The 56,655-nt window shown below is 64.1% G+C and carries 49 protein-coding genes, 1 tRNA gene and 1 pseudogene (2 of these 51 running past the window's edge); 22 read left to right on the top strand and 29 right to left on the bottom strand.

Going from position 1 to position 56,655, the window contains the following annotated elements; translation table 11 throughout:
• Both ACVILL_RS20270 and ACVILL_RS20265 read right to left on the bottom strand, forming a co-directional pair.
• Nucleotides 1-970 carry the 5' portion of an alpha/beta fold hydrolase gene (locus tag ACVILL_RS20270; protein WP_456730671.1) on the bottom strand. Its footprint begins 74 nt before the window's first position, so only the first 970 of its 1,044 coding nucleotides appear in the window; its start codon is at nt 968-970; its stop codon lies beyond the left edge, outside the window.
• A 102-nt stretch (nt 971-1,072) separates the two neighbouring features.
• The gene (locus ACVILL_RS20265) at nt 1,073-3,394 is read right to left on the bottom strand and encodes a molybdopterin guanine dinucleotide-containing S/N-oxide reductase (RefSeq protein ID WP_456730670.1); all 2,322 of its coding nucleotides are present in this window, start codon (nt 3,392-3,394) and stop codon (nt 1,073-1,075) included.
• A 471-nt stretch (nt 3,395-3,865) separates the two neighbouring features.
• Between ACVILL_RS20265 and ACVILL_RS20260 the strand changes: the two genes are divergently transcribed.
• Both ACVILL_RS20260 and ACVILL_RS20255 read left to right on the top strand, forming a co-directional pair.
• A complete protein-coding gene (locus tag ACVILL_RS20260) occupies nt 3,866-4,501 on the top strand; it encodes a hypothetical protein (protein WP_456730669.1) in 636 nt (211 codons plus the stop codon).
• Nucleotides 4,498-4,773 (top strand): HGGxSTG domain-containing protein, encoded by a 276-nt coding sequence (locus ACVILL_RS20255; protein ID WP_456730668.1) that lies wholly within the window; start codon nt 4,498-4,500, stop codon nt 4,771-4,773. The genes ACVILL_RS20260 and ACVILL_RS20255 overlap by 4 nt, the downstream gene beginning before the upstream one ends.
• A 577-nt stretch (nt 4,774-5,350) precedes the next feature.
• Here ACVILL_RS20255 and ACVILL_RS20250 read toward each other — a convergent pair.
• Together ACVILL_RS20250 and ACVILL_RS20245 are read right to left on the bottom strand one after the other, a co-directional pair.
• Nucleotides 5,351-5,602, bottom strand: a complete 252-nt coding sequence (locus ACVILL_RS20250; protein ID WP_456730667.1) for a PilZ domain-containing protein — start codon at nt 5,600-5,602, stop codon at nt 5,351-5,353.
• A gap of 112 nt (nt 5,603-5,714) precedes the next feature.
• Nucleotides 5,715-6,185, bottom strand: a complete 471-nt coding sequence (locus ACVILL_RS20245) for a hypothetical protein (protein WP_456730666.1) — start codon at nt 6,183-6,185, stop codon at nt 5,715-5,717.
• 384 nt (nt 6,186-6,569) lie between these two features.
• Here ACVILL_RS20245 and ACVILL_RS20240 point away from each other — a divergent pair, with 384 nt between their 5' ends.
• Nucleotides 6,570-6,869 (top strand): hypothetical protein, encoded by a 300-nt coding sequence (locus ACVILL_RS20240; RefSeq protein WP_456730665.1) that lies wholly within the window; start codon nt 6,570-6,572, stop codon nt 6,867-6,869.
• A 1,219-nt stretch (nt 6,870-8,088) separates the two neighbouring features.
• Here the strand turns inward: ACVILL_RS20240 and ACVILL_RS20235 are convergent.
• Genes ACVILL_RS20235 through ACVILL_RS20225 form a run of 3 tightly spaced genes read right to left on the bottom strand, consistent with a single transcriptional unit; the run spans nt 8,089 to nt 8,929 of the window.
• Nucleotides 8,089-8,529, bottom strand: a complete 441-nt coding sequence (locus ACVILL_RS20235) for a hypothetical protein (protein WP_456730664.1) — start codon at nt 8,527-8,529, stop codon at nt 8,089-8,091.
• Entirely contained in the window at nt 8,526-8,705 is a 180-nt protein-coding gene (locus ACVILL_RS20230; RefSeq protein ID WP_456730663.1) for a hypothetical protein, read from the bottom strand. The genes ACVILL_RS20235 and ACVILL_RS20230 overlap by 4 nt, the downstream gene beginning before the upstream one ends.
• Nucleotides 8,702-8,929 (bottom strand): hypothetical protein, encoded by a 228-nt coding sequence (locus ACVILL_RS20225; RefSeq protein ID WP_456730662.1) that lies wholly within the window; start codon nt 8,927-8,929, stop codon nt 8,702-8,704. Before ACVILL_RS20225 ends, ACVILL_RS20230 begins: the two co-directional genes overlap by 4 nt.
• A 381-nt stretch (nt 8,930-9,310) precedes the next feature.
• Here ACVILL_RS20225 and ACVILL_RS20220 point away from each other — a divergent pair, with 381 nt between their 5' ends.
• From ACVILL_RS20220 to ACVILL_RS20205, 4 genes and pseudogenes are all read left to right on the top strand, one after another.
• Complete coding sequence (locus tag ACVILL_RS20220) at nt 9,311-9,772, top strand: Hsp20 family protein (protein ID WP_456730661.1); 462 nt, start codon at nt 9,311-9,313, stop codon at nt 9,770-9,772.
• Nucleotides 9,773-9,872: 100 nt separating this feature from the next.
• On the top strand, nt 9,873-10,364 hold the full coding sequence (locus tag ACVILL_RS20215) for an Hsp20/alpha crystallin family protein (RefSeq protein WP_456730660.1): 492 nt from the start codon (nt 9,873-9,875) through the stop codon (nt 10,362-10,364).
• Nucleotides 10,365-10,443: 79 nt separating this feature from the next.
• A complete protein-coding gene (locus ACVILL_RS20210) occupies nt 10,444-10,773 on the top strand; it encodes a hypothetical protein (RefSeq protein WP_456730659.1) in 330 nt (109 codons plus the stop codon).
• Nucleotides 10,774-11,582: 809 nt separating this feature from the next.
• A pseudogene (locus tag ACVILL_RS20205) lies at nt 11,583-11,987 on the top strand (beta-ketoacyl-ACP synthase II); the annotation flags it as partial.
• A 105-nt stretch (nt 11,988-12,092) separates the two neighbouring features.
• On the opposite strand, the gene ACVILL_RS20200 reads toward ACVILL_RS20205, so the two are convergent.
• Complete coding sequence (locus ACVILL_RS20200; protein ID WP_456730658.1) at nt 12,093-15,281, bottom strand: autotransporter family protein; 3,189 nt, start codon at nt 15,279-15,281, stop codon at nt 12,093-12,095.
• 459 nt (nt 15,282-15,740) lie between these two features.
• Between ACVILL_RS20200 and ACVILL_RS20195 the strand changes: the two genes are divergently transcribed.
• Entirely contained in the window at nt 15,741-16,223 is a 483-nt protein-coding gene (locus ACVILL_RS20195; protein WP_456730657.1) for a hypothetical protein, read from the top strand.
• A gap of 54 nt (nt 16,224-16,277) precedes the next feature.
• On the opposite strand, the gene ACVILL_RS20190 is transcribed toward ACVILL_RS20195, so the two are convergent.
• Complete coding sequence (locus tag ACVILL_RS20190) at nt 16,278-16,874, bottom strand: TetR/AcrR family transcriptional regulator (RefSeq protein ID WP_456730656.1); 597 nt, start codon at nt 16,872-16,874, stop codon at nt 16,278-16,280.
• 92 nt (nt 16,875-16,966) lie between these two features.
• Here ACVILL_RS20190 and ACVILL_RS20185 point away from each other — a divergent pair, with 92 nt between their 5' ends.
• The 3 genes from ACVILL_RS20185 to ACVILL_RS20175 all read left to right on the top strand — a co-directional run bounded on the left by ACVILL_RS20185 (nt 16,967) and on the right by ACVILL_RS20175 (nt 19,709).
• Nucleotides 16,967-18,262 (top strand): MFS transporter, encoded by a 1,296-nt coding sequence (locus ACVILL_RS20185; RefSeq protein ID WP_456730655.1) that lies wholly within the window; start codon nt 16,967-16,969, stop codon nt 18,260-18,262.
• A 320-nt stretch (nt 18,263-18,582) separates the two neighbouring features.
• Nucleotides 18,583-18,816, top strand: coding sequence for a hypothetical protein (locus ACVILL_RS20180; RefSeq protein WP_456730654.1), 234 nt, complete (start codon nt 18,583-18,585; stop codon nt 18,814-18,816).
• Nucleotides 18,817-19,034: 218 nt separating this feature from the next.
• On the top strand, nt 19,035-19,709 hold the full coding sequence (locus ACVILL_RS20175) for an outer membrane protein (protein ID WP_456730653.1): 675 nt from the start codon (nt 19,035-19,037) through the stop codon (nt 19,707-19,709).
• Between the two features lie 303 nt (nt 19,710-20,012).
• Here ACVILL_RS20175 and ACVILL_RS20170 read toward each other — a convergent pair whose 3' ends face one another.
• Nucleotides 20,013-20,228 (bottom strand): hypothetical protein, encoded by a 216-nt coding sequence (locus ACVILL_RS20170; protein ID WP_456730652.1) that lies wholly within the window; start codon nt 20,226-20,228, stop codon nt 20,013-20,015.
• Between the two features lie 458 nt (nt 20,229-20,686).
• Here ACVILL_RS20170 and ACVILL_RS20165 point away from each other — a divergent pair, with 458 nt between their 5' ends.
• Entirely contained in the window at nt 20,687-20,923 is a 237-nt protein-coding gene (locus ACVILL_RS20165) for a hypothetical protein (RefSeq protein ID WP_456730651.1), read from the top strand.
• A 590-nt stretch (nt 20,924-21,513) separates the two neighbouring features.
• On the opposite strand, the gene ACVILL_RS20160 is transcribed toward ACVILL_RS20165, so the two are convergent.
• From ACVILL_RS20160 to ACVILL_RS20145, 4 genes are all read right to left on the bottom strand, one after another.
• Nucleotides 21,514-21,828 (bottom strand): hypothetical protein, encoded by a 315-nt coding sequence (locus ACVILL_RS20160; RefSeq protein WP_456730650.1) that lies wholly within the window; start codon nt 21,826-21,828, stop codon nt 21,514-21,516.
• A 188-nt stretch (nt 21,829-22,016) separates the two neighbouring features.
• A complete protein-coding gene (locus ACVILL_RS20155) occupies nt 22,017-23,570 on the bottom strand; it encodes an ABC transporter permease/substrate-binding protein (protein ID WP_456734306.1) in 1,554 nt (517 codons plus the stop codon).
• A gap of 31 nt (nt 23,571-23,601) precedes the next feature.
• Nucleotides 23,602-24,429, bottom strand: a complete 828-nt coding sequence (locus ACVILL_RS20150; protein WP_456730649.1) for an ATP-binding cassette domain-containing protein — start codon at nt 24,427-24,429, stop codon at nt 23,602-23,604.
• Between the two features lie 139 nt (nt 24,430-24,568).
• The gene (locus tag ACVILL_RS20145) at nt 24,569-25,507 is read right to left on the bottom strand and encodes a class I SAM-dependent methyltransferase (protein WP_456730648.1); all 939 of its coding nucleotides are present in this window, start codon (nt 25,505-25,507) and stop codon (nt 24,569-24,571) included.
• 1,047 nt (nt 25,508-26,554) lie between these two features.
• Between ACVILL_RS20145 and ACVILL_RS20140 the strand changes: the two genes are divergently transcribed.
• Nucleotides 26,555-26,959: a hypothetical protein gene (locus ACVILL_RS20140; RefSeq protein WP_456730647.1), complete on the top strand. Its 405-nt coding sequence runs from the start codon at nt 26,555-26,557 to the stop codon at nt 26,957-26,959.
• Here ACVILL_RS20140 and ACVILL_RS20135 read toward each other — a convergent pair.
• Nucleotides 26,947-27,021, bottom strand: a tRNA-Glu gene (locus ACVILL_RS20135). The genes ACVILL_RS20140 and ACVILL_RS20135 overlap by 13 nt on opposite strands.
• A 514-nt stretch (nt 27,022-27,535) precedes the next feature.
• Here ACVILL_RS20135 and ACVILL_RS20130 point away from each other — a divergent pair.
• Together ACVILL_RS20130 and ACVILL_RS20125 are read left to right on the top strand one after the other, a co-directional pair.
• Entirely contained in the window at nt 27,536-27,988 is a 453-nt protein-coding gene (locus tag ACVILL_RS20130; RefSeq protein WP_456730646.1) for a (2Fe-2S)-binding protein, read from the top strand.
• A gap of 1 nt (nt 27,989) precedes the next feature.
• Entirely contained in the window at nt 27,990-30,305 is a 2,316-nt protein-coding gene (locus tag ACVILL_RS20125) for a molybdopterin cofactor-binding domain-containing protein (protein WP_456730645.1), read from the top strand.
• 401 nt (nt 30,306-30,706) lie between these two features.
• Here ACVILL_RS20125 and ACVILL_RS20120 read toward each other — a convergent pair whose 3' ends face one another.
• The 3 genes from ACVILL_RS20120 to ACVILL_RS20110 form a co-directional block, all read right to left on the bottom strand.
• Nucleotides 30,707-32,440, bottom strand: coding sequence for a methanol/ethanol family PQQ-dependent dehydrogenase (locus ACVILL_RS20120; RefSeq protein ID WP_456730644.1), 1,734 nt, complete (start codon nt 32,438-32,440; stop codon nt 30,707-30,709).
• Nucleotides 32,441-32,511: 71 nt separating this feature from the next.
• Complete coding sequence (locus ACVILL_RS20115; protein WP_456730643.1) at nt 32,512-33,159, bottom strand: QcrA and Rieske domain-containing protein; 648 nt, start codon at nt 33,157-33,159, stop codon at nt 32,512-32,514.
• A 126-nt stretch (nt 33,160-33,285) separates the two neighbouring features.
• Nucleotides 33,286-33,621, bottom strand: coding sequence for a hypothetical protein (locus ACVILL_RS20110; protein ID WP_456730642.1), 336 nt, complete (start codon nt 33,619-33,621; stop codon nt 33,286-33,288).
• Between the two features lie 50 nt (nt 33,622-33,671).
• On the opposite strand from ACVILL_RS20110, the gene ACVILL_RS20105 reads away from it, so the two are divergent.
• The 3 genes from ACVILL_RS20105 (at nt 33,672) to ACVILL_RS20095 (ending at nt 36,910) form a co-directional block, all read left to right on the top strand.
• A complete protein-coding gene (locus ACVILL_RS20105) occupies nt 33,672-34,652 on the top strand; it encodes an RluA family pseudouridine synthase (protein WP_456734305.1) in 981 nt (326 codons plus the stop codon).
• 216 nt (nt 34,653-34,868) lie between these two features.
• Nucleotides 34,869-35,765 (top strand): RNA polymerase sigma factor RpoH, encoded by an 897-nt coding sequence (gene rpoH, locus ACVILL_RS20100; RefSeq protein ID WP_024581019.1) that lies wholly within the window; start codon nt 34,869-34,871, stop codon nt 35,763-35,765.
• 341 nt (nt 35,766-36,106) lie between these two features.
• A complete protein-coding gene (locus ACVILL_RS20095; protein ID WP_456730641.1) occupies nt 36,107-36,910 on the top strand; it encodes an LON peptidase substrate-binding domain-containing protein in 804 nt (267 codons plus the stop codon).
• A gap of 244 nt (nt 36,911-37,154) precedes the next feature.
• Here the strand turns inward: ACVILL_RS20095 and ACVILL_RS20090 are convergent, their stop codons facing one another.
• Nucleotides 37,155-39,698 carry an MASE1 domain-containing protein gene (locus ACVILL_RS20090; protein WP_456730640.1) on the bottom strand — a complete coding sequence of 848 codons (2,544 nt, stop codon included), beginning with the start codon at nt 39,696-39,698 and terminating at the stop codon, nt 37,155-37,157.
• Nucleotides 39,699-40,167: 469 nt separating this feature from the next.
• Between ACVILL_RS20090 and ACVILL_RS20085 the strand changes: the two genes are divergently transcribed.
• Nucleotides 40,168-41,313: a peptidase M15 gene (locus ACVILL_RS20085; protein ID WP_456730639.1), complete on the top strand. Its 1,146-nt coding sequence runs from the start codon at nt 40,168-40,170 to the stop codon at nt 41,311-41,313.
• A gap of 183 nt (nt 41,314-41,496) precedes the next feature.
• On the opposite strand, the gene ACVILL_RS20080 is transcribed toward ACVILL_RS20085, so the two are convergent.
• From ACVILL_RS20080 to ACVILL_RS20060, 5 genes are all read right to left on the bottom strand, one after another.
• On the bottom strand, nt 41,497-42,117 hold the full coding sequence (locus ACVILL_RS20080) for a peptidoglycan recognition protein family protein (RefSeq protein ID WP_456730638.1): 621 nt from the start codon (nt 42,115-42,117) through the stop codon (nt 41,497-41,499).
• Nucleotides 42,118-42,262: 145 nt separating this feature from the next.
• Complete coding sequence (locus tag ACVILL_RS20075) at nt 42,263-43,477, bottom strand: GGDEF domain-containing protein (RefSeq protein WP_456730637.1); 1,215 nt, start codon at nt 43,475-43,477, stop codon at nt 42,263-42,265.
• A gap of 718 nt (nt 43,478-44,195) precedes the next feature.
• Complete coding sequence (locus tag ACVILL_RS20070) at nt 44,196-44,807, bottom strand: LysE family translocator (RefSeq protein WP_456730636.1); 612 nt, start codon at nt 44,805-44,807, stop codon at nt 44,196-44,198.
• Nucleotides 44,808-44,841: 34 nt separating this feature from the next.
• Nucleotides 44,842-45,129, bottom strand: a complete 288-nt coding sequence (locus ACVILL_RS20065; protein ID WP_456730635.1) for a hypothetical protein — start codon at nt 45,127-45,129, stop codon at nt 44,842-44,844.
• Between the two features lie 78 nt (nt 45,130-45,207).
• Nucleotides 45,208-45,609 (bottom strand): response regulator, encoded by a 402-nt coding sequence (locus tag ACVILL_RS20060; RefSeq protein WP_456730634.1) that lies wholly within the window; start codon nt 45,607-45,609, stop codon nt 45,208-45,210.
• 153 nt (nt 45,610-45,762) lie between these two features.
• On the opposite strand from ACVILL_RS20060, the gene ACVILL_RS20055 reads away from it, so the two are divergent.
• Nucleotides 45,763-46,644 (top strand): SDR family NAD(P)-dependent oxidoreductase, encoded by an 882-nt coding sequence (locus ACVILL_RS20055; protein ID WP_456730633.1) that lies wholly within the window; start codon nt 45,763-45,765, stop codon nt 46,642-46,644.
• A 181-nt stretch (nt 46,645-46,825) separates the two neighbouring features.
• On the opposite strand, the gene ACVILL_RS20050 is transcribed toward ACVILL_RS20055, so the two are convergent.
• From ACVILL_RS20050 to ACVILL_RS20040, 3 genes are all read right to left on the bottom strand, one after another.
• A complete protein-coding gene (locus ACVILL_RS20050) occupies nt 46,826-47,671 on the bottom strand; it encodes an FRG domain-containing protein (RefSeq protein ID WP_456730632.1) in 846 nt (281 codons plus the stop codon).
• Between the two features lie 160 nt (nt 47,672-47,831).
• Nucleotides 47,832-48,638, bottom strand: a complete 807-nt coding sequence (locus ACVILL_RS20045) for a lytic murein transglycosylase (protein ID WP_456730631.1) — start codon at nt 48,636-48,638, stop codon at nt 47,832-47,834.
• Between the two features lie 164 nt (nt 48,639-48,802).
• On the bottom strand, nt 48,803-49,213 hold the full coding sequence (locus tag ACVILL_RS20040) for an ester cyclase (protein ID WP_456730630.1): 411 nt from the start codon (nt 49,211-49,213) through the stop codon (nt 48,803-48,805).
• A 432-nt stretch (nt 49,214-49,645) separates the two neighbouring features.
• Between ACVILL_RS20040 and ACVILL_RS20035 the strand changes: the two genes are divergently transcribed.
• Together ACVILL_RS20035 and ACVILL_RS20030 are read left to right on the top strand one after the other, a co-directional pair.
• On the top strand, nt 49,646-52,465 hold the full coding sequence (locus ACVILL_RS20035) for a CHAT domain-containing protein (RefSeq protein ID WP_456730629.1): 2,820 nt from the start codon (nt 49,646-49,648) through the stop codon (nt 52,463-52,465).
• 182 nt (nt 52,466-52,647) lie between these two features.
• Nucleotides 52,648-52,884 carry a hypothetical protein gene (locus ACVILL_RS20030; RefSeq protein ID WP_456730628.1) on the top strand — a complete coding sequence of 79 codons (237 nt, stop codon included), beginning with the start codon at nt 52,648-52,650 and terminating at the stop codon, nt 52,882-52,884.
• A gap of 346 nt (nt 52,885-53,230) precedes the next feature.
• On the opposite strand, the gene rpoD is transcribed toward ACVILL_RS20030, so the two are convergent.
• Nucleotides 53,231-55,363, bottom strand: coding sequence for an RNA polymerase sigma factor RpoD (gene rpoD / locus ACVILL_RS20025; RefSeq protein WP_456730627.1), 2,133 nt, complete (start codon nt 55,361-55,363; stop codon nt 53,231-53,233).
• A 365-nt stretch (nt 55,364-55,728) separates the two neighbouring features.
• Nucleotides 55,729-56,655, bottom strand: the 3' portion of a protein-coding gene (dnaG, locus tag ACVILL_RS20020; protein ID WP_456730626.1) for a DNA primase. 1,107 nt of this gene lie beyond the right edge of the window; only the last 927 of its 2,034 coding nucleotides appear in the window; its start codon lies beyond the right edge, outside the window — the gene reads right to left on this strand; the stop codon is at nt 55,729-55,731.

Genomic DNA, 56,655 nt, shown 5'->3' with positions numbered 1-56,655 from the left:
CCTGGATCTGCGGTGAATGGCCGAGGTCGGGGAATTCGATCAGCTGCGCACGCGGAATCCGCTTCACGGCTTCCTTGCCCAGCACCGGATAATTGCCGAGCGTCTTGCGGATCTCGGGCGGCGCGGTGTCCTTGCCGATCGCCGTGGTGTCCTTGTCGCCGACGAACAGCAGCGTCGGCGGCTTGATCTGCTCGAACTCGTAGAACACCGGCTGGGTCGCGATCATGTCGTAGAGGCGCGCCGAGCTCGACGCCACGGCGGCGCGGCCCTCGCCGCGATACATGCCGGCCAGCATCTGTACCCACACCTCGTAGGACGGATCCCAGGTGTCGGCATAGTAGGTGGCGCGCTCATAGGCGCGGATGCTGTCCGCGGTGACGCGGGTCTCGCGCTGCATCCAGCCGTCGAGGCTGAGCCACGGCACGCCCCTGGCCTTCCAGTCTTCCAGGCCGATCGGATCGACCAGCACCAGGCGGTCGGTGGCGTCCGGATACATCAGGGCGTAGCGCATCGCCAGCATACCGCCGGTCGAGTGGCCGACCATGATCGAGCGCTCGATCCCGAGCGAGGCAAGCAGCGCGCGGCTGTTGCCGGCGAGCTGCTGGAAGGTGAACTGATAGCGTTCCGGCTTACTGGATTTGCAGAAGCCGATCTGATCCATCGCGATCACGCGATAGCCGGCGCCGCTGAGCGCCTTGATGGTGCCGTCCCAGGTCGCGGCACAGAAATTCTTGCCGTGCAGCAGCACCGCGGTCTGGCCGTTCGGCGTCGCCGGCTTGACGTCGAGATAGGCCATGTCGAGCTCCTGCCCCTGCGAGCTGAAGCGATAGTGCTGTACCGGATAGGGATATTCAAAACCCTGCAACTCCGGTCCATAGGTCGGCTCGGCGGCCGATTGCGCTGACGCATTCGAGGCACCGAACGCGACGGTCGCAGCGACGGCAAGATAAGACAGGGTTTTCAAGTGCATCTCAGCGGGTCCGATATCAGGGGCGATCTCGTGATGCCGTAGCCGAACGGCCGGCCGCCATCCAGCACCATCAGATGATTTGTTCGTGATCCGCCTATGAAATTACGCCGGATCGAACGCCCGGATCGGCGGCAGATTGCCGTTGAAACGCTCCACCTCGACGGTGGTGAGCTGTCCGGTGCAGCCCTGCGCGAAAGATGACGTGCCGATGTCGCGCGTCAGCACGTTCGGATTACCATGCACGCAGAGCGGCGCCTCGTCCTCGGGGTCCATCGGGTCGTACCAGGCGCCGGTCGGCAGCTGAACCACGCCGGGGGCGATGCCGTCGGTGACATGCACCGCGGCGAGGCAGGCGCCGCGCGCGTTGAAGATGCGGATGATGTCGCCGTCGGCGATGCCGCGCGCGGTGGCATCGCGCGGGTTCATGCGCGCGACCTCGCGGCCGCGATGCTTGGCGTCGAGCGAGTGACCGCCGAAATCGAGCTGGCTGTGCAGGCGCGTCACCGGCTGGTTGGCGACGAGATAGCACGGCGAGTCAGGCTTGGGCGTGTCTGATTTCTCGAGCCAGACCGGATGGCCCGGGCAATCGGCATCGCCGTGATCCGCGATCTTCTGCGAGAAAATCTCGATCCGCCCGCTTCGTGTCGGCAGCGGGCGGGCGACCGGGTCCTCGCGGAAGCGGCGCAGCGTGCCGCCGTCGTCGAGATGCTGCGGCACCACCAGGCTGCCGCGCGCCCAGAACTCATCGAAACTGGGCGATTCGAGGTCACGCGCGGCGAGCGCCTTGCGGGTCGGCTCGTAGAGATGTTCCAGCCACCCTCGCGACGTGCGGCCTTCGGTGAAGGGCTCGCGGGCGCCTAACCGCTCGGCGAGATCGGCGAAGATGTCGTAGTCGTCGCGGGCGAGGCCGAACGGCTCGGCGATCCGGTGCATCGCGACCATCAAGGGATCGTTGGTGGAATAGCCGATGTCCTCGCGCTCCAGCGTCATGGTCGAGGGCAGCACGATGTCGGCGTGGCGCGCCGTGGCGGTCCAGGCGAGTTCGTGCACGACCAGCGTGTCGAGCCGCGCAAACGCCTTGCGCAGGCGGTTGAGATCCTGGTGATGGTGGAACGGATTGCCGCCCGCCCAATAGACCAGGCGGATGTCCGGATAGGTCCGCGTCTCGCCATTGTAGCGATAGCTGGTGCCGGGATTGAGCAACATGTCGGCGATGCGCGCCACCGGAATGAAGTCGGCGACGCCGTTCTTGCCCTGCCCGAGCGTCGGTCCGGGCACCGCGTTGACGCGGCGGCCGTAATAGCCGATCGCGCCGAGCGAATAGGCATAGCCGCCGCCCGGCAGTCCGATCTGGCCGAGCGCCGCGGCCAGCACCATGCCCATCCACACCGGCTGCTCGCCATGCTCGGCGCGCTGCAAGGAATGCGAGACGGTGATCAGCGCGCGCCGCCCGGCGAGCCGGCGAGCCAGCGCCTTGATCGTGCCGGCATCGATGCCGCAGATCGAAGCGGCCCATTCGGCGCTCTTCGGCACGCCATCGCTCTCGCCGACGAGATAACGCAGAAACACCGGCCAGCCCTCGGTGTAGCGATCGATGAAGGCCTGATCGTGCAGGCCCTCGCCGACCAGGGTGTGGACGATGCCGAGCATCAGCGCGGTGTCGGTGCCGGGCACCGCCGTGATCCATTCGGCGCCGGCCTCGACGGGCAGATCGTCGCGCAGCGGGCTGACCAGCACGAATTCGCAGCCGCGCCGGTGCGCCGCCTCCATCGCGCCGCGCTCGACATGCTTGCTGATCGAGCCGCCGGCCACCATCGAGTTCTTCAGCGCCATGCCGCCGAATGCCAGCACGATGTCGGTCTCGGCCGCAATCTGCTCCCAGGTGACGTTGCGCTTGGTGATGTCCTCATAGCCGGTGAGGATCTGCGGCAGCAGCACCGAGGACGCGCCCGAGGAATAGGTGTTCACCGAGCGGACATAGCCGCCGAGCGCGATGTTGAGGAAGCGATGCACCTGGCTCTGCGCGTGATGGAAGCGGCCCGCGCTGGACCAGCCGTAGGAGCCGCCGAACACCGCGCCCGGGCCGATCGTGTCGCGGATCCGCGTCAGCTCGCCGCCGAGCAGATCAAGCGCCTGCTCCCAGCTGACCGAGACGAACTCATCGCTGCCGCGGCGATCGTCGGGACCCGGACCGCGCTGGAGCCAGCCGCGGCGGATCGCAGGCTGAGCAATGCGCGCCTGATGGCGCAGCGCGCCGGGAAAATTGTCGATGATGCGATTCGGATCGGGATCGCCGGCATAGGGCCTGACCTCGAGACCAGCTGGGCCGAGCCGCGCCGAGAACGCGCCCCAATGCGAGGTGTGCGGCTTGAAACCATCGGACAGATCGAGGCCGGGATCGGGGTAGCCAATGGTCTCGCTCATTCAGCGGCGTCCTCAGATGCGGGGTTCGAGCCCTGTCACAAAGATGTCGTCAGTATAACGATCCGCACCCCGATGTCTGCGGATACAGGGTTGCGGGACGCGCAGGCGGCCACGCGCACGGGACCGGTGAGCGCAGACGTCGCACCGAGCCTTACCGGCCGCATCGCTGCCGACGGTGGCGGAACTCGCCGCCACAGGTGCGCGCGGCCAAAAACTCGAAAACAACCCCATGCAAAGGAGCAGGCCCGCTGCCGGCGTTCGACCGGGCGGCTTGACACGTCGGGCAAATCAGGGGCATATTTCCAATATTCCGAAATCGTGTAAGCGCCGCTTAAGCGCCCCTCGCCCGCAACAGCGGGCTCACCGGCTGCGATTGCGGCCGAACATCCTCAACCCACATCGACATCGCACCGGCGCCCGCAGCGAGCGATCGCCTGCGCGCGTGCCGCGCGTATTCCAGGGAACATCGACATGACCACTGCACCCGATCTCGCCGTGCCGACGATGGCCGCCGCACTCCCGCGCATAAAACTCTCGCGGCGCGGATACGCCATCGATCACCCCGACCCAAAACTCGGCGAAGCGCTGATGGCGAACGCGCTCGGGGCCGCCGATCGCGACGCGATGGACGGCATCCTCAGGCAATTGGTCAGGGCCAGCGTGAACGGCGGCAAGCCCTGCGAGGTCAACCTCGCCTTCATGATCTCGATGGTGAAGAGCATTGGCCCGCGGGATTCCGTCGAGGCCATGCTGGTGGCGCAGATGGTTTCGGTCCATGTGATGGCGATGCGATGTGCCCAGCACCTCGCGCATGCCGACGACCTCGCCCAGCACGACAGCGCGGCGCGCGCACTCGGCCGCCTCGCCCGCACCTTCCCCGCCCAGATCGAAGCGCTGAACCGCTACCGCAGCCATGGCGAGCCCGCCGTCACCGTGCAGAACGTGAAGGTGGAGGACGGCGGCAACGCCATCGTCGGCAACGTCACCCAGCATGCGAGCGTGATCGTCTCCGGCGAGGCCCCGACGCCTGCGGGACGGACGCCGAAGGCGGCGCGCGCCAGGCGAGTGCCCGATCCCGCCGAGGCCGGGCAGGATGCACGGGCGTGAGCGGCTACATCAACACGACCGGCCCGATGCTGGCGAGCCCGCGTTGTGGCGCCAGAACCCGCTGCGGCGGCGCGTGCCGTTCGCCGGCGGTGCGCGGCAAGACGCGCTGCCGCATGCACGGCGGCGCAAAGGGATCCGGCGCGCCGAGGGCCAACCGCAACGCGCGCAAGCACGGCCTGTTCACTGGGGATGCGATCGCCGAGCGACGGCAGATTCGGGCGTTGCTGGGAGAAGCGCGGCAGTTGCTGAAGGGAATGAGATTTCGGCCATGACGGCGTCGTCCACTTGGTGGACCGGAGAGCGCTGACTATCGCGGCATCGCCCTAGTTGGGTCCAAAAATCATGTAGAGCAGCATCGTCCCCACAACGGCGGTCCAGCCGATCGAAGCTGCAATGGCCCACACCTGTATCGGCATTGGAGGATCCCTCCGCAAATTCAATGCAGCAAAATGAAATGAAGCAAAACGAAGAGGTCGCTGGCGCTGACAGCGACCTCTTGGACCCGATCTCAAATGAACATCTTGGAAATACAATCGCCGCCGAAGGTCCGTCATCATTAGAGAACGAATCCGCGGGCCGGTGAAGAGCAAACACGCCCGGTCCCCAGCGGAACAATTGCAACGTTGCGAGAGCGACACACTTCCCTCAGGCTGAGCGAGCAATCCCTGTCGAACGGCCGGTTACGACGCCGGCGCTACACCGCCACGATGAGCATGGGCCTCTTGCTGCGGCGGAATCATTTCCCGTAGCTTCCCGGTACAGCCAGCGCGCCTCGATTGCCAAATCCCGCGCATGCCCACGACAGACAGCCATGGAGGCGTCGCGTTCAGCGTGACGTGAGCGCGCGTTTCACTCAGTGTGGAACTTGACGCCGACCCATCCGCCCTTGCGCCATACCACATGGCACAACCAGGTCTTGCTCGGTGGAATGATGAGGGTGAACTGATCGGGTAGCTCGGAATCCTGGTCTGCCCACAAGGCGGCGCCATCTTCTGTGATGTCCCGCACGGTGCAGCACAGCGACAGGTCGTCAAACCTGATCAAGGCATCATCCAAGGACGGATTACGCGCAGACTTTCGTCTGTCGGGAAGGATAACCATTCCGTGCCCATCAATAAATCATGCAAATCTGATTGATGCTCTGTCAGAAAGATTGCGTTTCCACTAACGAAGCCCTGATGCGGCGCCGCGCGCCAAAGCCCGACAAGCCATTTCAGGCTCTGCGCCGATTGGATCGATCCTTCCCCCGCCGGCGGCGCGGCCTGTCACGACGTCTCTGGGGAGGATCAAGCGGTCTTGCCACCTCCGCCACCGGCTTTATTGCAGGCTCGCTGGATTGCAGATCGGCGACTGATCGACGCGGTGGCTCTATCCGATTGGCAACCGCCGCCTCGAGCGCGGCGATGAATTGCCGCCCCTCCTCGGAGATTTCCCAGCCTTGGTGATCGCGGAGAACGTATCTGGCCGAGAAGATATTCAGATCCGGCGCATGCTGAGCCAAGCGCTTCATGCGATCGGTCCAGTCTTTGCCGCTGGTCATCAGGATTTCGACGGCGTGCCGGATTTCGGCAACGGAGGCACGTCCGGCGGACTGGCCGGCCAGCACTTTCAAGACGGTCAGTTGGAAGGACACTTCCACGTCTCCGGTCTGGCAAAGAATAGTCTCGGCGAGGCCGGTTAACATCCGGTCAAATTTCGCCCTTGTCGCCGGACAATTGGCGCAATGGATCAAGCACTCTGACCGGGATCAATGACACGGCGAAGTTAACCTGAACCGGACTGGATAATTCGACGGCCGGAGTTCCCGAATTAACCTGATCGCGCAGCATCAAGCTTAACGCGCGAGTTCGTTTGCTTTAACGCGGGCACCGATCAAACATCAGCGTACCGGATATTGCCGTCCATCCGGGTCCACCATGGCGAAGTTGTCGCGCCACGATATTCGGTGTGGCGACTTCGCTCCTGGCGGGCACCAACTGTCGCCTCCTCTTCGCCTCGACAGCCGATGCACTGGGGCCACCGGCATCCGCGGCGCGGACGCCGAAGGTCGCGCCCTCGAGACGAGCACATGATCCCGCCGATGCCCAGCAGGACGCACAGGCATGAGTCGTCGCATCAGAACGACCGGCCCGATGCTGGCGAGCCCGCGCCGCGGCGCCAGGACGCGTCGTGGCGGCGCGTGCCGCGCGCCGGCGGTGCACGGCAAGACGCGCTGTCGCATGCACGGCGGCGCAAAGGGATCCGGCGCGCCAAAGGCAAACCGCAACGCGCGCAAGCACGGCCTGTTCAGCAGGGATGCGATCGCGAGCGATGGCAGATTCGGGTGTTGCTGGGGGAAGCGCGGCAGGTGTTGGAGGGGATGAAGTGACCGCGCTTCGCAAATTGCGGCGCGCAACGCCATGAAGCATGAGACGATGCCGAAGCACCACATAAAGAAGTAGATCGCAACCGGATCGACGGTCGTTCGCCCAAAATCCTCAACGACCAATGGGCCGCCGGGCGTGAAATCCCGGCAGCCCATCCTCGCTAATGGATCACAAGGGCTGCGGCGATGCCGAACGCCGTCAGCGTTGCAACGGCCAAACTCATCAGGGTTATTGCTACAGGTCTGGGCATGACGATTAAACCCGCTGGCGCAGTGAAGGGTTGCCGGTTGCCGATATCGCCGCGCGCCGCGAAGCCGACAACGCGCCTGGTCGCGGCCCCGCGAGCAAAGATTTAGGTTCTGGTCGGTCAGCGCATGAAGGCCAGGATCAGCGCAATGGTGACCAGCGCGTAAGTGCTGGTCACGGCGATGCCCAAGTACAGACGATCCATTGCGGCCTCCTGACCTCAAGGCGCCGCCCCCGCGCTATCAACCTAGCGCCCGCTCCGCCGCCGGGCAGTTGGAATTCCGGGTCATGGTAGATCTACGGGCCGTCCATCCGGACTAGCCCCTGTAAGCCGCTGGCGCCAACCCTATGGGCCCTTTGCACCCGACTGAGGGAGTAATCCCCTCTCTCCAACAGCCGGACTGTTGGGCTTATCACCTGAGCTTCGGCTGACGAGCTTCTACAGGCAGCACGAACAAGACGTACGCATATTGCACGACCACCGCGCTTCGAGTCCTTTGCCATGACTCGCGCCGCGTTTGCGGGGACGTCATATCGGCCAGTACGTCCGCTTGGAAGCAACGACGATCCAGCGCCTTCGCCACGCCCGCATCGATGAGCAGTTTCGCCGCCCTGAGCGCCGACTGCGTCGTCCCCACTTCTGCCGACCCGTGCTGTAGATGCCTTCGAGCCCTCCGGCGAACGGCCTGACGCAGTGCCTTGACGCCTGACCGGCCAGATAATAGATGATGATCATCATACGCAAAAACAACCCAGAAACTCCGGGAGTTCGAGGACCGGCCATGCCGGCAAGAGCGCCACAGGAGCACCATGCGTCGAATTATTGTGACGGGCCTGGGGACGGTGTCCCCGCTGGGCTGTGGCTACGGTGACAGTGCACTTAACTCGCTCGTAGTCCCAAGCGTATTGTGATGGGTAGATTGCGTGCACTGTCACCTTAATTCCTAAGCATGCCCGCAGCGGATGCATCGTAGGCTAGAGCTCGGATGGTCCTTTGTCACTGGACCGGCGACGGGACCGCCGGGCGGAAAGCCGAGCCATCGCCGCCGGGGCAGCGACGGCCGCATGCGCCGTGCGATGCTTCGCAACATTCTCCGACAGCGTCCTACTCTTCCGGCGCAGCTCTTCGATCGTGGTCCGGTTCTCCGGCCTGCGAGCGCGCACGCGGGAGATTGCCGGTGCGGTGCGCGGCGAAGGATCGGACGGCTCGGGCGGCAGTTCCGAAAGCCGCGCGGCGCTGGCGCAGAGCAGGAGAAACAGCGCGCGCTGCGCCTTGTACCTCGCTCCGGCCTGACTGCATTCCGAGCCGCACATGATGGCATGTCCGCCGGTGCCGCAGACGGCCCATTTCCACCTGCCGCGTCCGCGCCGCTTCAGCTCGATGTCGAACGCCGCGAAGCGCCCGTCGCCGGTCATGCCGCGAACCGATCCGGCAAGCCGCCCTGGAGCTCGTCCAGCAGGCGCTGCTCGCGCTCGATCCGGCTTCGGTAAAGTTCGCACTCCTTCTCGGTCGTCGCGCTCGCGAGCAGCAGGCGATAGTGGCCGATGACCTTCTCGCTGCCGCGGATCAGCAGGTCGCGGAGGTCGGTCATGACGATGCCTCCGGGCTCGACGTGGGGCCAAGACCTTTCGGCAAGGTAAACGCGACGGGGAAGGTCCCGGAAACGAGCGCCTCAACGGCGGCCTGCTCCTCTGACAGACGCCGTTCGACGAACTGGCGCTCGAGGTCCGACAGCCTCGTCTTCAGCAGGCGTCGATAGCGGTGGATGTTGTTGCGGTGGGTGCGGATGCGGGCAATATCTTCATCGAACATCATCGTCACTCCAGACGGTCGTCGTTGTCCTTTTCGGGTTCGAAAAACCGGAAGCGAATTCCGGTGCGGGAAAATTTATTCAGGGCGCTCTCGCTGTCAAGCGCGTGCCGCCGCCTTGCGCGCGAGTCCTTAACGGCGGGCATCGCGGAGCGCCATGCTGCGGCGCGGCGTCCATGTCATCAAAAAATTTGCATCGAAAAATCTGGCGTCAAAAAATTTTTGCGTCTCCTCTTGAATCGGCTTGTCGTTTTTCTAAGTCATTTTTCGCCGCGAGAGCGGTGTGCCGGCCGCCTTCCGGGGTCCGGCGCGGGCGCCGGGCGGGCGGTCTTGCGACCTGCCGTCTTGCGCTCCTTCGTAACCAACTTGCTCTTTGGAGGACTTGGTATGAGGACCACCTTCGACTTCGCGCCCCTGTGGCGCTCCACCATCGGCTTCGATCATCTGGCCGGCCTCGTCGACAGCGCGCTGCGCCAGGCGAGCGAGGACAACTACCCGCCCTACAATATCGAGCGCTCCGGCGAAGACCATTACCGGATCTCGCTTGCGGTAGCGGGCTTCGGCGCCGAGGACATTACCGTCACAGCCGAGCAAAACGCGCTGACCATCGAGGGCAGGAAGCCCGAGAAGGCTGCAGCCGAATATCTGTACCAGGGCATCGCGGCGCGCCCGTTCCGGCGCGTGTTCAACCTGGCCGACTATGTCCAGGTCAAGCAGGCCTCGTTTAGGGATGGACTCCTGATCATCGACCTGGTCCGCGAGGTGCCCGAGGCCATGAAGCCGCGCAGGATCAACATCGCGGCCGGCGGCACCTCCTCGTCGCAGATCGAGCAGAAAAAGGCGGCCTGACCGCGCAGCCGAGGCAACGGTGGAACGCGGCGCGCCGATGCGCGTCCGCGCTCCCTCGCCCCATGCATGAAGGAGAGAAGACATCTGAAGGAGAAGAGCCATGGCAATTCGTGATCTCGTTCCCTGGTCGAGAAACCAGGAGTTCGCGCCCTCGCGCGGCAGCTACGATCCGTTCATGACGCTGCACCGCGAGATGAACCGGCTGTTCGACGACGCCTTCCGCGGCTTCGGCGCGCCAAGCCTGTCCCCCCTGATGGAAGGGCGGTTCGGCTGGCCGCAGCTCGAGGTCAGCGACACCGACAAGGCGCTGACGATCTCGGCCGAGCTTCCCGGCATGACGGAGAAGGACGTGCAGATCGAAATCGCGGGCGGCGTCCTGACCATTCGCGGCGAGAAGAAGGACGAGCGCAAGGACGAAGGCAAGCACTTCACCGAGCGCACTTACGGCGCCTTCGAACGGCAGATTGCGCTGGACGGCGTCGAGGAGGACAAGGCCGAGGCCTCGTTCAAGAATGGCGTCCTGACCATCTCGCTGCCGAAGTCCGAAAACCCGCGGGCGGGCGTCAAGCGCATCGCCATCAAGACCCAGTGATGCGACCACGGGCGGCGGCATCTGCCGCCGTCCGATCCAAACCATCCCCTCCGGAAAGGAGCGTAAAAGGAGGCAAGCAATGACCGACGCCAACACGAACTCCGGCAAACTCCATCCCCTCTTCCACCCGGCCGCGCACCACGCGTCGCCGGACGAGGTCCTGAACGACGGGGAGCTCTCCGCGCCCGAAAAGCGGATCATCCTGTCATCTTGGGCGTCCGACATGTTCGCGGTCGAATCCTGTCCCTCGCTGCGCGAGATTCCGGGTATGGATCATCCAATCCGGCTCGCCGACATTCTTGCGGCGCTGCGCCGCCTCGACGGCGAGGACGACGATCCGCCGCGGCCCGGCGGCGTTCCGATGCGGCTGCGGCGGCCTTGGGCCGCCGCGTTGCGGAAAACACAATGATGTTCACGCAAGCCGTTCTGACCATGCTGCTGCTCGGCAATTCGGCGGCGGCGTGGATCGTGCCCTTCCTCGTCCTCATCGGCGGAACCGAAGCCGCCCAAACGCGGTGAACGTCGAGTCGACGCTTTACGGCCGAGAGGGCCTCTTGCCCTTGCTGTGCAGGCAGGAGCGCGCTCGTCTCTCAGACACCTACGCCCACCGGGCGGAGCCTCGACCAGTGATGCCGATACAATGCGTCGAAGCAACACAGATTGCCAAGGAGCCGGAATCGCTGGACAGCCCCCTACGTTGGACGCGACCGGGGCGTTGCGTGTTCACTGCATGAGCAGCCAAGCCACGCTGGCGATGAGCGCGACTCATGACGCCGCCGCAGCGCAGATAAAGGCAATCTCAATGCCATCGTCGTGATGGTGATTTGCCTGCATGGTGGTCCTCCTAGATGGGCACCCGTGGGCCGGATGACATCAGCCATTCCGTCAAATGGGCGGTGGTCTCTTCTTGCCGCGCCTTCCTCAGCAATATCTCACGTTCTCGACCTGGAGGAAGCTTTCTAGCCCGGTGACGGAGCTCCTGGGCTTCTCTGGAAAGGCGTTCTTCAAGAGGAAAAACATGTTTAACCCGATGCCGTCGCTTCATAGCTCCTCTCTCCAAAGCTGGCGTTGACTGCCGAAAACGGAATCAAAAAAGTACGAGAAGCCAGAAAGTTCCAAGGCTTGTTCTTTGGGGAGAAAGAAAGCGGAGGCCTTGTCGCGTCTGATCTGGCGAAAAGGAGTAATTGGACATTTGTCAAGTTGAGGTAGCTCGCGAGCGCCCGCCGCGCCATGGAGGCGGCGCTGCGGCAGGCCGGCTTGCCGCCCGGCGAGATCCAGCATCTCAACGCGCATTCGACATCGACGCCGGTCGGCGATCTCAGCGAGCTCGAGGCGATCAAGCGCGTGTTCGGGCGCGAGGGAAGAGTTGCCGTCAGCGCGACCAAGTCGGCGACCGGGCATCTGCTCGGCGCTGCCGGCGGCGTCGAGGCGATCTTCACGATCCTGGCGCTGCGCGACCAGGTCGCGCCGCCCACGCTCAATCTGGAGAATGGTGATCCCGCCGCGGAGGGCATCGACCTGGTCGCGAACGTCGCGCGGCAAATCGCGATCGAGCACGCGATCTCGAACGGCTTCGGATTCGGCGGCGTCAACGCCAGTCTCGTGTTTCGACGCTGGTCGTGATGCGGCCGGCGCGGCGCATCCACGTCCTTGCTTCAAACGAGCGGGAAAGGACGTGGATGGCCGGGACAAGCCCGGCCATGATGGAAAGGCTCCAGGCGCGCCCTCCTACCAGTTGATGCGGACGCCGGCCTTGCCGGTGTAGGCAAAGCCGCCGCCGTCGAACCGGCTCTGATAGGACGCGTTGGCGAACAACGTCGTGTTCGACGTCACCTGGCCGCTGATGCCGGCGTTGATCTCGCCCCACAATCCGCCAAGGCTGGCATGAAACGGAACGAAGCCTGCGTCCGACGAGAACAGCGTGACCGGGTTGCCGAGGTATTCGTTCCACAGGTTGGGACGGATCCAGGCCGTGACCGTGCGCGGACTGTCATCGATCGACCAGGTCCGGCCGAACCGCGCGCCGATCCGGGTGGCGAGCGACGTCACGTCGGTAAACCGGATCTGTGCCGCGATATCGCTGGCGTCGTTGACGTTGATGTTCTGATAGACCAGCTGCGCCTGCGGCTCGATGAAATATCCGCCGGCGAACTTGAAGGGGTATCCGCCCTCCACCGACACCGCACCGCCTTGCGCGCCGGTCTTGAAGGCCGGAAGGCCGCGATTGGCGCTGCTCGAGATGTCATAGAACGTGCCTTGCAGCACCGTGTCGATGTACCAGCCGGTTGGCCCGAAATGCGTCCAGTAGCCGCCGAGCGTGTAGGCGCCGAAATTGCTGTCGCCGAGGCTGCCGTCGAAATGCGCGACCCGGCCGCGCGCGCCGCCGATCGCGAAATAGACCCCGGCCTGATCGCGCGAACCGTCCGCACTGTCGTGCCGGTAGACATCCATGCCGGCCTGCAACGCCGCGAACTCGTAGGAGAAACGCGGACCGGCCGCGCCGCCGAGCACGCCAGAACCGTCGCCGGCGTGCACGCCGTCGACGCCCATCACGCGGGCCCAGCCGACCCTGGCATTCTCGGGATTGGCGCGGAAGCGTTCGTCCTCCTCCTCGCCGACGCGCTCATGCAGCGTGTCGAGCAGATTGCGGCCATACAGCAAGGCCATCGACGGGATCGCGGCATAGAGCGAGGTCTCCTGGCGATAGTTGGGGATATCGCCGCCTCCGCCGCCTCCTCCTCCGCCACCGCCACCGCCGCCGCCACCTCCTCCACCGCCACCACCTCCTCCACCGCCGCCGCCTCCGCCACCACCACCGCAAACAGGAAGGTTGGGATGAGCGACGCAATCGAGGGAGGAACGCAGATACCAGGCCTGCGGATTGCCGGAGTCGACGCTCGAACGGAACAGCGAGTATTGATAAGGACCTGCCAGGACCAGGTGAGACAGGCTGAAGGCACCGGCCGCCGTCGTCGCGCCGTTGATCGCATCGACGACGAGAATGCCGTTGCCGGTGGTGAGCGCGCCGCCGCCGGTGGTGTTACGGATATTCAGGGAGGTGTTGCCGCCCGCCGCCCCGCCATTGACGACGAGCCTGTCCGACGGCGAGCCGTCCGCGCCGAGAAACGTGTTGAGCCCGATCGTGCCGCCCTGGCCGGTGTAGTTCACCGCCGTCAGGGTCTTGTAGCTCGACAACAACGCCGGATCGCCGGCGGGCGGCGTAAACTGGATGATGCTCGACGCGTTCGCCAATTCCGTGACGTTCGAGTTGCCGGTGATGGTCCACAGCGAATTGTTCTTCAGCACGACGTTGGACGTGCTGCCGGCTTCGGTGACCGCGGCGCCCTGCAAGGCCGAGCTATCGGCGGCAAGGTCGATCGTCGAGCCGCCGCTGACGTTGAGCCATTGGCCGTTGTTTGCAACCGCCGTCACGCCGGTCAAGCTCACGACGTTGGGATTGGCAGGGGCGGTGATCGAAGGAGCGTTTGCGCTGGTCAGGGTCACGCCGGTGAGCGTCGCGACGCCGCCGGTCATGTGGAGCGCAGGCGAGCCGGCGCCATTGGCCGTCAACGTCCCACCGGTCATGGTCAGCACGCCGCCCCCGTCCACCACGGCGGCGGCCGCGTTCGGACCTGTGGTCGTCACATTGACGTCCGTCGCAGCGATGAGGCCCGTTCCGGCCGCCGCCAGGCCGGTGGCGAAGGCGCCGGACGTGGTGACCGTCGCGCCACCCGAAAGCACGACGCGGCCATTGGTGTTCGCCTGGACCGCGACGGCGGTGTTGCCGCTGGTGCTGATCGCGGTCCCATCGGCCGTAACGGAGCTGCCGGTTCCGGCAGCCTGGACCCCGATCGCGAAATCGGCACCGGCGCTGATGCTGCCCCCGTGCAACACGACCGTGCCACCGGATGCCGCGTCGGCGCCCCGGCCCCCGCTGCTGTTTGGAAGAGCGACGGTCACGCCGGTCGCGGTGAGTGTGCTTCCGGCGCCGCTCGCCTGTAGCCCGATTTCGCTGTTGGCGCCCAGCGCAGAGACGCTGCCGCCACTCAACGCGATCGCGCCGCCGCCGAGCGCCCGGGCACCGACTTCGCCCACCAGGCCGGACACCGTGACCGCTGTGCTTGTCGCACTGATCGAACTTCCGGCCGACTGCGCCAGCAGACCGATCGCGCCGGGCCCGGTGCTGTCTTGAACGGTAACGGTATTCTGGGTCAGCGTGACGACACCGCCGCTATCGGCGCGCACGCCGACGTCACCGCCAGCGCCGCCGGACATCGAGAGCGTCGTGCCGGTCGACGAAATCTGGCTGCCGGTGCCCGAGGCCCAAAAACCCGTATTGCCGCTGCCGCCTGCAGCATAGCTGATCGAGTCGTTCTTGAGGGAGATGAGGCCGGTATTGGTCGCCTTGGCAGCGACATTGTTGCCGGCGCCGCCGAGATTTGCGGTAAGACCGGCGGCGCTGATCTGACTGCCCTGTCCGTCAGCCGCAAGCGCGGTTGCTCCGCCGCCGCCGGACGTCTGGTTGATGGTCGAGCCCGACTGGAAGATGATGATGCCGCCGCTTTGCGCCGACGCGGCCGTATTCCAGTTGCCGTTGATGCTGGATCCGTTGCTGAAGATGATGCTGCCGGATTGATCGGCCAATCCGCCGACGCTGCCGGCGCCGGCGGCATTGATGGTGACGTTGTTCGTAGTGATCTGGGTGGTGGCGTTGCTCGCGTGAACGGCGGGAGTTCCGGTGAGCGTCGTGCCGGACGCAATGGTGCAGGTTCCCATCGTAAGGGTCACGGTCGAGCCGGGCGCCACGGTGCAGGTTTGCGCAGCCGCCACGTCAAGCTGAATGCCCGCCGCGAGGAGAGCGAGCGTCACCACGCGCAAGCCGGGAAGAACCGGGCCGATCACGGACCTGATTCGCACGCACCAGATTTGCATTCGCGCACCTTCAAATTTGTCGGTTCCCAATAACGACAAAATCGAAAAGCGGCCGGATCAGCGGAAAAAGCCTAGAAGTTACGACAATTTAAGATAGCAAATCATGCACCGGCAATCCGTTCGAGGATAGCGCGAATGTGAAACGCCTGGAAACGCGCGTCGAGATTTGCCGGCGGCTGATGCCCTTGCGTCACACCATATGCAGTTCGTGCCACTGCATATGCAGATCCTGCCAGGCGGTTCGCAGCCTCAGCGGCAATGCGCGAAAGCGGGCGTTCGAATCCATCCGGCAAGTCACGTCGATGTGATGCGCGACGCGAGATACGCAGGAACTACGTCCGGACGTTGCATTTAGCTAGAGGCGAGAACAGTGGGAACTTGCACCGGAGCTCGATTGGCCATGGTTCTCAAGCTCGCGAACAACGACATCGTAGGGAGTAAGCCATGACGAATCTGAGAGTCCTTGGCGCGGCCGTGATAGTGGCATCCGCGGCGGCGAGCCCCGCACTCGCACAGGCGGTCATCTCCAATCCAGCCGCCTGCTCGTCCCAGTTTGCCAGCGCCAATTGCCTGAACAGGGGCGCCGGCAGCCCGTACGACTCCAGGCGCGCCTATCATCGGCGAACCGCGTATCGCCAGCCGGCGTATCGCGAGCCGGCGTATGGCGGGCCGGTCGGCGCTGCCGCCGGCGTGGCGGGCGCTGCCGTCGGCACCGCCGCGGCGATCGCGACCGCACCGTTCCGCGACTGGCGCAATGCCAACGCGATGTACGGCTACGATCAACCTGGTCGATACGGACAACCTGCCCCATACGGCCAATACGCCTGGAGCGGGGACTGGAACTCCTATGCCACGGCCAACGGCATCGTCTGCAGGCCCGGCACCTGGTTCAAGGGCAGCGACGGACTCCAGCATATCTGCCAGTAGCTCGTCTGTGCGCAGCATAGGCCAACAGGCGGCCTCCGCGGGCCGCCTGTTTCCTCATGCCTTCCCCACGCTAGCATCGATCAAGAGCTTCGCCACTGTGAGCGCCGACTGCGCCGGGCCCTCTTCGGATTGCTGGCCGGTGCTGTAGATGCCTTCGATCAGCAGCAGCAGCGCATCGCCGAGCACCGCGGGCTGACGCGCGCCCATGCCGGCGGCGAGCTCGCGCAGGCGCTTGCGGAACAGCTTCTTGTGCGCCTCGGCGACCTGCCGCGCCGGATTGTCCCGCGCCGGGTATTCCACGGTGGCGTTGCTGAGCCCGCAGCCGCGATAGCCCTTGCGCACCGCGCGCGTCGACAGCACGCGGATATAGGCGAGCACGTGCTCGCGCGCATCGCTGTATGATTTCCCGCCGGGGTTCTCGAACTTCTCCCAGAAATCCAGATCGTAGTCGCGCATATAGGCGGCGGCGAGATCGTCCTTGGAGGCGAAGCTGCGGTAGAGGCTCGGCTTGGTGACGCCGGCCCGCTCGACCACCTCGTCGACGCCGACGGCGCGGATGCCCTCGCGATAGAACAGCTCGCCGGCGGAGGCGCGGATCCGGTCGGCGGCGCGCACGGGACGTTCCGCGGCTGCATCGGCGGCTTTCTTCATGACGGTTCTCCGGATCCCTACCCAACTCTCTTGACAATGTTACTGACCGGTACGTATACACGCCCGCGTCGCAACACGTACCGGTAAGTAACATGCCCAGCACCACCCTTCAAGCAGCCCCCGTCCGCCGGCGCCCGTTCGGCCGGAACTACGCCTTCGTCGTCGTCGCCGTGATCTTCCTGGCGCTGCTCGCATCCGCTGGGCTGCGCGCGACGCCGGGCGTCTTGATGCTGCCGCTGCAGCAGGCGTTCGGCTGGGACGTCGGCGTGATCTCGTCGTCGGCCGCGATCGGCATCTTCCTCTACGGCCTCGCCGGTCCGTTCGCCGCGGCGGTGATGCAGCGCTTCGGCATCCGTCGCACGGTGCTCGGCGCGCTCGCGCTGATGTCGGCCTCGACCGGCGCGAGCTATTTCATGACCGCGCCGTGGCAGCTGTTCCTGACCTGGGGGCTGCTGTCGGGCATCGGCTCGGGCGCGGTCGCCAACGTGCTCGGCGCCACCATCGTCAATCGCTGGTTCACCACCAATCGCGGCCTCGTCATGGGGCTTTTGACGGCGAGCACCGCGACCGGCACGCTGATCTTCATGCCCGGCCTCGCGGCGCTGGTGGCGTGGGGCGGCTGGAAGCCGGTGGTGCTGACGGTCGCCGCATGCTGCGCGGCGCTGATCCCGCTGGTGTATCTGCTGGTGCCCGAGCGGCCGGCCTCCGTCGGCCTGCGCTCGTTCGGCAGCCCGCACGACGATCATCCCGCGCCGCCGGCTGCGGGCAATCCGTTCACCGCCGCGATCAGCAATTTGGTGCGCGCGGCGCAGACGCGGGCGTTCTGGTTCCTGTTCGCCACCTTCTTCATCTGCGGCTTCACCACCAACGGCCTGGTCGGCACCCATCTGATCGCGTTCTGCGGCGATCACGGCATCGTCGAGGTGCAGGCCGCGAGCCTGCTCGCGCTGATGGGATTCTTCGACCTGTTCGGCACCACGCTGTCGGGCTGGCTCACCGACCGGTTCGATCCGCGCAAGCTGTTGTTCTTCTATTACGGGCTGCGGGGACTATCGCTGATCTACCTGCCCTACTCGGATTTCTCGCTTGTCAGCCTGTCGGTGTTCGCGGTGTTCTACGGTCTCGACTGGATCGCGACCGTACCGCCGACCGTGCGCATCGCCAACGAGGCGTTCGGCGACAAGAACGCGCCGCTGGTGTTCGGCTGGGTGGTCGCCGGCCATCAGCTCGGCGCCGCCTGCGCCGCGTTCCTCGCGGGCTTCGTGCGCTCGGCGCAGGGCGACTACCTGCAGGCCTTCATCATCGCGGGCGCAACCGGCATCGTCGCCGCCGTGCTGTCGCTGATGATCGGCCGGCGGCCGGCACAACCGGTGCTCGCCGTGGCGTGACGCGGTGCGGCGAATTCGAGTGCGATGTGGGAATTCGATATCACTACCGGCAGCACTTCGCGAAGGTCACCGTGCGGGCCGGAGAGGTCTTGTCAGCGGGCACATTGGTGATCGACTACGTCACGGAGGAGCGATCTTCAGGCCGAAATTTTCCGGAAATGCGCATGTTGTCCGCCATTGAGAGAATAAATGGAACATCGCCCTCCGGACCAAGCACATCACACTGATTGACCGGGGTCGCAGGTCGCTTCAGTGTCCGCAGATCGCCAGGAGCAATCCGCCGCCCGATCGAAATCGGATCGAAGGCAAAGGCGACGCAGTTGGAACGACGGTCCGCAAAGACAGCCAGACTTGGCAATGCCCTTTATCTGATCGGGTGCATTGTTGCGGCCATTTGCTTCGCCGCGGCCGCCATCGCGGCGATCGTAATGTACAATTCAGGTGGTGTTTTTGACGTGGCATTTGCCCCAATCGTTGGAGGCGTCATCGCCACCGTCGGCCTTATCTCGTGGCTCATCGGTCGAGTCTGCCGCTACATCTTCTCCGGCAACTGACTCGCCCCGGTTCCACACGCGCTGTGCCGGAGTGCGATCGGCAACGCAGAACCCGTGTGTTACGAGAGCTCCGAGTTCCCTCAACGCCAAGCCTTCTTGCCGCTTTAGTTAACGGCCCGCGTTTGGCACCGCCTGTTGCAGTGAAGTTACAGCAATTCCGCGTGTGTCTGATAGGCGGTGACCTTGGGGCTAGTACAAGAAAAGTTGGAATGCAAAAGATGAAAAAAATTCTGCTCGTCACCGCCAGCATGATCGCGCTCGGCGCGGTCGCTCCCGCTTCCGCGGCTGATCTCGCGCCTCAGCCCTACACCAAGGCTCCGCCCCCCCAAGTAGCTCCGGCCCCGATCTATAACTGGACCGGCTTCTACATCGGTGGTCACATCGGCGGTGCGTTCGGTGGCAACGACAACATCCTCGCGCCCGGCTTCAGCGGCGGCAACGACGGTGTGTTCATGGGCGGCGTGCAGGCTGGCTATGATTACCAGTTCGCGCCGAACTGGGTGATGGGTCTTGAAGCCAACTATAGTTTTCTCGACACCAGTTCGAGCTTCGCCAATCGCGGCCTCGGTTCGGTAACCGGCCGCCTCGGCTACACCTGGGGTCCGACGCTGCTTTACGTCAAGGGCGGCTATGCCTGGGCTGACTCGCGCTTCACGAACGGCTTCGGCGGTGACGGCGGCAGTGACGGCTACACCGTCGGTGCCGGTCTCGAATACATGTTTACCCAGAACTGGTCGGGCAAGCTCGAATACCAGTACTATGACTTCGGCACCATCAACGTGCACGATTCTCTCGGCTTCAATGTCGGCAGCTTCCGCAACGACCAGCACACCGTCAAGGCGGGCCTGAACTACAGGTTCAACCTGGGTGGCCCGGCCGTCGCCAGGTACTGATCGCTCGCTTAACTCCAGGCGACATGAAAGCTCCGGGCCAACAAAGGCCCGGAGCTTTTTCGTTGGAGCGCTGGTTCCACCCGGACTGGAAGCCTCCTGCGCGGCGCGACGAACTGATCTGTGACGGTATGACGCACGACGATCAATGCGTGCTGGACCCGATCTCCAAGGGACGATGTCAGCTCGCGCTCATCGGGCTGATGGAGCGCGAAGCGGAGGCCCGCTGCGAGCGGTTTGGCTGGGGTGGTGGATTGTGGACAGGCGGATTGAATTTGCCGCTTGGACGCCCCGCGCTGCGGGGCTTCAGCGCCGGCGCCTCATCTGTACGGCCTTCAGATAGTCCGCAACCTGCTCAGCCCAATCGGCGGGTGGGGCCACGCCGGTAACTTGCGGGTTGCGACCGCAGCCAACGCAGATCGGGCGAGTGTCGTGTTCGCTCTCGAAGCTATAGGCATCCGCGCCGTCGGTCATCACGCACGGCGTCATGTCGGTGCGCCTACGGTCGCAGCGCTTCATCATGGCCTCCGTTCCCCGGCGAGTGCTAGCCGACACACTTTGCGAGTCCAGTGCTGGATCATGAGTCGCCCACCACCGCCGAGGAAAATGCAAAGTGAAACGCATTCGATGGAACAGCAACATGCGCGAGTGTTTTGGTTGTTGATCGATTATGATGCAATCGTGACGACGGAACCGGTGCTATTGGCACGGACTGCACATCCCATCACGAGGTGATTGTGATCTCATGGCCTGCATCGGATCGACCAAGCACGCGCATCGGCTAGGCCAATCCGAAACACTGGCAAAGACGGCTCCGACGCGGCCCTCAGACAGCACGTCGGGGCCGTCGCTCGCGTCAGCGGAGCTTGCGAGATGGGCGACAGCCGTGAAGTGTCATTGCCGGATATGCACGCGCGCGTGTTGACGCGGCGTTGCGGTGCTCAATAGCTTTGACGGTTGGGTTGGCTTGATGCTCGGTGATGGCGATGTCGAGAATAGAAGTGAGCGCGGAAGAGAAGGAATTGATTCTAATGCTGCGCGAATGGAAACGCGACGTGCGCGGCTTTGGATCGTCCGAGGTCTTGATTTCACGCCAGCATGGACGCGGATGGGAAATCAGACTTGCGCTCAACGCGGATCAAGCGTCATCCATCGGATTGAGCTTCGGCCTGGCTTGGAATGCGCTCGCGGCGACACGGTTGGGTGCCGCACGATAGGCGCGGCATTGGCTGTGCATGAATTATGATGCAACCACGGCAATGAAACCGGTGTGTTGGCACAAAGTGCACTTCCATCCAAAGCCGCGTGTGATCTGATCTTCGCTCGGATCAGCCGAGCCCCATAGCGCATCAAACTCGGGATAGTCCGGAACACTGGCGAAGGCGGCTTCGACGTCGAACCCCTCAGACTCACGTCGGAGCCGTCGAAAATGGTGGCGCCAATGAAAAATCGAACAGGCACCGAATGGGCCATCATTGCCGCTGAATGCTGGCTCGCAGTGGTCGCGGTGGTGATCTTGCTGATCGCGCTACACCCGGAAGTCGGCTGATTGCGACCCGCGCGGCCGTTGGGATTGAAGGGACGATTTTGCCTAAGGGTGCTGCCCCGGCGCATGGCGCAGGTCGGAATTCGTCGTCTTCAGGACAACCGCCACGCCGCCCGCCGCAGACGAGCGAGCGGAGCGTCGCCGCCCCGTACCTTCATCGCGTCACCCGCCCAGGAACCGGGATTGGACGAAGGCGCTGCAGAGCCATTCCAGGAGCGACCACGCGGTCGACGATACCTAAAACAGCGCCTCAAACATGCTTCAACGAGCAGCCGTAGACGGAGCGTCGGGACTTGCGCCTTCGGCCGCCTCGTTCGACTGTTCGGCGGCAACGGCGGAACGAATCTCATCAATCCGTCGACAAGCGCGGATCGCACACTCTCTCAACTCATCGATCGATTGCGTTTCCGCCCGCGTCTTTTCAATCGCTTCGATTTGCGAATTGAGGGCGGCAAGCTCTGCCTGGAGTTGCTCAAGTAGCGATTGGTTGGAACCGACCGCCCTTTCCACTCTCTTTGCCCGCATTGTCATCCCCAAATACGGTTGTACGTTCGTGACAACGATTCGTGGCGTCATTATGAATCCGAATGCCCGAAGCGTGGACCGGGGCCGCGCGTCACCGGCAAAGCATTGCCAACGGAGCCCGACCGCACTGCCGAACTGATCGTCCATCGCAAGACACGCGATTTCGTTCGGGCCTTGAGCACGCCTCATCCGCGAAGGCCGAACCTCGAACGAAAACGCTCCTGCTCGTGCTCTTGGATTTATCGCGACTGCAAATGCACGGCCTTTGCCAGGGCTCGCGCCGCCTCTTGCGGAGAGGCCTTGTCCGTATCGCCGTCGACCATGAGGTTGGCGGCGCGCATAGCCTCAACGGGAACCGCGCCGACAAGCGGAGCAAGTGCTCGCTTCAGCCGCGCATCGCCGGAGCGCTTTGGCGCGACGAGGATCAGCGCATCATAGGAAGGTATCGCATGCTTCGGGTCAGCCAGCACGAGGAGATCAAGCGCCGCGATACGCCCGTCGCTGGAGAACGCGGAGATGACGTCGGCCTCGCCGGATTCGAGAGCATGATACATCATCGTTGGATTGAACGAGCGTCGCGCTCTGAACGACAGACCATAGGCATTCTGAAGCGAGCGCCATTCCGGTCGTCCCAGGAACTCAAGATCATCGCCGATGGTGAGTTGAGGTGCAACACGGGCAAGATCGGCAAGCGACGTGACGTTTAGTGCCCGCGCTCTTTCTCGTTTCATCGCGAGAACGTAGGCATTTTCGAAACCAAGCGCGCCAAGGACCGTGACGCCCCGCTCTGCTTTCATCCAGCGGACGATCTCCGCCTGCATCTCCTCGCGTGGCGGCATGTCGGTGCGGCCGACGACATTGCGCCAGAGCGTGCCGGAATAATCGACGTAAGCATCAATGTCATTGTGAGCCAGCGCGCGAAAGGCGATAGCCGAACCGAGCCCGTCCTTGCGCGTTACTGCCGCTCCCTCAGCCTTCAGTCGGTCACCCATCAGGTCCGCCAGAATGAACTGTTCGGAGAAGCTCTTCGCGCCGATGACATAGGCTGCGGCTTCGCTCGAGAGCAGCGGGGCGAGAGCGGCGAGCGTGCCGAGAGCAAGCCCGGCGATACCGAACACCACACGCTTCCTGTTGCGTTCGGACGCTCCTGTCTCCACGAGGCCTAGACAGAAGTCGGTGATCAGAGCAAGTCCGGCGGCGGCAATGCAGCCGAACAGCACAGAAACCCAGTTCTCGGTTTGCAATCCCGTAAAAATGTAATTGCCGAGGCTGGTTTGGCCGACGGGCGTGGAAAGCGTGGCTCCTCCAATCGTCCATACAGCTGCGGTCCGCACCCCGGCCATGATGACAGGCGTGGCGAGCGGCGCCTTGACGCGCGTCAGAATCTGCTGCGGCGTCATACCAACGCCTTCTGCCGCTTCGACGATGGCAGGACTGATGCCATTCAGGCCAACCACGCTGTTGCGCAAGATCGGAAGCATGGCATAGAGCGTCAACGCTATCAGCGTCGGCAAGAATCCCAGCGCGGGGATGCCGAAGCCGAAGAGCCGTGTCGTCAAGGTCGAGAGCACAAGGAGCAAAGGATAGAACAGCGCGAGCAGCGCAAGTCCCGGTATGGTCTGGATCAAGCTCGCGATGGCAAGCACCAGCCTGCGTAGCCATGGCCGATTCGCGGCGAGGGCGGCCAGCGGCAGGCTGATGAGCAGTCCAAGCGCCAGCGCCGTGGCGCAAAGCAGGATATGTGGCGTGAGATAGGTGGGAAGCAGGCGCCAGGCGTCGAAGAAAGCGTCCAATCGGGCACCGGAAAGCAGCTCCGCGCCGGCATCAGGCACGGGCAGGTCCGTTGCTGGCCGCAAGCGCGGCGATACGTTCCGCTTGACGTCGCGGCACTTCCATCAAGGCGGTCACGTCCGGATCGTCGGAACCGGAGCCCATCATCAAGGCGTGCGGCGAATCGTCGGCCAGTATGCGGCCGTTCTTCATGACGACGATCCGATCAGCCATCAGCGCAGCTTCCTGGATGTCATGTGTAACCATCAGGGTCGTCATGCCGAACCGGTCGTGCAGGTCGCGGTAGGAAGACCCCAGGCTGTCGCGGGTGACAGGATCGAGCGCGCCCAGCGGCTCGTCCATCAGAACAATGCGCGGTCGGGCGGCGATTGCGCGCGCGACGCCAACCCGTTGGCGCTGACCTCCGGACAGCATGTGCGGAAAGCGGCTGGCGTAATCTTGCGGCAAGTCCACCATGTCAAGCATTTCGGCCACCCGCGTTTCGATCTCGTTCGCCTGCCAGCCACGCAACCTGAGTGTTACGGCAATGTTGTCGGCAACGCGCATGTGCGGAAACAAACCGATCCCCTGAAAGACATAGCCGATGCTCCGCCGCAGCATCGGCGGTTCGGCTTCGCTTACCGGCACTCCGTCGATCCTGACCTCTCCAACGTCAGGATCGACGAGCCGATTGATGGTCTTCAGCAGCGTGGTCTTGCCAGATCCCGAGCCGCCCACGAGCGCAACCAGTGAACCCTGCTGTACGTCGAGCGATACGTTGGAAACGGCAGCACTCCGCCCTCCATCGTAGGATTTCGATACAGCATCGATCTCGATATACGGCACGGAAGCAGACGGATTTGAGATCGGCGAAGCTGTCATGAGCAAGGCCTCCCTTTAGACTGCTGAACTGGAGACTGCTGAACTGGCAGAAAGTAACAGTGCAGGAGTCAGACCATGATCCACTTGGGTGCGCAGGTCACTGGGTCACACCCACGCCCATGTTCGGAAAGCGAGCCGGTCACGGCTCCAACGCGACCTGCAAGCCGTCGTCGCCCTCAATATGAACATAGCGGGGTCCGATCGGACGCCCTCTACCGCTGGCGACAGTGACAATGTTTCTCAGGGGAGCGGCGCGCGCATCCGCCTCAGGGCGCGACAGGATCAGATCGGCGTGAAACAGCCCTTCCGACTCAAGACCGGTCGCATCGACGCCAAGAGCCGCGAGGCTGGCCAGGCAACTTTCAAACTCTTCAGCATCGCGAAAACGACGCTGGATAAAAGTCGCGCCGGTAAGACGCTCTGTCACCAGGCCACGCTTCGCGAACGTCTCGGCTAGAGAATCGAACGGGAACATTCGCAGCACGAACGAAATGATCCATGGACGCTGCTCTGTCGCATCGAGAATCTTGCTGAACGTCTTCTCGGTGACGTAGCCGATACATCCCGTCGACATGATGACATCCGCGGATCGGATAAGACTCGCGCTGCCGGTCGAGAGTGCCTCGGTTTCAAGATCAGCGACAATGCCCTGCTCAAGCAGGCCAACACCCGTCGCATACTTGATCGCCGGCGCCGAGATATCGAGACCGATAAATCGCGCCAGACCGACATCCGGCCAAGCCGCATAAAAATGGCGATCGAGACGCACCAGTGTCTCGGAATCGATCGCCCTCATCTCGCGTCGAGCGTAGCGATGGCGCAAGCCCCCGAAGGTCAGTGGAAACCGGTGCACCGCTGCATTGATGCCGTATGAACAACCAACGTCAAGCACGGTCGGCTTGACGCCGGTTGCCGAAGCTTTCGCTGCCAGAATTTGGCGCACAACGGGCTCAGCCACGTCCGTGATCATGTAATCCAAATCGCCCAGGACAGAGAAGTATGCCCTGGGATCATCCAGGGCATAAATATCATCGAAGACGGCCTTGGACTGATTGATGCGCGAAAAATGTGTTTGCAACCCGATCTCCTATTTCACCTTTCAAGCCACTCGACGGCTGCTGCTATCAAGTGCTCGATGCCTTATTACAGAGATTGACTCACGCATAAACCCCATGGCGCTTTTTCAATCTCGCTTCGTGGAACTGCGCTGAGCACTGATGTGCACGCACGTGTTACGCGGCTTTTTTCCAAACCATCGCCTGTTGGGGCGGCTTGATGTGCGGTCGAGATGATGCCGAAAATGCCGGTCGCCCAGGCAGAGAAAAAATCAATTCCAACGCTGCACGAACGAAAGCGTGCGGACAGCCGGCCTCGATCATCCACGATGCGCGGCACGCTCACGTTGCGTGCGCGGTGGCGCCAATCGCCGCACCGGAGAACATTTCGCAGAAGCATGCAATGCGCTCGTACCGGCACAGTTGCCGACATCAGGTTGAGACCGCCGATAGCAAGGGGGCTCGGATGGGAATGATTGGCCCGCGTAGTTGGCCGATGGATCGAACTTGGCCTACGGACAAGGCGCGCTGTGCCAGCTCCTCGGCGACGGCAACTCACGCACGTGGTTTGGGGGCATGTAAGAAAGTGCGGCAAGCCGCCACGCCGAGGATGAGGCAGCTTGAAGCTGATTTGGTGGAACAGCAACTCGCGCATGCGCACAGGGCTAATGACGGTTTGCATCGCTTCGGAGGCTGATGTTCGGAACTTTGCCGGTTCCGCTCCTCCCGATGAGACTGTGACAGCCCTGATCGGATTGGGTTCCTCGCGGCGCGGTGATCACGTCGTATCTTGGTAGCGATGCCTTTCTTTCACTCGGAGACGGCAGCGAGCCCGGCCATTGCAGCCGCATGAATCAAATCAGGCGCGACCACGGGCATCGGTCGGCAGTCGGTCTGACGAAGGAGCGCATCGAGATTGTGGTCCTCAAACTGCTGTCGAGTCGACCTAGCGCGAAGATCGATACGCTGAAAAGGTCCGGCACGCATTTGACGGGTGCAGGCCGACGCCGCTGACTTCGAGGACACCCGGTGCAAGACCGGTGTCGCGGTCGCAAAGGCGATATCGCTTGATGAAGGATCTTGATGCACTGACGAGGCTGCACGTCTGCATCATCACCACCGAGTACGGAAAGGCGTTCACCGTCGACGGCTTCAACTGCTGGAGGCGCGATGCAATGAATGAGGCGGGCCTACCGCTCGATCGTCGACCGCACTCGCGCAAGACGTTGGGCCGACTGCTTGCCGATGCCGGCGCGACCGCACACGAGATGATGGCCGCGACGGGCCATCCGACGCTTGCCGAGGCGGACCGCTACACACGGAAGCGGATCGGCGTCGCGGCGGTCGCCGTGCGATCGTCAAGCTCGAGGACCACTAGGCGAACAGGACGCCCCAAACCCATTCCGGAAGCTTGGGGAAATCGACAAAAAGGTGAGAAAGATCAACGCGCGGAGGGCCGGGCTGGCGCTCCCTAGGGGAATCGAACCCCTGTTTCAGCCTTGAGAGGGCCGCGTCCTAACCGCTAGACGAAGGGAGCGTTGAGAGGCAAGGCAATAGCCTTGAAATCCCCCCGCCGCAAGATGGCTTGTGCATTGCGGCGGGGATTTTGTCATCCATGCTTACCATGCCGTGCCCGTCCTTTCGCAAGGGAAGCAGCCCGGGAACGCCCCTGCGCCCTGCGTGGCCTCAGCGCGTCGCATCCGCGCGGATACAGCGATGCAGCCGCCGATTGCATGACGCCCACCTCAGGCTGTCATGCCTGGGTCGTGCACCGCGGCCCAGCTTTCGCCAAACGGCAACGGCAAAACACTTGCCTGTGAAGTCATCCGGCGCCAGCCTCTGCTAACATCGCACGCATTCACCATGCTGCGCCGGGCAAGGCGCTCGAGAAGCAAGAAGGAGTGCTTGGAACAAAGCGCAATCCCTTGGCGCACGGCAATTTGGCTCACCAACATCTTGGCAAACAAACATCAGCGCGGCCGCAGGCCATGGAAGACGTTCCGCACCTCGCGCCGCACCGGTCAATAGCTTAAGCAGAGCGAGGACAGACCATGATCAAACTAAAAATCAACGGCCAGGAACAAAATTGGGACGGCGACCCCGATCTTTCGCTGCTCTGGTATCTCCGTGACGAAGCCGGCCTCACCGGCACCAAGTTCGGCTGCGGCCAGGCGCTGTGCGGCGCCTGCACCGTGATCATCGACAAGGAGGCGGTGCGCGCCTGCATCACCTCGGTCTCCGACGCGGCCGGCCGCGAGGTCACCACCATCGAGGGGCTGCACCCGACCGGCGACCATCCGGTGCAGAAGGCGTGGCGCCAGGTCAATGTTCCGCAGTGCGGCTACTGCCAGGCCGGCCAGATCATGCAGGCGGCGGCGCTGCTGGACCAGAACCCGAAGCCCGATCACGGCCAGATCCGCGAAGCCATGTCGGGCAATATCTGCCGCTGCGGCTGCTATCAGCGGATCGAGAATGCCGTCCATCTCGCATCGACGGGGGTGTGACATGAATATACGCACCAATCCGAACAAGCTTCGCGGCTTCGAGAAGCACGTGAAGGTCGAGAACCTTTCGCGCCGCAGCATCCTCAAGGGGCTCGGCATCGCCGGCTCCTTCGTGCTCGCCGCGCCCGTGATGACGCGCCAGGCCTTCGCCTATGAGACCGGCGCCGGCAAGATGCCGCACGGGGTCGTGGTCGACCCGCGAGTGTTCGTCGCGATCGCGCCCGACGGCACCGTCACCATCCTGGCGCATCGCTCCGAGATGGGCACCGGCGTCCGCACCAGCCTGCCCTTGATCGTCGCCGAGGAAATGGAGGCCGACTGGTCGCGCGTCCATGTCCAGCAGGCGCATGGCGACGAGGTCAAGTTCGGCAACCAGGACACCGACGGCTCGCGCTCAACGCGGCATTACCTGATCCCGATGCGCCAGATCGGCGCCTCGGCGCGCGCGATGCTGGAAGCCGCCGCCGCCAAGAAGTGGGGCGTGCCGGTCGCTGAAGTGAAGGCGCAGAACCACGAGGTCGTGCATTCCGCAAGCGGCCGCAAGGCCGGCTTCGGCGATCTCGCCGCCGACGCCGCCAAGGAGCCGGTGCCCGACATCAAGGGCCTGAAGCTGAAGGAGGCGAAGGACTTCCGCTATCTCGGCAAGGGCCAGGTCTCGATCGTCGACCTGCACGACATCACCACCGGCAAGGCGCATTACGGCGCCGACATCCGCGTGGCCGGCCTGAAATACGCGGTCATCGCCCGTCCGCCGGTCACCGGCGGCAAGGTCAAGTCGTTCGACGACAGCGCTGCGATGAAGGTGCCCGGCGTCGAGAAGGTGATGGAGGTCAAGGGCTGGCCCTGGCCGTCCAAGTTCCAGCCGCTCGGCGGCGTGGCCGTGATCGCGCGCAACACCGGTGCCGCGATCAAGGGCCGCGACGCGCTGAAGATCGTCTGGGATGACGGCGCCAATGCCAAATACGACTCGGTCAGCTATCGCGCGTCCCTCGAAGAGGCCGCGCGAAAACCCGGCCTCGTGGTGCGCAAGGAAGGTGATGTCGATGCGGCGCTGAAGAGCGCCGACAAGGTGATAACAGGCGAATATTATCTGCCGCATCTCGCCCATGTCAGCATGGAGCCGCCGGTCGCGGTGGCCGACGTCAAGGGCGACAAGGCGCAGATCTGGGCGCCGGTGCAGAGCCCCGGCGGCACCCGCGAGGACGTCGCCAAGACGCTCGGCATCCCCGAGGACAATGTCACCGTCAACGTGACGCTGCTCGGCGGCGGCTTCGGCCGCAAGTCGAAATGCGACTTCGCGCTGGAGGCGGCGTTGCTCTCGAAGGAACTCGGCGCGCCGGTCAAGGTGCAGTGGACCCGTGAGGACGACGTGCGTCACGACTTCCTGCACACCGTCTCCGTGGAACGGATCGAGGCCGGTCTCGACAAGAACGGCAAGGTGATCGCGTGGCGGCATCGCAGCGTGGCGCCGACCATCGCCTCGACCTTCGCCGCCGGCGCCAACCACGAGGCGCCGTTCGAGCTCGGCATGGGCCTGATCGACAACCCGTTCGAGATCGCCAATCTGCAGTGCGAGAATCCGGAAGCGGCCGCAATGACGCGGATCGGCTGGTTCCGCTCGGTCTCCAACATCCCGCGCGCCTTCGCGGTGCAATCCATGGTCGGGGAAATCGCGCATGCGACCAACCGCGACCAGAAGGAGATGTTGCTGGAGCTGATCGGATCGCCCCGGATCGTCAACCTGTCCTCGGTGAAGGATCCCTGGAACTACGGCGAGCCCTATGAGAGCTACCCGATCGACACCGCGCGGCTGCGCAAGGTGGTCGAGCTGGTCGCCGAAAAGGGCGAGTGGGGCCGCAGCGTGCCGAAGGGCCACGGTCTCGGCATCGCCGTGCACCGCTCTTTCGTCAGCTACATCGCGACCATCGTCGAGGTGGCGATCGACGACAAGGGCAAGCTCACGGTGCCGCGGGTCGATACCGCCATCGATTGCGGCACTTACGTCAATCCGGAGCGGATCAACTCGCAGATCGAGGGCGCCGCGATCATGGGGCTCAGTCTCGCCAAATATGGCGAGATCAGCTTCAAGGACGGCAAGGTGCAACAGGGCAATTTCGACGACTTCCCGGTGATCCGGATCGACGAATCGCCTGCGATCACCAACGTCTACATCGTGCCGCCCGGAGCGGACACGCCGCCGAGCGGCGTCGGCGAGCCCGGCGTGCCGCCGTTCGCACCGGCATTGATGAACGCGATCTTCGCCGCCACCGGAAAGCGCATCCGCGCACTGCCGATCGGCAAGCAGCTGGAGACCTGAGGCTGGTCGACCGCTAGACGAAAAAGATCAGACGCCCGCGACGCTTTGTTCGCGGGCGTCTTGCTTTGAGGGCAGGATGATTTTGGATCGCTGAGCGTTCACCGTCATTGCGAGGAGCTCGCGACAAAATTGCAAAGCAATTTTGCGCTGAAGCGACGAAGCAATCCATCGCTCCGCAGATGTGGACCGATGGATTGCTTCGCCGAGCCTGTCATCGGGCGCGCGTTCGCGCGACCCGTTGGCTCGCAATGACGCTGAAGCGGACCGGGAAGCGGCCGGTCTCCCCAACCGCCGCTTCCCGATCGCATCGCCCCCTATCGCCAGAGCGTCTTCAAGACAACACGACCGAAGAAAGGTCAGGAGCGTGATCCGATTCAATCGGATCATGCTCTGCTCGCGCCTTACTTCTTGTCGTCGAGCGCGAACACCCAGATCACGCCGCCCTGCGGGACGTTGTTCTCGAAGCCTTTGACCTTGCCGGCCAGCGCATCCTGGATGCGCTGGGCGTCGACGCCCCAACCCGACTGGACCGCGATATATTGCTTGCCGTCGACCTCATAGGACATCGGCATCGCCATGATGCCGGAGTTGGTCTTCTGCTCCCACAACAATTCGCCGGTCTTGGCGTTGAAGATGCGGAAGGCGCGGTCGTTGGTGCCGCCGGCGAGCACGAGATCGCCTGCGGTTGCCGTCACCGCGCCGAACAGCTGCGACGTCTTGTAGTCGTGCTGCCAGACCTTCTTGCCGGTGACCGGATCCCACGCCTGCAACTCGCCGAAATGATCGGCATTCGGCGCGGGGATCAGGCCGATGTCCTCCGGCTTGGTGCCAAGCCAGAGCTGGCCGGGAACCAGCGGCTGCTTCTCGCCGGTGAAGCCGCCGCAGAAGTTCTCGTTGGCCGGAACGTAGACCAGCTTGGTGTTCGGGCTATAGGCGGCGGACGGCCAGTCCTTGCCGCCCCACAGCGATGGGCAGAACTCGACCCGCTTGCCGAGCACCGGCTTGTGCTCGGGATCGACGATCGGCCGGCCGGTCTCGGCCTCGATCCCCTTCCAGACATTGGTCTTCACGAACGGCCAGCCGGCGACATAGTTGATCTTGTCCGGCTTGCGCTCCAGCACCCAGAAGATCGCATCGCGCCCCGGATGGACCAGGCTCTTGAACGACCGTCCGTCGCGCTGCATGTCGATCAGCATCGGCGCATCGACCTCGTCCCAGTCCCAGGAATCGTTCTGGTGGTACTGGAAGTGGGTCTTGATCTTGCCGGTGTCGGGATCGAGCGCGAGCACCGAGCTGGTGTAGAGGTTGTCGCCGGCATGCATCGAGCCGGGCCAAGGTGCTGCGTTGCCGACGCCCCAATAGACCGTCTTGGTGTCCTTGTCGTAGGTGCCGGTCATCCAGGCCGATCCGCCGCCCGACTTCCAGTCGTCGCCGCTCCAGGTCTCGTGACCGGGCTCGCCTTCGCCGGGAATGGTGAAGGTGCGCCAGAGCTCCTTGCCGCTGTTCGCGTCATAGGCGGCGACATAGCCGCGCACGCCGAACTCACCGCCGGAGCCGCCGACGATCACCTTGCCGTCGACGGTGAGCGGCATCAGCGTCATGTACTGACCCTTCTTGTAGTCCTGGACCTTGGTGTCCCAGACCACCTTGCCGGTCTTGGCGTCGAGCGCGACCACGTGATCGTCCGTGGTGGCGAGATAGAGCTTGTCCTCCCACAGGCCGACGCCGCGGCTGGTCGGATGCAGCTGGAACAGATCGTCGGGAAGCTGCCGCTTGTAGCGCCAGTACTCTTCGCCGGTCTTGGCGTTGAGCGCGATCACCTGCCCCATCGGGGTCGCGACGAACATCACGCCGTTGTTGACGATCGGCGGCGCCTCGTGACCTTCGATCACGCCGGTCGAGAAGGTCCAGACCGGCTTGAGGTCCTTGACGTTGGACGTGTTGATCTGGTTGAGCGGACTAAAGCCCTGTCCGTCATAGGTCCGGCGATAGAGCATCCAGTTGCCGGGTTCGGGATTTTCGAGACGCTGAGACGTCACCGGACTGTAGTTTTCGATGGGCCCCGCGACGGCATAGGTCGAAATGAGGCACGTGAACGCGACACAACTCGACAGTAACCACTGCTTGCTTGTCATGAGATGCTACCTCCCTGCTCTGTTCTATTTTTTCAGTTTTATTTAGATCATGCAGAACTCCCGGTGCGGCCTCATCCTCCCTGCTGAGCACCCACCTTCCCGACGAATGGCGCTGCGACCGTGATCGCGCCGTCGGCCACCGTCAGCGGCAATGCCGCGAGGCGACGTGGCGCCGGCCCGAACACGACCTGCGCATTCTGCCGCGGATCGTATTCGGAGTTGTGACAAAGGCATTTCAAAACTTTTTTGTCGCCCTGCTCTTCCTTCACCCAGGCGGTGATCGGACAACCGGCATGCGAGCAGATCACGGAGTAGCAGACGATGCCGTCAGGCGCGCGGGCGCGCGTCGCATCGTCGAGCTCGTTGGGATCGAGCTTGACCAGCACGACCTCGTTCAGCCGCGAACCTTTGCGGACGACCAAGGTTTTCGGGTCCTGCGGCCAGGCGCGAATCGGCGGTCCGTCCAAGGTCAGATCATCCGACTTGATGACCTGGCCGGCCTTGTCGCCTTCGGCGCGCACAAGCACATCGGCTTTCTGCGGTCGCTCACTGGCGCCGGGCTGATCTTCATCGTCGGCGGCCGCGGGTTCGATCGCGGCGAGACAGGCGCAGCTCGCAAGCGCGGTCAACACCGCGCGACGCGTCGGATCGGTGCACGACCCCACTGCATCGGATTCACCGGACTGTGCGATGGAAGCGTTGGGGTTGGGTGGCGACATGGCGCAAGCTGAACGTGCAACTCGGCCGAAAAGATGGCGGGACACCTTCTCGATGCGCGAACGCATGCGCAAAAAATGCGCTGCAGCTTTTGGTTGATCGACGACGCGGCTTCGCGATTGCGAGCGTCAGGGCTCGTTGACGAAGCTCAGCCTGCCTGCAGGTTTCAGCGTCTTTGCATCAAATGTGCGGATCTCTGTTGCACCGCCTATATCGAGCGTGACGAGCAGCCGATCGCCGGCTGTGCCGGTGGCGACGATGCGGGCGCCCTTCGGCAGCGCAGCAGTGACGTCGGATACCGAAACGGGGCTTCCCTCGCTGCGATAAAGACGGTAGCCGATGGCAATCAACACGATGGCCACGGCCAATGCCGAGGTCAGGCCCGCGATCAGCATCATGCGCCGCACCCGCGCGATCAGCGCGGCCTGGTCGGGGGTCGGTTCGGTCACGGCGGTGTCGGTCATCACAAGGCTCTATATCTTTGCACCAGGTATCTTCGAATGGCGGTCGGAAGCTGGAGGTCATCGTCGCGGGCGACGAGGGCTCGGCCCGGCTCGACCGCGTGCTCGCGCAGCGCACTCCGGAGCTGTCGCGCTCCCGGCTGAAGGCGCTGATCCTCGCCGGTTCCGTGACCGTCAAGGACGCCGTCGTCCGCGACCCCGCTTATCATGTCGCCAAGGGCGATACGATCATAATCGACGTGCCGGAGGCGGCCCCCGCCGAGCCCCAGGGCGAAGACATCGCGCTCGACATCGTGTTCGAGGACGACGACATCATCGTCATCGACAAGCCCAGGGGCCTGGTCGTGCATCCCGCGGCCGGCCACGCCTCCGGGACGCTGGTCAACGCGCTGATCGCGCATTGCGGCTCGAGCCTGTCCGGCATCGGCGGAGTGAAGCGGCCGGGCATCGTGCACCGCCTCGACAAGGACACCACGGGACTGATGGTGGTTGCGAAGAACGACCAGGCCCATCAGTCGCTGACGGCGCAATTCGCCGACCACGGCCGCACCGGGGCCATGGAGCGCGGCTACATGGCGTTCGTCTGGGGCGTGCCGAACCGGCCCCACGGCACGATCGACGCGCCGATCGACCGCCACCCGCATGCCCGCGAGAAGATGGCCGTGCGCCAGGGCGGCCGCGAGGCGATCACCCATTTCGAGGTGCTCTCGAGCTTTGCCGGCCGCGACGGCAAGCCGGTCGCCTCGCTGCTGGCGTGCCGGCTCGAGACCGGGCGGACCCATCAGATCCGCGTCCACCTCGCCCATCTCGGCCACCCGCTGCTCGGCGACAGTGTTTACGGCGCTCACTTCAAGACCAAGGCCGGACAGCTCGGCGCGGAAGGTAAGGACGCACTCACCGCGCTCGATCGGCAGGCCCTCCATGCCTATCTGCTGGCTCTGGAGCATCCGCGGACCGGGGAACTTTTACACTGGGAAGCGCCTCTGCCGGAGGATTTGCTTCTCCTTCAACGGGCGCTGGAAGCGGCGGTATGACGCACCCCTCCGGGAAAAGCCGAGCTATGACAACAGGTTATAGCTGGCACACGGGGACGTGACGTCAGCAATCCTTCCCTATCACGGACAGTTTGGTGTATGTTGCACCTGCGCTGAATATCCAGCGCGGAACATCGCAGCATGGCCGGCTTTAACCCAGCGGCCACCTGCCGGGCCCGCCGCTATCGGGGGTCTGAACCACTGGAGGGCGCTCGAATGGCCCGTACAGCTACGTTGCCGGTCCTCAATGGAGAATCCGGCCTTTCACGTTACCTCGCCGAGATCCGCAAGTTCCCCATGCTGGAGCCCCAGCAGGAGTACATGCTCGCCAAGCGTTGGCGCGAGCATGATGATCGCGACGCGGCGCATAAGCTCGTCACCAGCCATCTCAGGCTCGTGGCCAAGATCGCCATGGGCTATCGCGGCTACGGCTTGCCGATCTCCGAGGTCGTCTCGGAAGGCAATGTCGGCCTGATGCAGGCGGTGAAGCGATTCGAGCCCGAGAAGGGCTTCCGTCTCGCCACTTACGCCATGTGGTGGATCAAGGCGTCAATACAAGAGTACATTCTGCGTTCCTGGTCGCTCGTGAAGATGGGCACCACCGCGAACCAGAAGAAGCTCTTCTTCAACCTGCGCAAGGCCAAGAGCAAGATCTCCGCTCTGGAAGAGGGTGATCTCCACCCCGACCAAGTGAAGCTGATTGCCAAGCGCCTCGGCGTGACCGATCAGGACGTGATCGACATGAATCGCCGCCTCGGCGGTGACGCGTCGCTCAATGCCCCGATCCGCGACGACGGCGAAGCCGGCGAATGGCAGGACTGGCTGGTCGACAACTCGCCCAACGCCGAAGCCCTGATGGCCGAGAGCGAGGAGTTCGATCATCGCCGCCAGGCCCTCAACGGTGCGATCGGCGTGCTCAACCCGCGCGAACGCCGCATCTTCGAGGCGCGTCGTCTGGCGGATGAGCCGATGACGCTGGAAGACCTCGCCGCCGAGTTCGGCGTGTCGCGCGAGCGCGTGCGGCAGATCGAGGTCCGCGCGTTCGAGAAGGTGCAGTCGGCCGTCAAGGGCACGATCGCCCGGCAGGAAGCCGCTCTCGAGGCCGCGCACTAAACGCGCGGCAACGAGCCAACAGACACGAAAGCCGGCGGCAACGCCGGCTTTTTTGTTGTTGTCTGTGGGATCGGTGGAGCCAACGGGTCCGCGCAACGCGCGGCCCGATGATAAACTCCGCGATACCCATCATCCCACCACGCGACATGCAGCGCGATAGGTGATTGACACCAAGCTGCCTCTAGGCAAGATTTTGCGACGGTTGATGCGACCTGCTGGTTGCACCCTCACGGGAACGGTGAACGTATCGAGCCCTCTATTGGCTTTCCTTCGCCCGAGCGACCGGGTCAGCAACGCAACCGCCTGGCACGCCTGGTTCGCTCTAGTCAAAGGACGAAGTCATGCGCGATTTTCGCGATGCAAAAGCCATGGCGCGTACCTTGCGCGCTTCCCTGACTGCCAAAACCGTCGCCATCAGCCACGGCGAAAGTCTGGAACTGGTCTCAAAAATGTTCGGCGTCGCCGACTGGAACACGCTGTCGGCGGAGATCCAAGCGAGACGTGAGGGACCGTTGGTCGCAGCCGCAGCACACGCCACGGAGGCGGGACGCCATCCCGCCGTGCCGATCCGGGATTTCGTACCGTTCCCCGGCGAGATCGCGCCGCTTTACGCCTGCAGCGCCAAAGCCATTCAGGCGCTTGGACGGGCCTTTCAAGGTGCGCGGCCAATCATAGTCGCGATCCAAAGAGGCTCGGACGTCGACGAGCCCGGACGCAGGGATATCTATGACGTCGGTGTTCTTGGCAGCGTCCTGACCCTAGACCAACTGGCCGACGGCAGATGGAAGGCGCTGACCCAAATCCATCGGCGCATCATGATCAAAGATTTCCTCGGAGAGGCGGACAGCTATGTCGCCGAGGTCGATGATCTCGACGAACAACCTGCTCCGGATGTGCCGTATCTTATCCTGTCAATCAAAGCGTATTTCATGGCCCATTCATTTCGCGATGCAATGAAGCGAGGTTATCCGCGTGAGCCGCAAATCAAGCCGCCGTTCGAACGGGTCCGCGATCCTGGCCGGCTCGCCGACATGATTGCATCGCATATCGAGCTTTCCATCCCGGACAAGCAGGCGCTGCTCGCGACCCTCGATCCCGTAAGGCGGCTCGAAAGGGTCGGGGCCCTGCTGCAGGGGAACGCTTGAGGTCGGCCCCGTGGGTCAAGCGGGCGACGATACCCATCATCCCACCACGCAGCACGAGGTCGATGGGCATCGCTTCGCTCCACCCATCCGGGGCCGGTTTTTGGCGTGATGCATCGGCGTCGACGATGTCCGCACCGGCCTGAGGGCCAGAAGCGGACGACCGATGCAGCATCCTGCGACGAAAGATTCCTGTTCAAGCACTGCGTCGGCGCCGCCGGGCAAGGCCGCACGATGGCCGGACCGGTCAACTTCTGCGCAAGGCCTCGGTCGTGCCCGACGTCATGGGCGCGCCAGATGATCGCGTTGATCGCGGAGGCGTAAGATCCTGGATAAAATCCCTCAGTGCCTCGGTATCGAACGGCTTGCGGAGTATCTTGAGACTTGGCGGAGCTGCCTTTGCAGCATCGCTGTAGCCGGTCGTAAGGGCTATGGGCAAGCCGGGATACCGCGACCTGACTTCTCTCGCGAGCCCGACGCCATCGATGGTCCCGGGCATGACGATATCGCTGAAGACGAGATCGATCTTTGTCCCGGCTTCGAGCAATTTCAGCGCCGCTTCGGCCGAGTCGCGATAGATCGTGTCATAGCCCAGATGCTCAAACAGCGAGGATGTCACGTCCGCAACTTCGGGACTGTCGTCGACGACGAGAACCGTCTGCCGCTGGGGTTGCCTTGCTCTTGTTCTGGCAGCGGCCAGCTCCTTGCCGGTGATCTGCTCTTCTGCGCAAGACGGCAAATAGATTGTAATCGTCGTTCCCTGTCCAACCTTGCTGTCTGCCGTCACCGTTCCACCCGCCTGATGCGCAAAACCATAGACCTGGGACAAGCCGAGCCCGGTGCCCTTGCCGACCTCCTTGGTCGTGAAAAATGGATCGAACATCTTGGACAGAAGGTTCGGTGGAATGCCGGTGCCGGTATCGTTGAGCGTTATCGCAAAGAAGGCCTTTGCGCGGCGATCGCCGCCGGCTTCCTGGTCCGCGGTCACCGCATGGACGGACAATGTGAACGTGCCGCCGCTTGGCATTGCGTCGCGCGCATTAACGGCGATGTTGACGATCGCAAGCTCCAGCTCGGCGAGGTCCACCTTGATCGACGCGACGCCCTCGCCGACGTTCTCGTTGTACACGATGTTGCCGCGTAGCGAGCTCTCGATCATCGTCCGCATGTTCTTGATGGACGCATTCAGGTCGACGATCGTCGGGCTGAGATGCTGGTGACGCGAGAATGTCAACAATTGGCGTGTGAGGCTCTCGCCGCGTTTGGCCGCGGTCTGTATGGCTTCGATTGCCTTGGGCAGTTTTGGATCAAGCAGGCGCGTAAAGATCTGGGCACTGCCTCCAATGATCATCAATAGGTTGTTGAAGTCGTGCGCAATCCCGCCGGTCAGCTTGCCGATCGCCTCCATTTTCTGCGACATCGCCAGCTGTTCGCGTGCCTGGACCAGCTTCTCCTCCGCGTCGCGACGCTCGGTTGCGTCCCGCAGGATACTTATGAAACCGATCAGATTTCCCTCGTCATCACGGCTCGAAGCGACCGATCCGGTGGTGAAGAACGGCGTTCCATTCTTTCTGATGCGCCAGCCCTCTACTTCGTGCCTGCCTTCCTCGATTGCCGACTCCAGGGCGTGTGCCGGTGAACCCGCGCGGCGTTCATCCGGCCGATAGAAGATCCCGAAGTGCTTGCCTATGATTTCTTCCGGGGTGTAGCCGGTGATTTTTTGAGCGGTGCTATTCCAGCTCGTAACGTGCCCCTCTTGATCAAGCGCAAAAATTGCATAGTCGACGACGCCTTCGATCAGGGTTTGGAAGTGGCGCCTAACGTTGCCGAGCGCCAGGGTCTTCCGTTCCAGCTGGCTGTTCAACTGGTCCTGAACAGAACGCAGATGGGTTTCGATAAACTGGCGCGTCGCAATTGCCGCAGCCAAGGCCAGAGCGGGCCCCGATACGCTGATCGAAAGCACGAGCAATGACAACAAGGCACCATTCGGATCGCTTTTCGGAAATGGATCATTGCCCAACGCGAACCCCCAGACCGCCATTCCGGTGAAAACGAGCGCCGCGGCAGCCACGGCGCATCGATTGCCGCGCAGGCCAGCCCAGATCAACGGGAGCAAGGCCAGAAAGCCGAGAAGGCTGCGATGCGGCAGCTGCACGTCGAGTTCGTTGCTGATGAGGTCGCTGCCAATGAGCGGGCTGTAGGCAACGATCCCGATGATGCCAGCGAAAGCAGGAATCGCGATCGATTCGAGCAGATCCCAACTGGAGGAAGTCCGTAAGGGCATCATCGCCCAGAGCACGATGACCGGAGCAATCACCAAGGCCGCGGTCGCGTCCGCAAGCCACCAGGTCAACCCTGCGACGACGGAATCGGAAAAGCTCGGTTCGTTCACGAAGACGAATCCGGCCAAGGCGATCAACGAACTGATCATCGTGGTCGGTGCAAAGGAGATGATTGCAAACTTTGCAACACCGGATGGTGTGGCAAACGTCTGGCAACCATTCGACCAGCGGCCGATCAGCCATGTCCCGGCGAATGCCGCAAGGAGGCTTCCAATCCCGGCGGCGCCAAACTCCAGGAGCGATCGGTCGGTCACGAGGTAAGGTGCGACGCTGCCGATCAGGATCGCGGGCCAAATCCGGTAACCACGCAGCAGGACCAGTGCGAACGCAACCGCGGTTGGCGGCCACAGCGGTGTCGCGGCCGGATTTATTGCAGGAAGGAGTCGCGCGGAGGCGGCAAGGCCACCGTAGATCGCGGCGACGATCAAAACTTCGACCGTGTAGGCCACGACGCTCCGAGCATCGCCAAAAGCGGACATCCCGGCCTTTTCGAACCTTGCCCGTTCCATCACAAGCCTTTGCGGTGGGCACCTCGAGTATGCAGTAGGGAACGACCTGGCACCGGTCCAACGTCACCCGAAGGAGGGCGATCGCATTTTCACCACGTCGACGACACCCTGCCAAACACTCAACTCAGTTTTGACCAAAGCATGGCCGCCGGATCGAGAGTAGAGGCGGTTGGCAATTTCGGAACAAGTGGGCGTACGGCAACACCATTGACCTAATAGCCGCGGTCCTTGCCCGATGAGCCGCCGTTCAACCCGGAATCTGCCAGCGGGCGCGAGTTGCATTCGGGCAACATCCTTTGGAAAGATAGGTCGTTAACCTTCTTTCGCCATTGCGTGACCACGCCCTGAGCCGACAATCCGCCTCGTCACATGCAGCAATCTGACTCCCGAGGAGTCCGTGGAGGCTGGGATGATGAACTCGCGGCGAATGCGGGCGGCGGCGTTGGGCGGGACGGTCGTTCTGTCAGGCTGTGTTCTCTCGTGGTTTGTGGCGTTCGGTTCGACCGGTATCGAGAAGGCCGGTGCGTCAGTTGACGATAACCGCGCACCTGCCGTCGTCGCCGATGCCCTATCCGCGACATCACCAGCAACTGCCACGCCGAACGCTGCCGTCGATGGCCCCAATGCAGTGACCATGAGCGAACAGGAAGCGGCGGCGACCACCAATGCTGCGCCGACCGTGCACGAGACGGAACCCGTCGTCACGGCCACGTTGACCGATCCGGCACTGCCGCCGGACACTCAGCCGGTGCAGGCGCCGGCAGCGAACACGCCGGATCCGGCGCCTCGCGCAGCCAAGGCGACGCTAGACTCCGTCGAAATCCTCGACGAGTGCTTTGACGTTAACGCTTGCATCGACCGCTATCTGTGGGCGCTCTATCAAAGGACGCCCAAGGAAGACACCATCAAGGTGCCGGAGCAGAGGCAGGTGCGTGTCAAGAGAAAGAAGAAGATGGTGACGGTCACCAGAACCTTCACCAGGCTTGTCGATGAGGATTTCGGCTGGAAGGACACCAAGGCGGCCGAAAGAGCCGGCATGCCGATGATGGACTACGTCATGGGAGGCGTCGACCGGAGCTTCAAGCTGAAGCTCTTTCGTGCGCTTCTCGCCGCGGAACAGGCCGGCCTGTCGCCCGGCATCACCAGCGCTTTCCGCGATGACTACCGCCAGTCGATCGCAAGCGGGCTGAAGGCGGCAAGCAACAAGTCGTATCACGGCGGCAGCTTCCGTGGCGGCTACGGCCATGGGCTCGCGGCCGACATCGTCAGCATCGACGGCGCGACGCGCGACGACCGCTGGAGGTCGTCGGAACGGCTCTGGAAATGGGTCGACGCGCACGGCAAGGAGTTCGGCGTCGCGCGCCCCTATCTCGATTTTGACCCGCCTCATCTGGCGCCGATCGATGGCAAGGAATATGCCTCCCACCGCGGTGGCGTCAAAACGCGGCAAGCGGCGCTGGACGCGAAGACGCGCAGCCGCCGCGCGGCACCCGACAATCGGGCCGCGGCAAAACGCGCAAAAACCGCGAAGTCATCGAAGGTACGAACGATCTGAGCGGGATCACGACGGTCCGTATGGTGGATGAGCTCACCGGGTCCGCGCAAAAGCGCGGCCGATAACGGCCAGTGTAACCCACATGAGTGCGCTTGGGGTCAGAAGGCGATATCCCCGAGGTCGGATCGGGTTTCCGCTTCGTCCCGCGAAAGCGGGCGTCCCGGATTCAGTGGAGTCCGCCCCCTACTCGCCCCACTGCCGCGCCATGGTCGCGAGCGCGCAGCCCTCGCAGTAGCGGGCGTCCTTGAAGTCGATCCAGTTGTGCGCGTAGACGCGATCGAGCGGAATGCCGTAACGCGCACGCAGCACCTTCACCAGCACCCGCCAGGCCGCGACCTGCGCATCGGTCGGGCCCTTCGTGACGTCGGGGAAATTGCCGGCGAATTCGACGCCGATCGACGTGTCCTTGTTCGCCTGGCGGTAGGTCTTGCTGTTGTCGATGTATTTGTTGTCGTTGCGATCGGCGCCGTCGGTGTGGGTCGGAACGATGTTGTCGGCGACCGCCCAATAGACCGTGCCGTCGGTCTCGACCCAGACCATGACGCCGCGCCGGGTCGGATTCTTGTGCTGCTCTTGCGCGCCGTATCGCGCCGAGCCGGCCGGCCCCTCGGTCTGGTGCACGATGATGTTGCGCCAGGGACGCGATTGGGCGACGTCGCCCCAGGGCGACAGCCAGACCATCTTCAACCCGGGTATCTCGGGCGTTCCCTGCGATCGCGCGATCGTTGCGAGATCGCGCGTTTCGGCCGATGCGGCCGAGGACAGGACGAACGCAAGCAGTGCGGCGAGCAGGCGGGGCATCATACTGAAATTCCGGTGTCGCGCCTCGTTAGAGCATTATCCGGAAAAGTGGGAACCGGTTTTCCGAAAAGATCATGCTCGAACAAAGAGATGAGATCGTGATGCGTTTCCGTGGAAACGCATTGCGATCTAGCACGCTCTAGCACGCTCAGGCGCGCTTGCGCAGGGTCGCCTCCACCAGGTCGGCCATCCCGGGCGGTAGCTTGGGCTCGTAGGTCGCGTAACCGTTCTTGCCGCCCTTCTTGGCGTCGTAGAGCGCATGGTCGGCGGCGGCGATCAGGCGGTCGGGGTGCATGCCGATCTCGCGGGTCCATTGCGCGATGCCGATTGAGACCGCGATCGGAATGTCATTGCCGGTGCACTGCTCGGCATCGGCACGGCACACTTCCAGCACGCGGCGCGCGATCATCGCCCCCTCGCGCAGCGTCGAGGACGGCAGCACGATGCAGAACTCGTCGCCGCCGGTGCGGGCCAGCATGTCGCCCGGGCGGAGCCTGGTCTGCGCCATCAGCGTGAAGTGCTGCAGGCAGGCGTCGCCGGCGGCGTGGCCGTGGGTGTCGTTGATGCCCTTGAAGCCGTCGAGGTCGATCACCAAAAGCGCGAATGCTTCGCCGTTGCGGTCGGAGCGCGCGCATTCCTCGGTCAACCGCTGCAAGAGATGGCGGCGGTTGCCGACGCCGGTGAGATCGTCGAGCAGCGCGAGGTCGGCGACCTCGTTGCGCAGCCGGTCGATCGCCATCAGCAGGAAGCCGAAATTCAGCGCCATCGACAGGAACACCATCAGCAGGATCGCCAGCGACTGGCCCGCATTGAAGCGGACGAAGGAGAATTCGCCGGGCTGCAGCAGCGCGCCGACGAGGCGCAGCGCGTAGATGGCGATCAGCACGGACGCGACGATGCCGGCCAGCCGCGCGCCGGGGCTGACGCGGCCGTTCTCGGGCGACAGCAGCAGCTTCAGCGTCAATGCCAGCGGCGTGACCTGGGCGATGGTGTAGACCAGGATGCGCATCGGGATGCTGTCATAGGCAAAGACGAAGACGCCGAGGCCAATGCAGGCGAACGCGGTGGACAGCGCGGTGCTGCGCCAGCCCACCGGCTTGCCGTAGAACCGCTCGATGCCCATCGCGGCAAGGCCGGCGGCGAACACCATCAGCGTCCCGGCCGCGATCAGCGGCGAGAGCGAGTCCGTCGTCATCACGCGGAGCATCGCGCAGGCGGCGCCGGCGGACGCGACGAAGGCGGACGCCGTCCAGAACCGCGCCGCGCCGAATGCAGGATAGCTGCGCGCGACATAGGCCCAGATCACGCCGAGCGCGAGAAAATTGATAATGAATACCGTCCAAAGCGTCGGAACGCTCAACATCGCCCCTGTTCGAGACCCGTATCGGCCTCGCCTCTTCTGAAATAGCCGCCCCACCGCTTGGGCGTTTCCCCAACGGCAATCCCCGTTGCCTTGCGGGACAGGATGCGGCCGCGCCGCTTAACGGACCGTCACCCGGCACGGGTGAATCCATGCTGTGGTTTTGAATTGATGAAGATGTGCGCATCCGCCATTTGCGCATCGTTAAGCATGACGGCGCGACGACGCCGCGCCGCTCGACACGCGGATGCTGGCGAAAAAGCTGGCTAAAACACGTAACAGCTGTGGATAACACGATGACGGCGCGGTGACAGCACGCGGCAGCCGCCTCCGAATCTGCTGAGTTTGATACTGAGGATGTTGCGAGGCTGGCCCTCCGCCAAGCATGCCTCGGAGTCGCGTTCAATCCATGAAACCCTGAGAGGATACTATGGCTAAGAAAGCGAAGAAGGCGAAGAAGGCGAAGGCGAAAAAGGCCACCAAGAAGAAGGCCGCCAAGAAGTAACCAATTCCAGCCCGGGTAGCGGCTCTTGCCCTGCCCGGGCATCCGGACCGGGACGACCGGCCGTAGCGACGCCAGCCTGGAAATACGTCTACCTCGAATTCACCAGTCTTGAATCGATCGGCCCCCGGCAGATGGGGCGCAGGGCAGCAGGCGCAAGGCCTGCTTTTTTATTGCCTGCACCCTATTGCTTGCATCAGGGCGCGCGCGGATGCGGCCTCAGCGCTCCGCGAAGGCGAGCTTGGCGCCGAGCACGGCAAAGCCCGCGGCGAAGCTGCGCCTGAGCCAGGCCATCACCTTCGGCCGGGTGATGACGCGGTCGCGCAGCGACGCCGCGAACAGCCCGTAGACCGCGAACACCGCGAAGGTCATCGCCATGAACACGAAGCTGAGCTCGGCCATCCGCGCCAGCGGGTGCGGCTCGTCGACGGCGATGAACTGCGGCAGGAAGGCCAGGAAGAAGATCGACAGTTTCGGATTGAGGATGTTGATCAGGATCGCGGTCACGATCACCCGCCCGCGCGAGCGCGGCTTGATCTCGGTGTCGACGGCGAGCGCGCCGCGCTCGCGCAGCGCCTGCCAGGCCATATAGAGCAAATAGAGGACGCCGCCCCATTTCAGCGCCGCGAACGCCACCGCACTGGTGTGCAGGATGGCGGCAAGCCCGAGCATCGCCGCGATCATCTGCGGCACGATCCCGAGCGTGCAGCCGAACGCCGCCGCCACGCTCGCCCGCGAGCCCCGGGTCAGCGCCACCGCCAGGGTATAGAGCACGCCGGTGCCGGGCGAGGCGACCACGATCAGCGTGGTCAGGAGGAAGGACCAGGTCATTTCAAATCCCCAATTTCAGATCTTGGCGGTCGCGTCATTCCAGATGTTGCTTCAGATAGTCCAGCACGCGCGGAAACGCATCCTTGAGACCGGAGCAGCCGCGCATCAGCACCACCGCCGGCCGCGGCGCGTCACCCTCGGGGCGCTCGAGATGGCCGATCAGGTCGGTCGCACCGTCGAGCGAGGGAAAATTGACCAACGTCTCGGCGCGGCAGGCGCTGCGGTCGCGACCGCGCCGGCCCTTGCGGTCGCGGCCGCGCCGGCCCTTGCGGGTCGCGAGCACGAACCAGACCAGTCCGATGGGCGACCACGGGCGGAACATCAGCCGGCAATATCACGGCCTCCGTAGCGGCGGAAGCGGCCACCGGCCATCCGCCATTCACCCGCGCTGACAGCTCCGTTATGCGGACCTCGATCCGCGGCCGGCCAACTCCGAGGCCTTGGTCTCGGCGAGGCGGATCACGTCCAGCGGCGCCCACGGCTTGGGCCAGAACGTCGCGCCGTCGGGCAGGCGCTGCCGCAGCGGCCTGCCGGAGGTGACGACCACGTCGAGATCGGGTTTGTATTCTTTTGCGACATGGGCGAGCTCGACGCCGGTCATGTTTCCGGCCAACTCGACATCCGTCAACATCAGCACGACACTCTCGCCGCTGCTCCACAACACTAATTCCGCGGCTTCCGCGCTCTCGCAGGAAATGACGTCGAACTCGCTCTCCTCAAGCAGCAATGCGATCATCTCGCGCTGCATCGGGTCGTCTTCAACAACCAGGGCCTTCGCACGATAGGGCTTCGATTGTCCCATGGCCGGCCTCCCTCGATGATCGCGATTTTGAGAACGAACGCAGATTCAATGCCCGGAATCACTGGATGGTTCAGTCTCAATTTGAGAAAAGTGAGGAACCGCCGTGTTCCCGCCTGGCAACCGCCGCCCTCGATCTGATGGAGCCGACCCGACATGACCGCGATCTCTGGATCCGCCGCCGCCGTGACCGGCGCCGCCAGCGGCATCGGCCGCGCGCTCGCGCTTGAACTCGCGCGGCGCGGCTGCGACCTCGCGATCGCCGATCGCGACGAGGCCGGCCTGCAAGCCGCCGCCGCGGAGATCGCCAAGGCGATCGAGATCACCAAGGCGATCGAGATCACCAAGGCGAGCCAGCGCAAGGTCACCGTGCACCGGCTCGATGTCAGCGAGCCGGACCAGATCACCGCGTTCGCCGAGGCCGCCGGCGCCGCGCATCCCGCGCTCAACATCGTCGTCAACAATGCCGGCGTCGCGCTGCTCGGCCAGTTCGGCGAAATCGAGCAGGCGCAGATGGAGTGGCTGTTCGACATCAATTTCTGGGGCGTGGTGCACGGCACCCGCGCCTTCCTGCCGCTGCTTTCGCAACGCCGCGAGGCGCATATCGTCAACATCTCCTCGATCTTCGGCATCGTCGCCCCGCCCGGCCAGAGTGCCTATTGCGCGGCCAAATTCGCGGTGCGCGGCTTCTCGGAAAGCCTGCGCCACGAGCTTGCGGTGGCGAATAGCCCGGTGAAGCTCTCCGTCGTGCATCCCGGCGGCGTCGCCACCAACATCGCGCGCAACTCGCGCACCGGCACCGGCGTCACCGACAATGCCCGCCGCGCCCAATCGATCGAGCGTTTCGACACGCTGGCGAAAACCACGCCGGCGGCGGCCGCGCAGCGGGTCATCGCCGGCATCGAGAAGAACCAGCCGCGGATCCTGATCGGCAACGACGCCCGCTTCATGGACCTGCTGCAACGCTTCCGCCCCGGGACCTACTGGAAGGTGCTGCAACGGCAGATCGAGAAGGCGACCGCGAAGGTGGCGGGGTGAGTTGATCGCGCGACGGCGCCAAATAGCCGGTGTCGTCCCTGCGAAAGCAAGGGACCCATAACCACAGGGGTGGGTTGGCGAAATACGCTGGTGCCGCAGCGTCGAGCATGATTGGCATTCGTGGTTATGGGCCCCGGGCAAGCCCGGGACGACACCGAGCATGTTGCGCGGTCGGTGAGCCTCACCCCAGCTGCTTCTTCACCCCCAGCGCCAGGCGGAACAGCGGATCGCTCTTCTCCGACGGATAGAGCGCGCTCCGCGTCACCTGCGGAAAATTGTCGTTCTTCCAGAACGACGCCGGCGCGAACGCGAATTTTGCGACCAGCCGCCGACCGAAATCCATCTCGTAGGGAAAGTAGTTTTCCTTCTGCTCGGTGCCGGACATCTCGGGGTATTCGCCGAGCAGATAGCCTTCCTGGATATGCGGTCGCACCGCCGACGGCGGGCAGACGCTGGAGAGGCGGACGATCTGCAGGCCCGCCTCCGCACTCGCGGTGATCGCGCCGCTGAGGTTGGGCACGCCGAGCACATAGAGGAAGGCGGTGTCGCTCCCCGCCAGCGAGGCAAAGGACGCGGCGATCCGGACCGAATGGGTGACGTCGAGCAGCGGCGTGGTGCAGACCTCGTAATGCTGCAGGATCGACCAGCGCAGAATGCGATGCCGCTTCAGCCGCTCGACCCCGAGCAGTTTTGCCTTCGCATACTCCGCGATCAGCACCTGCTCGGCGCGCCGCAAGGCCTCGAACCGCTCGACCAGCGTCGCCTGGTCCGGGTTGCCGCGGCCACCGCGAAACAGTGTCGGCTTCAGCGACGAGTTGCGCTTGATGTTCCTGTGGTCGGCGCTCTGGCCGCGAAACAGCAACACATGGTCGCGGTTGAGGAATTGCAGCTCGGCGATCTTGGTCGCGAGCTCGAGATAGGAGCCGACGCGATGGCCCGGCCCCTCGCGCACCGCCGAGTTCTTCGCGACCTGGCATCCCCTGCGGTCGAAGAACGACCAGATCTTTTGGCTGCCGATGGTTTCCATTCGATCACTCGATCGTACGTATCGTCATTGCGAGGAGCGAAGCGACGAAGCAATCCATTGTCCCCCATATGCTGAAAGATGGATTGCTTCGCGGAGCCTGTCATCCGGCGGCGCTTCGCGCCGACCGGGTGGTTCGCAATGACGTTGAGGCGATGCGCCCTCACCGCCCCACGAGCTGATCCGCAAAATACCCGATCGTCTTGCGATAGATCACCGCCCTGTTCCACTCGCGCATCGCCTCGAAATTCGCGCTGCCTTCGCCATAGGGCGCGCCCATCTTGAAGCCGTTCGAGTGCAGCAGGTTCGCGGTCGAAGCCAGCACATCGGCGACCGAGTGGCGCAGATCGACATGGCCGTCGCCGTCGAAGTCGACGCCGTACTTGATGTAGGACGACGGCAGGAATTGGGTCTGGCCGATCTCGCCGGCATAGGCGCCGATCATGTCGTTGAGGCGGAGGTCGCCACGCTGCAGGATCTTGAGCGCGGCGAGCAACTCGCCCTGAAACAGGTCGGTGCGGCGGCAATCATGCGCCAGCGTGGCGAGCACGCGAAATACCGGCAGCTTGCCCATGTCGCCCTTGCCGAAATCGGTCTCCAGCCCCCAGATCGCGACCAGGATCTGGCGCGGCACGCCGTATTGCGCCTCGATCTTCGACAACAGCGCCGCGTGACGCTGCAACATCGCCCGCCCGCCATTGATGCGCCCGGGCCCGACGCGGGTTGCGACATACTGCTCGAACGTCTTGTTGAAGGTGTAGCGCTGCCGCCGATCGAACGCGAGCACCCCGCCATCCTGCTGCACGCCACCGAGCGCCGCCGAGATCACGTCCTGCTGGATGCCGGCCGCGGCCGCATCCTGCGAGAACGACTGGACGAAGGCCGGAAAACTGCCGCCGCACCGGGCGGCATAGGAGGGAGTGGCAAGCAGCAAGGCGCCGAACACAACCGCCAAACGACACCTGAGCATGCAAAAATCCCTCCTGCTTCGAATGGCCCGATCATGCCATGGAGCAAACGAGGCAGTCAAAGCGTCGACACCGACATTCGCTTCCGCGGCTGCGCGCCTCAGTCCATGTTCACACCGTGAATTCCCGCGGCGCATTCATCAACCGAGCAGTGCGTCGCTGATGATCAATCCCTGAGCTGCCGCTCCAGCCCTACGAAATCGATCTCGGCCCAGCGCTCGGATATCCTGCCGTCATGAATCCGCCAGAACGTCATGCCGCGGAATTCGACGTGGCGGCCGGTCGCCGCAATGCCGCGCCACGGGCTGCGGTGCCGGCCGCGCCAGACGAAGCGGCCGGCGACGATGTCGCGCTCGGCCACCAGGCATTCCGCTACGGCCGACAGATCGGCGAAGGTCTCGTGCATCGCCGCCGAATGCGCGATCACCTCCTCGGCGCTCATCCGCTTGCCGGCGGCATGATCGAAAAAGTCGGAGGCCAGCTGCGCGCGGATCGCGTCGGGATCGAGACGATTGGTCACCGCGTCGTAATGCGCGAGCACCAACGCCTTGTTGGCGTCGAGGGTGGCGTTGGACATCGGCGATCGGCTCTCGAATGAAAAGTTGCAGAGAGAAGAGGATGCGCCTCATACGCGAATCGGACGGGGTGGTGCAAGTGACCATCGTCAGAAAAATCAATGATTTCGGTGCCGGCGCGTTTCGGCTTCGAAGCGAAAGGCGGTTGCCGGGACAACGCGGCGACCAGCGGTAACATCATCCGACGGCTTGATCGTGGTGCTGGCATGCAAGCAGCCGACGCACCGCACGGGTGCATCTCGGCGCGCGAGGCGTGAACGCCGGAGGCGCCGGCGGCGACCAAGAAGCACGAGCCGGCTCCGCCTGCCCGCGGCCGGCTGCCCGTATCTTGTTCATGCAAAGGCGCGCAGCTAAAGCCGGGCAAGCTGCTGCAACGACGCCGTCAATTGGGGATGCCATCGGATGACGATTTTCGGGACGAGGATGTGCCGCCGATGACGATCGCCGGGGGCTTCGCAGGCGTGCGCAGGATTGCCGCTTCGTTCAGCATCATCCTCGCGCTCGGCGCTGTCCTGGCCGGGCCGATCGACAGTGCCGCCGCGCAGGACTCCCGCGCCAAGCGCGCGCCGGCGCAAGGCGCCGGCAGCACGCAGGCGGTCACCGCGCAGATGAGGAACGCCATCGCGCTCGTGCGCAGCGGCAAGATCGACGCCGGCACGGCGCAGTTCAATGCAGCGCTCGACGCCGCGGACAGGCTCGACGACGCGCAGTTCGTGATGGGACAGTTCTACGACGCGACCGCGACGCTGCGCGCGGTCAAGCGCGACGACCTCGCCGAAAAACTGTTCGTGCGCGCCTTCCAGAGCAAGGCTGCGGCGCAATCGCCGCCCGGCAATGCCGACGTGCTGCTGTCATACGCCATCCTGCTGTCCGACCATGCCAGGATCGCCGAAGCGGTGCCGCTCTACATGAAGGCGATCGCGACCTTCAATGCCTATTGGGGCGAAGGCTCCGAGGAATCGCTGATCGCCAATGACAAGCTCGCGGTCGCGCTGTCGGCCAACGGTTCGGCGGCATCGGCGACCAATCTCGGCCGGCACAATTTCGAGCGCTCGGAGAAGGCGCTGGGGCCCGACCACCGCACCACCTGGAAGCTCGCCAACAATTATGCCGACATGCTGCGCGAGATCGGCGCGCCGGCGAAGGCGCTCGAGCTCGATCTGTTCGCGATCGAGAAGCGCGCCAAACACTACGGCGAGAACCACCTCAACACGCTGGTGACGGTCAACAATGCCGGGCAGGATTTCCTCAATCTCGGCCGCTTCGACGACGCCCGCCGCTATTTCCGCCGGCACCGCGCGATCGCGACCATGCTGGCGCCGAAGGACCCGAGTTTTGCGGGACAGGCCGACGCCTGGCTGTTCTACACCGACATGCTCGCCGCGGGTGACACAGCGATATCGCCGGCCGATCTGGCGCGGCTGGAGGCGATCGTCGCCAATGAGGAGAATTTTGCGGATTTCCTCCGCATCAAGGCAGCTGGGCTGGCCGCCGGCAAGCGCGAGCAGCGCGGCGAGCCCGACAAAGGCATGCGGCTGCGCGAGACGGCGCTGGCGATCTCAACCCGCGCCTTCACCGCGCAGCATCCGGTCTCCTTCGAAATCAAGCTCGGCATCGCGGTTGCGTTGATCGCCGTTGATCCGAACCGCGCGGTGCAGAACTTCACCGCGCTCGACCGCGAGATGTTCGACTGGATGAAGCGCGAGGTCGGCACCTCGGGCGATCGCGCCGTCGCCGAAGCGATCCGCGCCCATGCCGACCATCTGCTATTCGCATTCGGCCGCTTCGCCACCGGGGCCGGCTCGTCAGTGGCGCAGCCGGCCTTTGCCGCCGCGGTGCTCCGCTGGAAGACGCTCGGCGGCGGCGACGACACCGCGCTGCGCCAGCTCGAGACGCAGGTCGCGGATAAGGACGCGGAGACCGCCGCGCTGGTGCGCACGGCGCTCCGGCTCAACGGCGAGAAGCAGGAGCTGTTCTCGTCGGGCAATATCGACGACTGGGCGCGATCGGTGTGGCAGCGGCAGGACGCGGCCGAGAAGGCGCTTCAGAAGCGGCTCGATGCGATCAGCGTGAAGCTGCCGCAGGACCCGATCCGCCCCGCGCAGTTGCTGACGCAGCAGGAAGCCGTCATCAACTATTTCATCACCCGGCAGTGGAAGGCGGATCGCCAGTCGAAGGAGCCGCTGGCGGCGACCGTGCTCTACGCCATCGTCGAGACCGCGCAGAGCGAGCCGCGCGTGGTCGATCTCGGCGATCCCGGCCGGATGGTCGACATCGCGGTGCGGACCGAGATCGCGCGGCTGCGCACGACGCGGGCCACCGCGCCCGATCCCGACGCCAAGGGGCTCGACAACAGGGCGCTCGACACCAGGGGCCGCTTCCAGAACCTGCGCGCACGGCTGTTCGCGCCGCTGGAGCCGCTGCTGAAGGACAAGACCACGCTCTATGTCGTGCCCGACGGCTTCCTGTTTGCGGTGCCGTTCTCGCTGCTTCCCGGCGCCGACGGCGGCGTCCTGGAGGACAAGTTCACGATCCGGATGCTGACCAGCCCCGATGCGCTGATCGCGATCCATGCGCGCGAGAAGCTCGATCAGCAGGGCGCGATGCTGCTCGCCGGCGGCATCGAATACGGCGTACCGGGCCCGATGCCCCTGCCCGGCACGAAGACCGAGATCGAGGCGATCGCAAGGCTCGCCCGCGCACGCGGCGCGCCGGTCGAGATGCTGACCGGGCGCAGCGTCAGCGAAGGCGTGTTGCGCGATAAGATCGGCAAGGCGCGGATCGCGCATCTGGCGACCCACGGCTTCTACCACGACAGCACGGCCGGCGGCCTCGACACGCTGTGGCAGAGCGGCATCGTGCTGTCGGGCGCGGGCGACAGCCGGTGGCCGCTGCGCGACGACAACGACGGCTATCTCTATGCCTTCGAACTGATGGACTGGGACCTGTCCCGGCTCGATCTGCTGGTGCTGTCGGCCTGCGAGACCGGCCGCGGCGACGAGAGCTTCGTCAGCGGCCTGCGCGGTCTGCCGACCGCGCTCGGCATCGCCGGCGTGCGCCGCGCGCTGCTGACGCTGTGGCCGGTCGCCGACGAGGGCACCGCGAACTTCACCGTGCGCTTCTACGAGCATCTCGCGGAGGGCCTGACCTATTCGGATGCGCTGCGCCAGACCCGGCGCGATGCGCGCGACGGCAAGGTCGCGGGCGCCGCCGACGCCAGCGTGTGGGCGGCGTTCGTGCTGTTCGAGGGCTGAGACGGACACCGGACGCAAGAGAACGGTGGACATCTCGCAGGCCGTTGTCATCTTGACATGTCGCCGGATTACGCCCGATCGCATCGCAAGGACCTTCGCCGCCGGATTGCGCAGGGCAGCCCAGCGCGCAAGCGCACGGGATTTGCTTTGACAGCGGCGCCCCGATCGAGGACAAGCCGCGCATGCCGAAAAAACCCGGGACCAATCCCAAAGGCGAATTCGCCTTCTTCAACGTCTTCTATGGAGACGGCTCGCAGCGCTCCAACCGCCGCGTGCCGTCGGAGCTGATTGGCGGGCTCGACGGCGACGAGCCGGTGCGCGCCTTCCTGCGCGACCAGGACCGCGAGATCGCCGAAAAGGGCGGCCGCCCGCCGCTCGAGATCAAGACCATCGAACGGGTCGGGGCGAAGAAGAAGTAGCCCGCGCGAAGTCGCTCTCGAACGCATCTGTTCGCGAATTCCGCACTCCATCAGCATCAGAGCAAGCGGTACCCCTCTCCCCACCCTCCCCCGCAAGGGGGGAGGGAGCCCTTCCGCCGGCGCGTCCCTCACGCCTGCGACGATCCACGCAATGTGTTGTGGCGCGATGGACAAGCCTGCATTCGAAGTGAGGCGAGCACGCCAGTCAGGCTCCCTCCCCCCTTGCGGGGGAGGGTTGGGGAGAGGGGTGGCCGCGGGCACTGGCGGAAGAAGTTGCTCCCATCTACCTACAAACAAAAACGGCGGGCCTTTGCCCGCCGTTTTCATTGAATGAATGCTCGCAAGCTCAGTTGTCGAGGAACGACCGCAGCTTCCGCGACCGTGACGGGTGCTTCAGCTTGCGCAGCGCCTTGGCTTCGATCTGGCGGATGCGTTCGCGGGTGACCGAGAACTGCTGGCCGACTTCTTCCAGCGTGTGGTCGGTGTTCATGCCGATGCCGAAGCGCATGCGCAGCACGCGCTCCTCGCGCGGGGTGAGCGAGGCCAGCACGCGCGTCGTGGTCTCGCGCAAATTGGACTGGATCGCCGCGTCGATCGGCAGGATCGCGTTCTTGTCCTCGATGAAATCGCCGAGATGCGAGTCCTCCTCGTCACCGACCGGCGTCTCGAGCGACAGCGGCTCCTTGGCGATCTTGAGGACCTTGCGCACCTTCTCGAGCGGCATGCCGAGCTTCTCGGCGAGCTCTTCCGGGGTCGGCTCGCGGCCGATCTCGTTCAGCATCTGGCGCGAGGTGCGGACGATCTTGTTGATCGTCTCGATCATGTGCACGGGGATGCGGATGGTGCGGGCCTGGTCGGCGATCGAGCGGGTGATCGCCTGCCGGATCCACCAGGTGGCGTAGGTCGAGAACTTGTAGCCGCGGCGGTACTCGAACTTATCGACCGCCTTCATCAGGCCGATATTGCCTTCCTGGATCAGGTCGAGGAACTGGAGGCCGCGGTTGGTGTACTTCTTGGCGATCGAGATCACGAGACGGAGGTTGGCTTCCACCATCTCCTTCTTGGCCTGACGGGCCTCGCGCTCGCCCTTCTGCACGCCGTGCACGATCTTGCGGAATTCGCCGATCTCGAGCCCGGTGAGCGCCGCCAGCGACTGGATCTCGTGGCGCAGGTCCTTGATGCGGTCCTTCTCGTGATGGACGAAGTTCTTCCAGCCCTTGGCCGACAGCTTCGAGACGCGGTTGAGCCAGCGTGGATCGAGCTCCGAGCCCTGGTAGTTGCGCAGGAAGTCCTCGCGCGCGACGCCGTGGCTGTCGCCGAGGCGCAGCAGACGGCCCTCGAACGAGACCAGCTTCTTGTTGATGTCGTAGAGCTGCTCGACCAGCGAGTCGATGCGGGCCTGGTTGAGGCGCAGCGACTTCACCTCGACGATGATCTCGTCCTTCAGCTTCTTGTACTTGCGCTCCTGCGACGGCGACAGCGACTCGCTCTGCAGCTGGTTGGCGATGTCCTGCTCCTGGAGGCGCCGCAGCTTCTTGTACTCGGACGCGATCTTGTCGAAGGTCTCGACCACCTTCGGCTTCAGCTCGGCCTCGATGGCGGCGAGCGACATCTGGTTCTCGAACTCGTCGTCGTCCATGTCGCCTTCGGCGGCGGCCTCGCCCGGATCCTTCTCTTCCGTGCCGGCTTCGCCGCCGGCGGGCGCGGCGCGGAACGGGGTCGGCGACGGCGGGGCTGCGGGCGGCGCGACATGCGCCGGCGCGCCGGCCTGCGCTTCGCCGCCATTGCCTTCGGCAGCGGCGCCCTCGGCGCCGTTGTTGCCGATCAGGTTCGGATTGATGCCGCCCTTGGACTCAGGGCCCGCATAGGTGGCTTCGAGATCGATGATGTCGCGAAGGAAGATCTTTCCTTCGTTGAGTTCGTCGCGCCAGATGATGATGGCCTGGAAGGTCAGCGGGCTTTCGCAGAGGCCCGCGATCATCGCCTCGCGGCCGGCCTCGATGCGCTTGGCAATGGCGATTTCGCCCTCGCGCGACAACAGCTCGACGGTACCCATCTCGCGCAGATACATGCGCACGGGATCGTCGGTGCGCTCGCCGGGCTCCGACTTCTTGACCTCGGTGACGGCCTTCTGCGTGACTTCGACGAGCTCGTTGTCGGTCTCGTCGTCGCCGTCGTCCTTATCGTCCTCGCCTTCGCTGTCGTCGGCCTCGGTGACGTTGATGCCCATGTCGGAGAGCATCGACATGATGTCTTCGATCTGTTCGGGCGAGGTCGTGTCGGAGGGCAGCACTTCGTTGAGCTGATCGAAGGTCACGAAGCCGCGCTTCTTGGCCTGCTTGATCATCTTCTTCACCGCGGCATCCGACAGGTCGAGCAACGGCGACGGCGCGTCAGCGGCATCCTTCTCAGGAGCATCCGCTGCCTTGTCGTCCTTTTCCTTGTCCTTAACCTGCAGCGTCTTTGCCTTGGTGGCCATTCACTAAGCTCCCGAAACGCGGTCATGCAAAATGGCGCCACGCACGCGCATCCGCACGAAATCTAGATTTACTCTCTCGACGCACAAAGGGCGGCGCAATATCTCGCCACCCCTGTCATCCGTCTCGACGGTTTCCAATCTGCAATAGCCGGTCGCGTCTTCCGTAAAAGTGGCTACCGGTTTTACGATCGGAAGACGCGACAGATCTATATCTGACGCATTTTCTGACGGCGAACCGGGAACCACTTCGCCTGAAAATGCTACGTAGCTATTAAGTTTCGCTTAACCCTGTTTTTGCAGCCAAACCATGGATTTGGCGAGTCTTTTTGCGGGTGCGGCCAGCGCCATCCGCAGCATTTTTGTTATCAGACATTACGCTGGAACCGGCCCGATAATTCGCCGAACCCTTCAATCAGGGCTTCGGTCCCGTCGGCTTCTGCCATCCGGGCCTGGATATCCTGCAACCATGCCAGATTGGCCTCGCTGGAGTCTTCAGCCAAGGCCGCTTCCGCATCTTTTCTTTCCCTAAGTAAGGCGTGGGTTTTCTGATGCAAGGCAACGAGTTGACGCCAAGTTGATAAAACATCCTCGCGCGCGGCGCCGATCTGCGCACCCCACACCGCCTGGGTTGTGATGGCCCGTTCAACCCTTTGAAGAATCGACGATAATCCGCCCGCCTCCAGGTCGGCCCGCATCTTCTCGGCCTGCTCCTCGGCATCGGGGGAATGGTGATGATCGTGGGCAAAGGCCGCGATGATGGCCGCCCTGAGCTTGTGGGCCTCGGGGTGGGCGAGCTCCAGCGCCGCCACCTCCTCGAGATGGTCGTGCAGCAGCCAGGGGTGATTGATCAGGCATTGCAGGATCAGCGTCTCGCGGCGGGAGATCGCGCTGCGCTGGCCGCGCATGATCGGGCTGTTGGCGAGCTGGGGGCTCGCGGCTTGATAGGGACCCCGTGAAATCCCGGGGCTGGCGCCGCCCTTGGCGCCGAACCGGCCGGCCTGGCCACCCTGGGCCGTGCCACGGGGGGCAAACTGGCGGAGTGATTCGCCGCCGCGGCCGCCGCCGAAATTGCCGCCGAAGTTCCCCCTGCCGAAGCCGCCGCCGCGGCCGTAACCGCCACGGCCGCCCTCCGGGGCGAAGCTGCGTTGCAGCCGCTCCTGCAGATCCTGCCGGTAATAGCGGCGCACCACCTCGTCGCGGATGCCGTTGGTCAGCTCGCCGATCCGCGCTTCCAGCGCCGCGCGGCGCTCCGGCGTGCCGAAATTGCCGCCTTCGATCTCGCGCGTCCAGAT

The sequence above is a fragment of the Bradyrhizobium sp. USDA 3364 genome (assembly GCF_054056355.1).
The sequence above is the reverse complement of the archived record's forward strand: the minus strand, read 5'-3'. Positions and strand labels throughout refer to the sequence as shown.

Excerpts from the sequence above, each read along its gene's own strand:
- ACVILL_RS20265 (WP_456730670.1), bottom strand. The coding sequence starts at position 3,394 with ATGAGCGAGACCATTGGCTACCCCGATCCCGGCCTCGATCTGTCCGAT.
- ACVILL_RS20260 (WP_456730669.1), top strand. The coding sequence starts at position 3,866 with ATGACCACTGCACCCGATCTCGCCGTGCCGACGATGGCCGCCGCACTC.
- ACVILL_RS20250 (WP_456730667.1), bottom strand. The coding sequence starts at position 5,602 with ATGGTTATCCTTCCCGACAGACGAAAGTCTGCGCGTAATCCGTCCTTG.
- ACVILL_RS20245 (WP_456730666.1), bottom strand. The coding sequence starts at position 6,185 with ATGTTAACCGGCCTCGCCGAGACTATTCTTTGCCAGACCGGAGACGTG.
- ACVILL_RS20240 (WP_456730665.1), top strand. The coding sequence starts at position 6,570 with ATGATCCCGCCGATGCCCAGCAGGACGCACAGGCATGAGTCGTCGCAT.
- ACVILL_RS20235 (WP_456730664.1), bottom strand. The coding sequence starts at position 8,529 with ATGACCGGCGACGGGCGCTTCGCGGCGTTCGACATCGAGCTGAAGCGG.
- ACVILL_RS20230 (WP_456730663.1), bottom strand. The coding sequence starts at position 8,705 with ATGACCGACCTCCGCGACCTGCTGATCCGCGGCAGCGAGAAGGTCATC.
- ACVILL_RS20225 (WP_456730662.1), bottom strand. The coding sequence starts at position 8,929 with ATGATGTTCGATGAAGATATTGCCCGCATCCGCACCCACCGCAACAAC.
- ACVILL_RS20220 (WP_456730661.1), top strand. The coding sequence starts at position 9,311 with ATGAGGACCACCTTCGACTTCGCGCCCCTGTGGCGCTCCACCATCGGC.
- ACVILL_RS20215 (WP_456730660.1), top strand. The coding sequence starts at position 9,873 with ATGGCAATTCGTGATCTCGTTCCCTGGTCGAGAAACCAGGAGTTCGCG.
- ACVILL_RS20210 (WP_456730659.1), top strand. The coding sequence starts at position 10,444 with ATGACCGACGCCAACACGAACTCCGGCAAACTCCATCCCCTCTTCCAC.
- ACVILL_RS20195 (WP_456730657.1), top strand. The coding sequence starts at position 15,741 with ATGACGAATCTGAGAGTCCTTGGCGCGGCCGTGATAGTGGCATCCGCG.
- ACVILL_RS20190 (WP_456730656.1), bottom strand. The coding sequence starts at position 16,874 with ATGAAGAAAGCCGCCGATGCAGCCGCGGAACGTCCCGTGCGCGCCGCC.
- ACVILL_RS20185 (WP_456730655.1), top strand. The coding sequence starts at position 16,967 with ATGCCCAGCACCACCCTTCAAGCAGCCCCCGTCCGCCGGCGCCCGTTC.
- ACVILL_RS20175 (WP_456730653.1), top strand. The coding sequence starts at position 19,035 with ATGAAAAAAATTCTGCTCGTCACCGCCAGCATGATCGCGCTCGGCGCG.
- ACVILL_RS20170 (WP_456730652.1), bottom strand. The coding sequence starts at position 20,228 with ATGATGAAGCGCTGCGACCGTAGGCGCACCGACATGACGCCGTGCGTG.
- ACVILL_RS20165 (WP_456730651.1), top strand. The coding sequence starts at position 20,687 with ATGGCGATGTCGAGAATAGAAGTGAGCGCGGAAGAGAAGGAATTGATT.
- ACVILL_RS20160 (WP_456730650.1), bottom strand. The coding sequence starts at position 21,828 with ATGACGCCACGAATCGTTGTCACGAACGTACAACCGTATTTGGGGATG.
- ACVILL_RS20150 (WP_456730649.1), bottom strand. The coding sequence starts at position 24,429 with ATGACAGCTTCGCCGATCTCAAATCCGTCTGCTTCCGTGCCGTATATC.
- ACVILL_RS20140 (WP_456730647.1), top strand. The coding sequence starts at position 26,555 with ATGAAGGATCTTGATGCACTGACGAGGCTGCACGTCTGCATCATCACC.
- ACVILL_RS20130 (WP_456730646.1), top strand. The coding sequence starts at position 27,536 with ATGATCAAACTAAAAATCAACGGCCAGGAACAAAATTGGGACGGCGAC.
- ACVILL_RS20125 (WP_456730645.1), top strand. The coding sequence starts at position 27,990 with ATGAATATACGCACCAATCCGAACAAGCTTCGCGGCTTCGAGAAGCAC.
- ACVILL_RS20120 (WP_456730644.1), bottom strand. The coding sequence starts at position 32,440 with ATGACAAGCAAGCAGTGGTTACTGTCGAGTTGTGTCGCGTTCACGTGC.
- ACVILL_RS20115 (WP_456730643.1), bottom strand. The coding sequence starts at position 33,159 with ATGTCGCCACCCAACCCCAACGCTTCCATCGCACAGTCCGGTGAATCC.
- ACVILL_RS20110 (WP_456730642.1), bottom strand. The coding sequence starts at position 33,621 with ATGACCGACACCGCCGTGACCGAACCGACCCCCGACCAGGCCGCGCTG.
- rpoH (WP_024581019.1), top strand. The coding sequence starts at position 34,869 with ATGGCCCGTACAGCTACGTTGCCGGTCCTCAATGGAGAATCCGGCCTT.
- ACVILL_RS20095 (WP_456730641.1), top strand. The coding sequence starts at position 36,107 with ATGCGCGATTTTCGCGATGCAAAAGCCATGGCGCGTACCTTGCGCGCT.
- ACVILL_RS20085 (WP_456730639.1), top strand. The coding sequence starts at position 40,168 with ATGATGAACTCGCGGCGAATGCGGGCGGCGGCGTTGGGCGGGACGGTC.
- ACVILL_RS20080 (WP_456730638.1), bottom strand. The coding sequence starts at position 42,117 with ATGATGCCCCGCCTGCTCGCCGCACTGCTTGCGTTCGTCCTGTCCTCG.
- ACVILL_RS20075 (WP_456730637.1), bottom strand. The coding sequence starts at position 43,477 with ATGTTGAGCGTTCCGACGCTTTGGACGGTATTCATTATCAATTTTCTC.
- ACVILL_RS20070 (WP_456730636.1), bottom strand. The coding sequence starts at position 44,807 with ATGACCTGGTCCTTCCTCCTGACCACGCTGATCGTGGTCGCCTCGCCC.
- ACVILL_RS20065 (WP_456730635.1), bottom strand. The coding sequence starts at position 45,129 with ATGTTCCGCCCGTGGTCGCCCATCGGACTGGTCTGGTTCGTGCTCGCG.
- ACVILL_RS20060 (WP_456730634.1), bottom strand. The coding sequence starts at position 45,609 with ATGGGACAATCGAAGCCCTATCGTGCGAAGGCCCTGGTTGTTGAAGAC.
- ACVILL_RS20055 (WP_456730633.1), top strand. The coding sequence starts at position 45,763 with ATGACCGCGATCTCTGGATCCGCCGCCGCCGTGACCGGCGCCGCCAGC.
- ACVILL_RS20050 (WP_456730632.1), bottom strand. The coding sequence starts at position 47,671 with ATGGAAACCATCGGCAGCCAAAAGATCTGGTCGTTCTTCGACCGCAGG.
- ACVILL_RS20045 (WP_456730631.1), bottom strand. The coding sequence starts at position 48,638 with ATGCTCAGGTGTCGTTTGGCGGTTGTGTTCGGCGCCTTGCTGCTTGCC.
- ACVILL_RS20040 (WP_456730630.1), bottom strand. The coding sequence starts at position 49,213 with ATGTCCAACGCCACCCTCGACGCCAACAAGGCGTTGGTGCTCGCGCAT.
- ACVILL_RS20035 (WP_456730629.1), top strand. The coding sequence starts at position 49,646 with ATGACGATCGCCGGGGGCTTCGCAGGCGTGCGCAGGATTGCCGCTTCG.
- ACVILL_RS20030 (WP_456730628.1), top strand. The coding sequence starts at position 52,648 with ATGCCGAAAAAACCCGGGACCAATCCCAAAGGCGAATTCGCCTTCTTC.
- rpoD (WP_456730627.1), bottom strand. The coding sequence starts at position 55,363 with ATGGCCACCAAGGCAAAGACGCTGCAGGTTAAGGACAAGGAAAAGGAC.